This is a genomic window from Pseudomonas quasicaspiana (assembly GCF_021147825.1).
Lineage (GTDB): Bacteria > Pseudomonadota > Gammaproteobacteria > Pseudomonadales > Pseudomonadaceae > Aquipseudomonas > Aquipseudomonas quasicaspiana.
This window is the reverse complement of sequence record NZ_JAGTPI010000036.1, coordinates 1-57,087: the sequence shown is the minus strand read 5'-3', so window position 1 is coordinate 57,087 and position 57,087 is coordinate 1. Positions and strand designations below refer to the sequence as shown.

Annotated in this window: 55 protein-coding genes and 1 pseudogene (1 of these 56 only partly in view); 32 read left to right on the top strand and 24 right to left on the bottom strand. The window is 56.8% G+C overall.

Translation table 11 applies throughout. The annotated features are described in order from the left end of the window. On the top strand, window positions 1-1,867 hold the 3' portion of the coding sequence (locus KDX30_RS19415; RefSeq protein WP_231677238.1) for a TonB-dependent siderophore receptor. 548 nt of this gene lie to the left of the window's left edge; only the last 1,867 of its 2,415 coding nucleotides appear in the window; its start codon lies beyond the left edge, outside the window; its stop codon occupies window positions 1,865-1,867. Between the two features lie 177 nt (window positions 1,868-2,044). On the opposite strand, the gene KDX30_RS19410 is transcribed toward KDX30_RS19415, so the two are convergent. Then, window positions 2,045-3,337, bottom strand: coding sequence for a PQQ-dependent sugar dehydrogenase (locus KDX30_RS19410; protein ID WP_122705293.1), 1,293 nt, complete (start codon window positions 3,335-3,337; stop codon window positions 2,045-2,047). Beyond that, a complete protein-coding gene (locus tag KDX30_RS19405) occupies window positions 3,334-3,762 on the bottom strand; it encodes a DUF2231 domain-containing protein (protein WP_027899270.1) in 429 nt (142 codons plus the stop codon). Before KDX30_RS19405 ends, KDX30_RS19410 begins: the two co-directional genes overlap by 4 nt. A 402-nt stretch (window positions 3,763-4,164) precedes the next feature. Between KDX30_RS19405 and KDX30_RS19400 the strand changes: the two genes are divergently transcribed. The 4 genes from KDX30_RS19400 to KDX30_RS19385 all read left to right on the top strand — a co-directional run bounded on the left by KDX30_RS19400 (window position 4,165) and on the right by KDX30_RS19385 (window position 7,223). After that, on the top strand, window positions 4,165-4,857 hold the full coding sequence (locus tag KDX30_RS19400; protein WP_231666608.1) for a hypothetical protein: 693 nt from the start codon (window positions 4,165-4,167) through the stop codon (window positions 4,855-4,857). Further along, complete coding sequence (locus KDX30_RS19395; RefSeq protein WP_231666609.1) at window positions 4,857-5,765, top strand: hypothetical protein; 909 nt, start codon at window positions 4,857-4,859, stop codon at window positions 5,763-5,765. The genes KDX30_RS19400 and KDX30_RS19395 overlap by 1 nt, the downstream gene beginning before the upstream one ends. A gap of 67 nt (window positions 5,766-5,832) precedes the next feature. Further along, window positions 5,833-6,357 carry a hypothetical protein gene (locus KDX30_RS19390; RefSeq protein ID WP_231677237.1) on the top strand — a complete coding sequence of 175 codons (525 nt, stop codon included), beginning with the start codon at window positions 5,833-5,835 and terminating at the stop codon, window positions 6,355-6,357. Between the two features lie 128 nt (window positions 6,358-6,485). Continuing rightward, the gene (locus KDX30_RS19385; RefSeq protein WP_231677236.1) at window positions 6,486-7,223 is read left to right on the top strand and encodes a leucine-rich repeat domain-containing protein; all 738 of its coding nucleotides are present in this window, start codon (window positions 6,486-6,488) and stop codon (window positions 7,221-7,223) included. A 272-nt stretch (window positions 7,224-7,495) separates the two neighbouring features. Here the strand turns inward: KDX30_RS19385 and KDX30_RS19380 are convergent, their stop codons facing one another. Further along, window positions 7,496-10,621, bottom strand: a complete 3,126-nt coding sequence (locus KDX30_RS19380; RefSeq protein ID WP_231677235.1) for an efflux RND transporter permease subunit — start codon at window positions 10,619-10,621, stop codon at window positions 7,496-7,498. After that, a complete protein-coding gene (locus tag KDX30_RS19375; protein ID WP_231677234.1) occupies window positions 10,621-11,784 on the bottom strand; it encodes an efflux RND transporter periplasmic adaptor subunit in 1,164 nt (387 codons plus the stop codon). The genes KDX30_RS19380 and KDX30_RS19375 overlap by 1 nt, the downstream gene beginning before the upstream one ends. A 150-nt stretch (window positions 11,785-11,934) precedes the next feature. On the opposite strand from KDX30_RS19375, the gene KDX30_RS19370 reads away from it, so the two are divergent. Further along, on the top strand, window positions 11,935-12,639 hold the full coding sequence (locus KDX30_RS19370; RefSeq protein ID WP_027899273.1) for a response regulator: 705 nt from the start codon (window positions 11,935-11,937) through the stop codon (window positions 12,637-12,639). 50 nt (window positions 12,640-12,689) lie between these two features. After that, on the top strand, window positions 12,690-14,000 hold the full coding sequence (locus tag KDX30_RS19365) for an ATP-binding protein (protein WP_231677233.1): 1,311 nt from the start codon (window positions 12,690-12,692) through the stop codon (window positions 13,998-14,000). A 36-nt stretch (window positions 14,001-14,036) separates the two neighbouring features. Here KDX30_RS19365 and yfcF read toward each other — a convergent pair whose 3' ends face one another. Then, a complete protein-coding gene (gene yfcF, locus KDX30_RS19360; RefSeq protein ID WP_231677232.1) occupies window positions 14,037-14,663 on the bottom strand; it encodes a glutathione transferase in 627 nt (208 codons plus the stop codon). A 172-nt stretch (window positions 14,664-14,835) separates the two neighbouring features. Between yfcF and KDX30_RS19355 the strand changes: the two genes are divergently transcribed. Continuing rightward, window positions 14,836-15,405: an RNA 2'-phosphotransferase gene (locus KDX30_RS19355; RefSeq protein ID WP_231677231.1), complete on the top strand. Its 570-nt coding sequence runs from the start codon at window positions 14,836-14,838 to the stop codon at window positions 15,403-15,405. A 697-nt stretch (window positions 15,406-16,102) separates the two neighbouring features. Here the strand turns inward: KDX30_RS19355 and KDX30_RS19350 are convergent. Then, window positions 16,103-17,047, bottom strand: coding sequence for a LysR family transcriptional regulator (locus tag KDX30_RS19350; protein WP_122706285.1), 945 nt, complete (start codon window positions 17,045-17,047; stop codon window positions 16,103-16,105). A 274-nt stretch (window positions 17,048-17,321) separates the two neighbouring features. On the opposite strand from KDX30_RS19350, the gene KDX30_RS19345 reads away from it, so the two are divergent. From KDX30_RS19345 to KDX30_RS19300, 10 genes are all read left to right on the top strand, one after another. Continuing rightward, window positions 17,322-18,620, top strand: coding sequence for an MFS transporter (locus KDX30_RS19345; RefSeq protein WP_231677230.1), 1,299 nt, complete (start codon window positions 17,322-17,324; stop codon window positions 18,618-18,620). Window positions 18,621-18,637: 17 nt separating this feature from the next. Next, window positions 18,638-19,822 (top strand): L-rhamnonate dehydratase, encoded by a 1,185-nt coding sequence (rhmD, locus tag KDX30_RS19340; RefSeq protein WP_027899279.1) that lies wholly within the window; start codon window positions 18,638-18,640, stop codon window positions 19,820-19,822. Window positions 19,823-19,864: 42 nt separating this feature from the next. After that, window positions 19,865-20,665 (top strand): aldolase/citrate lyase family protein, encoded by an 801-nt coding sequence (locus KDX30_RS19335; RefSeq protein ID WP_231677229.1) that lies wholly within the window; start codon window positions 19,865-19,867, stop codon window positions 20,663-20,665. 17 nt (window positions 20,666-20,682) lie between these two features. Further along, on the top strand, window positions 20,683-22,116 hold the full coding sequence (aldA, locus tag KDX30_RS19330; protein ID WP_231677228.1) for an aldehyde dehydrogenase: 1,434 nt from the start codon (window positions 20,683-20,685) through the stop codon (window positions 22,114-22,116). A gap of 167 nt (window positions 22,117-22,283) precedes the next feature. Further along, window positions 22,284-22,865, top strand: coding sequence for a TetR/AcrR family transcriptional regulator (locus tag KDX30_RS19325; protein WP_099269774.1), 582 nt, complete (start codon window positions 22,284-22,286; stop codon window positions 22,863-22,865). Between the two features lie 73 nt (window positions 22,866-22,938). Then, on the top strand, window positions 22,939-24,042 hold the full coding sequence (locus KDX30_RS19320; protein WP_231677227.1) for an alkene reductase: 1,104 nt from the start codon (window positions 22,939-22,941) through the stop codon (window positions 24,040-24,042). A 90-nt stretch (window positions 24,043-24,132) separates the two neighbouring features. Beyond that, window positions 24,133-24,876, top strand: a complete 744-nt coding sequence (locus KDX30_RS19315; RefSeq protein WP_231677226.1) for an SDR family oxidoreductase — start codon at window positions 24,133-24,135, stop codon at window positions 24,874-24,876. A 60-nt stretch (window positions 24,877-24,936) separates the two neighbouring features. Beyond that, window positions 24,937-25,323, top strand: a complete 387-nt coding sequence (locus KDX30_RS19310; protein ID WP_099269771.1) for a nuclear transport factor 2 family protein — start codon at window positions 24,937-24,939, stop codon at window positions 25,321-25,323. 63 nt (window positions 25,324-25,386) lie between these two features. Continuing rightward, complete coding sequence (locus tag KDX30_RS19305) at window positions 25,387-26,034, top strand: SDR family oxidoreductase (protein WP_231677225.1); 648 nt, start codon at window positions 25,387-25,389, stop codon at window positions 26,032-26,034. Window positions 26,035-26,061: 27 nt separating this feature from the next. Beyond that, window positions 26,062-26,499 (top strand): SRPBCC family protein, encoded by a 438-nt coding sequence (locus tag KDX30_RS19300; RefSeq protein WP_099269769.1) that lies wholly within the window; start codon window positions 26,062-26,064, stop codon window positions 26,497-26,499. Window positions 26,500-26,568: 69 nt separating this feature from the next. Here KDX30_RS19300 and KDX30_RS19295 read toward each other — a convergent pair whose 3' ends face one another. Continuing rightward, entirely contained in the window at window positions 26,569-27,390 is an 822-nt protein-coding gene (locus KDX30_RS19295; RefSeq protein WP_231677224.1) for a LysR family transcriptional regulator, read from the bottom strand. Window positions 27,391-27,518: 128 nt separating this feature from the next. Between KDX30_RS19295 and KDX30_RS19290 the strand changes: the two genes are divergently transcribed. Continuing rightward, window positions 27,519-27,893 (top strand): cupin domain-containing protein, encoded by a 375-nt coding sequence (locus tag KDX30_RS19290; protein WP_231677223.1) that lies wholly within the window; start codon window positions 27,519-27,521, stop codon window positions 27,891-27,893. A gap of 500 nt (window positions 27,894-28,393) precedes the next feature. After that, window positions 28,394-28,552 carry a DUF2986 domain-containing protein gene (locus KDX30_RS19285; protein WP_099269766.1) on the top strand — a complete coding sequence of 53 codons (159 nt, stop codon included), beginning with the start codon at window positions 28,394-28,396 and terminating at the stop codon, window positions 28,550-28,552. Between the two features lie 93 nt (window positions 28,553-28,645). Here KDX30_RS19285 and KDX30_RS19280 read toward each other — a convergent pair whose 3' ends face one another. After that, the gene (locus KDX30_RS19280; RefSeq protein WP_099269765.1) at window positions 28,646-29,272 is read right to left on the bottom strand and encodes a glutathione S-transferase family protein; all 627 of its coding nucleotides are present in this window, start codon (window positions 29,270-29,272) and stop codon (window positions 28,646-28,648) included. Between the two features lie 359 nt (window positions 29,273-29,631). On the opposite strand from KDX30_RS19280, the gene KDX30_RS19275 reads away from it, so the two are divergent. Further along, a complete protein-coding gene (locus KDX30_RS19275) occupies window positions 29,632-30,183 on the top strand; it encodes a hypothetical protein (protein WP_099269764.1) in 552 nt (183 codons plus the stop codon). A gap of 75 nt (window positions 30,184-30,258) precedes the next feature. On the opposite strand, the gene KDX30_RS19270 is transcribed toward KDX30_RS19275, so the two are convergent. After that, window positions 30,259-30,966, bottom strand: a complete 708-nt coding sequence (locus KDX30_RS19270) for a tRNA (adenine(22)-N(1))-methyltransferase (protein ID WP_231677222.1) — start codon at window positions 30,964-30,966, stop codon at window positions 30,259-30,261. Between the two features lie 212 nt (window positions 30,967-31,178). Continuing rightward, window positions 31,179-31,793, bottom strand: a complete 615-nt coding sequence (locus KDX30_RS19265) for a glutathione S-transferase family protein (protein ID WP_231677221.1) — start codon at window positions 31,791-31,793, stop codon at window positions 31,179-31,181. Window positions 31,794-31,946: 153 nt separating this feature from the next. Between KDX30_RS19265 and KDX30_RS19260 the strand changes: the two genes are divergently transcribed. Continuing rightward, the gene (locus KDX30_RS19260; RefSeq protein ID WP_231677220.1) at window positions 31,947-33,002 is read left to right on the top strand and encodes a permease; all 1,056 of its coding nucleotides are present in this window, start codon (window positions 31,947-31,949) and stop codon (window positions 33,000-33,002) included. A 22-nt stretch (window positions 33,003-33,024) separates the two neighbouring features. Here the strand turns inward: KDX30_RS19260 and mnmH are convergent, their stop codons facing one another. From mnmH to KDX30_RS19235, 5 genes are all read right to left on the bottom strand, one after another. Then, on the bottom strand, window positions 33,025-34,125 hold the full coding sequence (gene mnmH / locus KDX30_RS19255) for a tRNA 2-selenouridine(34) synthase MnmH (RefSeq protein WP_027899294.1): 1,101 nt from the start codon (window positions 34,123-34,125) through the stop codon (window positions 33,025-33,027). Continuing rightward, the gene (gene selD, locus KDX30_RS19250) at window positions 34,125-35,159 is read right to left on the bottom strand and encodes a selenide, water dikinase SelD (protein WP_099269760.1); all 1,035 of its coding nucleotides are present in this window, start codon (window positions 35,157-35,159) and stop codon (window positions 34,125-34,127) included. The genes mnmH and selD overlap by 1 nt, the downstream gene beginning before the upstream one ends. Window positions 35,160-35,692: 533 nt before the next feature. Beyond that, a complete protein-coding gene (locus tag KDX30_RS19245) occupies window positions 35,693-36,793 on the bottom strand; it encodes an aromatic ring-hydroxylating oxygenase subunit alpha (RefSeq protein ID WP_231677219.1) in 1,101 nt (366 codons plus the stop codon). Further along, a complete protein-coding gene (locus KDX30_RS19240) occupies window positions 36,778-38,382 on the bottom strand; it encodes a GH3 family domain-containing protein (RefSeq protein ID WP_231677239.1) in 1,605 nt (534 codons plus the stop codon). Before KDX30_RS19240 ends, KDX30_RS19245 begins: the two co-directional genes overlap by 16 nt. Beyond that, on the bottom strand, window positions 38,382-39,311 hold the full coding sequence (locus tag KDX30_RS19235) for a fatty acid desaturase family protein (protein ID WP_122395828.1): 930 nt from the start codon (window positions 39,309-39,311) through the stop codon (window positions 38,382-38,384). Before KDX30_RS19235 ends, KDX30_RS19240 begins: the two co-directional genes overlap by 1 nt. Window positions 39,312-39,435: 124 nt before the next feature. On the opposite strand from KDX30_RS19235, the gene KDX30_RS19230 reads away from it, so the two are divergent. Both KDX30_RS19230 and KDX30_RS19225 read left to right on the top strand, forming a co-directional pair. Continuing rightward, window positions 39,436-40,302 carry a metal-dependent hydrolase gene (locus KDX30_RS19230; protein WP_231677218.1) on the top strand — a complete coding sequence of 289 codons (867 nt, stop codon included), beginning with the start codon at window positions 39,436-39,438 and terminating at the stop codon, window positions 40,300-40,302. A 24-nt stretch (window positions 40,303-40,326) separates the two neighbouring features. Next, complete coding sequence (locus KDX30_RS19225; protein ID WP_231677217.1) at window positions 40,327-41,235, top strand: hypothetical protein; 909 nt, start codon at window positions 40,327-40,329, stop codon at window positions 41,233-41,235. On the opposite strand, the gene KDX30_RS19220 is transcribed toward KDX30_RS19225, so the two are convergent. Beyond that, window positions 41,223-42,338, bottom strand: a complete 1,116-nt coding sequence (locus KDX30_RS19220) for a hypothetical protein (RefSeq protein WP_231677216.1) — start codon at window positions 42,336-42,338, stop codon at window positions 41,223-41,225. The genes KDX30_RS19225 and KDX30_RS19220 overlap by 13 nt on opposite strands. Continuing rightward, window positions 42,332-42,997, bottom strand: a complete 666-nt coding sequence (locus tag KDX30_RS19215; RefSeq protein ID WP_164706152.1) for a hypothetical protein — start codon at window positions 42,995-42,997, stop codon at window positions 42,332-42,334. Before KDX30_RS19215 ends, KDX30_RS19220 begins: the two co-directional genes overlap by 7 nt. 252 nt (window positions 42,998-43,249) lie before the next feature. Here KDX30_RS19215 and KDX30_RS19210 point away from each other — a divergent pair, with 252 nt between their 5' ends. After that, on the top strand, window positions 43,250-44,698 hold the full coding sequence (locus tag KDX30_RS19210; protein ID WP_231677215.1) for a fatty acid desaturase: 1,449 nt from the start codon (window positions 43,250-43,252) through the stop codon (window positions 44,696-44,698). 128 nt (window positions 44,699-44,826) lie between these two features. Here the strand turns inward: KDX30_RS19210 and KDX30_RS19205 are convergent, their stop codons facing one another. Further along, entirely contained in the window at window positions 44,827-45,774 is a 948-nt protein-coding gene (locus KDX30_RS19205; protein ID WP_231677214.1) for an AraC family transcriptional regulator, read from the bottom strand. Window positions 45,775-46,006: 232 nt separating this feature from the next. Here KDX30_RS19205 and KDX30_RS19200 point away from each other — a divergent pair, with 232 nt between their 5' ends. The 3 genes from KDX30_RS19200 to KDX30_RS19190 all read left to right on the top strand — a co-directional run bounded on the left by KDX30_RS19200 (window position 46,007) and on the right by KDX30_RS19190 (window position 48,856). Continuing rightward, the gene (locus tag KDX30_RS19200; protein ID WP_231677213.1) at window positions 46,007-47,029 is read left to right on the top strand and encodes an alpha/beta hydrolase; all 1,023 of its coding nucleotides are present in this window, start codon (window positions 46,007-46,009) and stop codon (window positions 47,027-47,029) included. 91 nt (window positions 47,030-47,120) lie between these two features. Further along, complete coding sequence (locus tag KDX30_RS19195) at window positions 47,121-48,332, top strand: MFS transporter (RefSeq protein ID WP_231677212.1); 1,212 nt, start codon at window positions 47,121-47,123, stop codon at window positions 48,330-48,332. 47 nt (window positions 48,333-48,379) lie between these two features. After that, window positions 48,380-48,856 carry a cyclophilin-like fold protein gene (locus KDX30_RS19190; protein ID WP_231677211.1) on the top strand — a complete coding sequence of 159 codons (477 nt, stop codon included), beginning with the start codon at window positions 48,380-48,382 and terminating at the stop codon, window positions 48,854-48,856. Window positions 48,857-48,872: 16 nt separating this feature from the next. Here the strand turns inward: KDX30_RS19190 and KDX30_RS19185 are convergent, their stop codons facing one another. Together KDX30_RS19185 and KDX30_RS19180 are read right to left on the bottom strand one after the other, a co-directional pair. Next, window positions 48,873-49,373, bottom strand: coding sequence for a DUF3916 domain-containing protein (locus KDX30_RS19185; RefSeq protein ID WP_122706253.1), 501 nt, complete (start codon window positions 49,371-49,373; stop codon window positions 48,873-48,875). Between the two features lie 42 nt (window positions 49,374-49,415). Next, window positions 49,416-49,916 carry a GNAT family N-acetyltransferase gene (locus KDX30_RS19180; RefSeq protein ID WP_231677210.1) on the bottom strand — a complete coding sequence of 167 codons (501 nt, stop codon included), beginning with the start codon at window positions 49,914-49,916 and terminating at the stop codon, window positions 49,416-49,418. 175 nt (window positions 49,917-50,091) lie between these two features. On the opposite strand from KDX30_RS19180, the gene KDX30_RS19175 reads away from it, so the two are divergent. Further along, on the top strand, window positions 50,092-50,514 hold the full coding sequence (locus KDX30_RS19175) for a hypothetical protein (RefSeq protein WP_231666636.1): 423 nt from the start codon (window positions 50,092-50,094) through the stop codon (window positions 50,512-50,514). Window positions 50,515-50,676: 162 nt separating this feature from the next. Beyond that, entirely contained in the window at window positions 50,677-51,510 is an 834-nt protein-coding gene (locus KDX30_RS19170; protein ID WP_231677209.1) for a hypothetical protein, read from the top strand. 308 nt (window positions 51,511-51,818) lie between these two features. Here the strand turns inward: KDX30_RS19170 and KDX30_RS19165 are convergent, their stop codons facing one another. Next, the gene (locus KDX30_RS19165) at window positions 51,819-52,241 is read right to left on the bottom strand and encodes a hypothetical protein (RefSeq protein WP_122395820.1); all 423 of its coding nucleotides are present in this window, start codon (window positions 52,239-52,241) and stop codon (window positions 51,819-51,821) included. Between the two features lie 149 nt (window positions 52,242-52,390). Here KDX30_RS19165 and KDX30_RS19160 point away from each other — a divergent pair, with 149 nt between their 5' ends. Next, window positions 52,391-52,705: a hypothetical protein gene (locus tag KDX30_RS19160; protein ID WP_122395819.1), complete on the top strand. Its 315-nt coding sequence runs from the start codon at window positions 52,391-52,393 to the stop codon at window positions 52,703-52,705. Window positions 52,706-52,948: 243 nt separating this feature from the next. Here the strand turns inward: KDX30_RS19160 and KDX30_RS19155 are convergent, their stop codons facing one another. From KDX30_RS19155 to KDX30_RS19145, 3 genes and pseudogenes are all read right to left on the bottom strand, one after another. Next, window positions 52,949-53,617 (bottom strand): hypothetical protein, encoded by a 669-nt coding sequence (locus KDX30_RS19155; RefSeq protein WP_122395818.1) that lies wholly within the window; start codon window positions 53,615-53,617, stop codon window positions 52,949-52,951. Window positions 53,618-54,106: 489 nt separating this feature from the next. Continuing rightward, window positions 54,107-54,625 (bottom strand): isochorismatase family protein, encoded by a 519-nt coding sequence (locus KDX30_RS19150; RefSeq protein WP_122395817.1) that lies wholly within the window; start codon window positions 54,623-54,625, stop codon window positions 54,107-54,109. 273 nt (window positions 54,626-54,898) lie between these two features. After that, window positions 54,899-55,051 (bottom strand): annotated as a pseudogene (locus tag KDX30_RS19145) (transposase domain-containing protein); the annotation flags it as partial. A gap of 1,390 nt (window positions 55,052-56,441) precedes the next feature. On the opposite strand from KDX30_RS19145, the gene KDX30_RS19140 reads away from it, so the two are divergent. Then, the gene (locus tag KDX30_RS19140) at window positions 56,442-56,837 is read left to right on the top strand and encodes a GFA family protein (RefSeq protein ID WP_122395815.1); all 396 of its coding nucleotides are present in this window, start codon (window positions 56,442-56,444) and stop codon (window positions 56,835-56,837) included. Window positions 56,838-57,087 lie beyond the last annotated feature (250 nt).

Below are 57,087 nucleotides of genomic sequence, written 5' to 3'. Positions count from 1 at the left end.
GGACGATTTCCAACTCAACAGTGTGAAAGAAGCCCTGCGCAGAGCGCCCTCGGTCACCGTCGAACAGTTCGAGACTGATCGCACGGCCTTCACCTCGCGCGGCTTTACCATCGATAACTTCGAATACGATGGCATGGGCATGCCATTTTCTGGCGGCGTGCTGCTCGGTGATCAGGACATGACCGAGTTCGAACAAATCGACGTGCTGCATGGCGCCAATGGACTCATGAGTGGTGCGGGTAACCCGTCGGCTACCGTCAATTTCGTTCGCAAGCGGCCTACCGATACATTCCAGGCGAAAGTCGATGCCAGTGCCGGTTCCTGGGACAACCGTCGACTGGGCCTGGATGTTTCCGGCCCGCTAACGGACAGCGGTAACGTGCGCGGACGCTTCATCACGGCACACGACAAAGGCAACTCCTACCTCGACCGCTATAGCCATGAAGTCAACGTGGCAGCAGGCCTGCTGGCTTTTGATCTGTCCGACGCCGACACGTTGACCGTGGGGTTCTCCCAGCAAGACAGCTACTCAAACGGCAGCACATGGGGCGCCCTGCCCATTGCCGACTTCGCAGGCAATCGTATTCACTACAGCAGCCGCAGCTCCAGCGTTGGCCAGGACTGGACCTATTGGAACATCCACACCAAGCGTGCCTTCGCCGAGCTGACCCACGACTTCGATAACGGCTGGGCCAGCAAGATCACCCTGACCGGAGTCAGTCAGCATCAGGACACCAAGATGCTGTACGCCATACCGGCAGCCACTGACATTTCTGCCTACGTCAACCGGACCACCAGCACTGAACATCAGGTCATTGGAGAGGCTCAGTTGTCCGGGCCTTTCAGCCTGTTGGGGCGCGAGCACCAACTGACCGTAGGCGCCAATTACGGCCGCACCCATCACAAGGAGCGCGGCCACTACCTGGACGCTTCCGGCTTCATCAAAACCAGCCTTGAGGACGCGCTGGGCGGGAACGTTGTGCAACCGCCTTTTAACTTCACTAATGACCTCAATACCCAACTCTTCACTGATACCCAGAAAAGCCTGTTCGCCGGCGCGCGCTTCAGCGTTGCCGATGACCTGCACTGGATCGCCGGGGCACGCATGCTCAGTGCCGACGGTGATGGCCTGGGCTATGGCTCGCCACACAATACCCGCGTACACGGCAAGGTGACGCCTTACACCGGTCTGGTCTATGACCTCACCCCTCAGTGGAGTCTGTACACCAGCTGGACCGAGATCTTCAAACCTCAGTACTCCCTCAGTGTGAGTGGCGGAGTGCTGCAGCCACTTGAAGGCAAAAGCACTGAAGTTGGCGTGAAGGGCCGTCTGCTCGACGAGCGGCTGACGGTAACGGCTGCCGTGTTCAAGACCGACCAACAAAACGTCGCTGAGCCCGCCGGAATACAGCGCAGTCAATTTGTTTACCGAGGCGAGGACTTCAAAAGCCGCGGCGTGGAACTGGAGGCCTCCGGTGAAGCATTGCCCGGTCTGGAACTGACGGGTGGTTATACCTTCGTAAGAATCAAAGACGCCAATGGCGACGAGGCGCGCAAGTACATCCCCACTCATACCGTGCGCGGCAGCTTGACCTACCGCCTGCCAGCCCTGCCTCAGGCCAGGGTCGGGACTCGCATCCAGTGGCAAAGCGGGACTGAAGTCGACACCAACAGCAACGTTAGGCAAGACGCCTACGCGCTGGTCGACCTGATGGCCAGCTATGACTTCGATGATCACTGGAGCACGTCGTTGAACATGAACAACGTCACCGATCAGAAATACCTGTTGTCGCTGTATCAATCCGCCGGCTCAACCAACTACGGCGCACCGCGCAACCTGACGGCTTCGGTGACCTGGAAGTATTGAGCCGATGTTGCCTATTTGAGAATCGCGGCTGTCGCGAAGCAAACACGGATCTGTAGGAGCTGCCGAAGGCTGCGATAGCGGTGCGTCAGGAGTATCGCCATCGCAGCCTTCGGCAGCTCCTACAGGAGTTTGCAAAAGCTGCCCCGAGGCGATATTCCTCACCTCGGGGCACTGGACTCAACGATTACGCGTCACTCTCCAGACGGTGTTGGCAAGATCGTCGGCGATGATCAGCGCACCTTTCGGGTCCACCGTCACACCCACCGGACGACCGCGGGTTTTCCCGTCCGCGCCGCGGAAGCCAGTCGCAAAATCAACCGGCTCACCCGCAGGGATACCATTGTTGAACGGTACGAAGATCACCTTGTACCCCACAGGATTCGGACGGTTCCAGCTGCCGTGCTCGCCGACAAAAACACCGTTGGCGAACTTGTCACCCATGGCCGGGATGGAAAAGTCGACACCCAGTGCAGCAACGTGCGAGCCGAGGCTGTAATCCGGTTTGATCGCCGAGGCGACCTTTTCAGGATTCTGCGGTTGCGCACGCGGGTCGACGTTCTGGCCCCAATAGCTGTAAGGCCAGCCATAGAAACCGCCCTCCTTCACCGACGTCAGATAATCAGGCACCAGATCAGGCCCCAGTTCGTCACGCTCATTGACCACCGTCCACAATTTCCCGGTTTCAGGCTGAATGGTCAGCGCCGTCGGGTTACGCAGGCCTGTTGCATAAGGCTTGTGCGCCCCGGTCTCAGCATCGATCTGCCAGACCATGGCACGGTCGATCTCGACCTCCATACCGCGCTCAGTGACGTTGCTGTTCGAACCGATCCCGACATACAGGTAACGGCCATCCGGGCTAATCGTCAGCGCCTTGGTCCAGTGGTGGTTGATCTGCGAAGGCAGGTCGGTGAGCTTGGTGGGAGCACCGCTGGCTTTGGTCTGCCCGTCCTGATAATCGAAACTTACCAATGCGTCCTGATTGGCGACATAGAGCTTGCCGTTAGCAAAGGCCAGGCCATAAGGCGCGTTGAGATCTTCAGCGAAAAGCGTCTTCAACTCGTAATTGCCGTCGCCATCAGCATCACGCAGCAAGGTCAGACGGTTGCCGCCTTTGACTTGGGTGTTGCCCTTGGCCTTGATCACACTGGCAATCACGTCCTTGGGTTTGAGCTTGGCCGCGCTGCCGCCACGTCCTTCTGCAACCAGAATATCGCCGTTGGGCAGGACCAGCGTCTGACGCGGAATCCTCAGGTCAGTCGCAATCGCGGTGATGCTGAAGCCCTCGGGAACAGTGGGCTTTTGATCACCCCAGGCCACCGGCTCGGCAATCTTCATGCTCGGCAGTAGCGTGCGTTGCGGTTCCGGCAGCTTTGGATCAGGACCGCGTGCCTGGGTGCTTTCGCCATCGCCACCACAGGCGCTCAAAAACAACGACATGCTCAAAACGGTCAATGCGCCTGAATGCTTCATTCCGCACCTCCCGAACGCAGATTGGTAAGCCCGGTCCACGCCGCAACAACGGACAGCAGCGTTACGACTACCGATAAAATCAGCCCTGTCGGCATCATCGCCCAAGCGTCCTTCGCATGCTCGAACGCGTTGATCAGGCCCAGCGCCCACGTAACCAGAAGGAGCAGGAAATAAGCGACCGGACGGCCTGCCTTGTGGTCCGCACGGATCAGATTGACCAGTGCAAACAACAACGCCAAGCCACAGAAAAGCAGCCCTCCGGCAATCAGCCAGGAGGCAAAGTTGGCCCACTGAATCTGGTAGGTCTGGGCGTAAGCGATGTCACTCAGCAAAGCACCGAGAAACAGCGGGACGGTACCGGCAAGCAAGATCGCGTGTAGCGGGCTAGGTGTAGTCCGGTAAAGGGGGTGAGTAGTAACGGTCACGGCGGCTCCTTATCGTTGAGCGACCCTGAGCAATACTCAGCGCAAATGCACTGGCAGACAGGGTCGCGCTGACTGCGCAAAGAAAAGGATCGTTGTGCCGACGCGTTAGTTCAGTGGATTTCATGTCGAAATATTTTGAAAAACAGTCTGAAGAAGAGTTTCTCCGGTTCGTCCATAGACCTACACAGTGCCAAATTTAATCGAGGCTTCCGAGCTGACGGAAACCTGAGGCCTGATAGCAATCTTTTCCGGGATGTTCCGAGAACAGGCTGCTTTGGCCCTGATCAATACGCTGTCACATGCCAACACGCTGAAAATGAAAATAAAACCAAAGTGCCACTACATTTATCGGAGTTGCTGCCGATAGAGGCATCATCGTTTTAAATCAAAGGGACTTGTTACATGAATCTTCATACTCTGCGCACCATGGCCGCACTGACGTTGCTTGCCTGCCTGACACTCACCGGCTGCGCCCATGTTCAACCGCCGGTAGCGCTTGATAAACAATTCTGGGATGCCAAAGAACCGGTTATCGGCGTGGCGATCAACGTAGTACCCGAGCCTGCGCTGGTGCTGACCGGCAATCAGGGGCTTCTGGATTTAGCCATCAACACGGGTATGAACAGCAAGCTCAGCGGGAATGTCGAAAAATGGCAGGTGCGCGACCTCAATACACTGCCGGATGCCATCGTTGCCAAGTTGCAAGCCAAGGGTTACAAGGCAAAGCGCATCAATGAGCCAGTGGATCTGAAGACCTATAAAGAAGTCAGTTTCCGTGAAGGCTACACAGTCCGTGACCTGAGCCCGATCAAGGCAGCTTATGGCGTAGACCGTCTGCTGTTGGTCAACATCCAGGGCACCGGAGCCACCCGAAGCTATTACAGCATCGTACCGACCAGCGTGCCCATGGCGCAGATAGGTGGACAAGGTATGGTCGTCGATCTGGCTGACAACAGACTGCTGTGGTTCAAACCCTTCGCCGTAGTGCAGGCCGCTCAGGGCGAGTGGGATGAGCCGACTTATACCAATCTGACCAACGCTTTCTATCAGGCGATGGACACAAGCCGTCAGCAAATGATTACCCCGTTCGAATAATGAAAAGCCTATCGACAGCGGCCACGGCGCTGGTGCTGCTCATGCTCGCCGGTTGTGCTCAGAAGCCCGCGCCACAGACCGGTTTCAAGTCTCAGGAGGCTGTGTCCTACGTCCAGGCACACGGAGTCAAGGTCGACATGCAACTGCCGCAGGCATTTGTCGGTGCAAGCACCGTGGTCGACTCCGAAGCGGCGCAGAAGGCTGCGACGGCGAGCCATAATCTGATTGCGAGTTCGGGTAATGCTGCCGGGCTCGCGGGTCTGCTGGTCGCCAGCCTGATCAATACCCAGATGGGCAGCGGTAGCTTGCAGAGAGATGCAGAAACGGCCGCCGCCAAAGAGTCGCGTCCGTTGGCCGAGCTACTGGGTGGCGTGCCTTTGCAAGAGCGTCTGGAACAGCGCTTTCAGCAAGCCTCGCTAGCGGCAGGCCTAAAACAGGGCACAGGCAACGTCAGCGCACGCCTGGTGATCGAGCCGAAACTGATGCTTACGCCTGATCGCGGCAGTTTCGTGCTGATCAATCAGGTGCAGGTGCAGGACATTGCCGGTTCAGCGCTGTATCGCATGCGCATCGAAGTCACCAGCCAGCCCATTCGGCGCTGTGGTAAAGGTTGCATCGATGACGGCTCCCTGGATTTGAAGCAGGTCACAGCGGCCCTCGACGAGTGCATCGACGAATCAATGCGCGTGCTGACCGCCGACTTGATGCTCCCGGCACCGCCCGAAGCTGCCCAGGAGACATTGCGCTATGTGCTGGATGGCCAGCGAGTGGTAGAGCGCGGTTATCAGTTAGCCAGCAATGGCAACTATTGGCGTTACCGCAACCTCTACGGCTCGGTGAAGTCAGTACCAGTGCCGTTTGAAGACCCATTGACGGCGGCACAATTGCAGGCGGCTTACGGGCGCTAGCCATCAGTGACTTGCCTGCGAGTATTGTCATTACAGCCGGATCCAACCTCCAAGGAATCATTCTCTGGTGAACGCCCGCATGACATCAAAACCAGACAGAAGCGCCCAGGACCTCATTAACGCGCGCACGTTGATTGGCCGGAAAGTGTCAGGGATTTTGCATGATCAATATTATTTCAATGGCGAAAAATGTCTGATCGGTAAAGGGTCGATCGAGTGGCAACTCGGCGAGCACGGTTACCTGTCAATGTATCTGCTGAGTAACGGTGAAAGCGTGGGTGCGGATTTGCTCCCGCTTGAACCGCCCATCTCCTTCGACCTTGAATCTGGAGACACCTGCTCGTGGCTTAGAGAGGACTTACTTCAGGATCTTGAGGCCTCTCATCTGGTCAATATTGCCGTTGAAGACGTCATCGGAATGGTTGATACATGGCCAAATCAGAAAGGACACTTGGTGGGTTTCAAGATCCTTTTCGAGACCGGAGACTTCATCATTTTCCTTAATCAAGGTGACGAGGAAGCCGTTCTGCTGAACGAGCTACCTCCTGAGTCAGACGGGATAACGACAACCTGGGTGTCCCTTATTGAGTAACGCTTGGGGGCTCACTCTACAAACAGTGGAACCTGACCTCAAATCAATCCGGTGAATCGCGAGCATGCCTATACTCGGGCGCCCTAAACACTCACTCACGTCATGAAACAGTTGGGTAGATCCGGACAATGGCTTTATTACTCGATAGAGAATTCGCCGAACAAGAGCTGGCAGAAAGAAACGAGCTTGATCTGAGGAATATCTCAGCCAAAGTATGGCCTGTCATTCTGTCCAGGTGCATGGCGACTGAGCTACGTCTTTACAACATTAAACTACCCACACTCGATGGGATCGAGACGCTTGTCAGAACGCGCCAGTTACGGTTGGAATGGGCGACTAAAATTGAATCGCTTGAACCTGTTTTCAGGTTGAAAGGTTTGACGCATCTGACAATTGGAGACTTCCCAAAACTGCGTCGACTGGACGGGCTTGAAACCTTGAGCGAGCTCACCGAACTGCACCTGTCCGGAAATGTGGGTGGAGGATCGGCGCCGCTGCGCCTTGACTCAATCGAGTCGGTATCGCGTATTCCCAATCTCAACAGGCTTTCCATAGCAAATATGAAGCTCGAGACCGACGATATCTCCAGCCTTGCTCGCTGCTCGAACCTTCGGTATTTGAGCCTGACAAATCAGTTCCAGCGGACGCAGATCGCCTTCCTTGCAGGCAAGTTAAACGCGCAGCTCGCAGAACCGCTGACTGCGCACGTAAAAACGCATCTGCGTTGCGTCAAGTGTGATGCATTCACCTCGATGTTCACCGGGCGCAGAATGCCTTTCCTCTGCCCCGTTTGTGATGCGCCACGGTTTGAAAAACTAACTCAGCAATTCGAACAGATGGTGGTCGACGCATCATCTGCTGAATAACCAGTCGGCATCCTCTTAACAGATCTACCGCTATCGCGAGCAAGCTCACTCCTACAGGGTTCATGTGTGCTTCACGGACACCGGGCGCCCTCTCACCAAAAAAACTATCTGGTTTGGAATGCTTTTTATCTGTAGGAGCGCGCTTGCCCGCGATTTGGTCTTTCAATCAATAAATATATCGGCTGTGCTGACGCTATCGCGGGCAAGCGCGCTCCTACATGTCGCCATTTGCCGGGCGCGCCAACACTCCGGCAACGGCGAGCAGAGACAACTTACTCACGCACAATGCCCTCGTCGACTTTCGCCTTTGGCCTGACCTTTTCCACCATCCCCATGACCAGCACAAAGAACACTGGGACAAAAACCACTGCCAGGGTTGCCGTCAACATGCCACCGATCACTCCGGTGCCAATGGCCTGCTGGCTGGCCGAACTCGCACCTGAAGCAAAGACCAATGGCACCACGCCGAGTATGAAGGCCAGCGAGGTCATGATGATCGGTCGTAGCCGCAGGCGCGCAGCCTGAATGCTCGCCTCGACCCGGCCCATGCCCTGATCATGCAGGCTCTTGGCAAACTCGATGATCAGGATGGCGTTCTTCGCCGACAGACCAATAATGGTGATCAGCCCCACTTTGAAAAACACATCGTTAGGCATGCCACGCAATGTCACCGCCAGCACCGCACCGATGATCCCCAGCGGTACGACCAACAGCACCGCAGCCGGGATCGCCCAGCTTTCATAGAGCGCTGCCAGACACAGAAATACCACCAGCATCGACAGGCCGAGCAACAGCGGAGCCTGACCGCCCGAGATACGTTCCTGCAACGACAAACCAGTCCATTGCAGAGCAAAACCGGATGGCAGCCCCGAAGCCAGACGCTCCATTTCTTCCATGGCTTCACCGGTGCTATGACCCGGCGACGGTTCCCCGGACAGGCTCACCGAGGGATAACCGTTGTAGCGATTGAGCTGCGCCGGTCCTCTGCTCCAGTTGACCTTGGCGAAGGCTGACACCGGGACCATACGACCCTGACTGTTTTTGACTTCCAGCTTCAGCAGGTCATCCACCTGCTGCCTGCGATCACCTTCACTTTGCACAATCACTTGCTGCATGCGCCCCTGATTCGGAAAGTCATTCACGTAAGCAGAACCCAACGACGTCGACAGCACGTTGGCGATGTCGGCAAATGAAATGCCCATGGCATTGGCTTGCTGACGGTCCACCTCGATGTTGACCTGAGGAGTTTCCGCCAACGAGGCTTCGCGCACGTTCTGCAGAATCGGACTTTTACTGATCCTGCCCAGCAGATCGTCACGCGCCTGCCGCAATGCGTCGTAACCCTGTGAGCCGCGATCCTGCAAGCGCACTTCAAACCCACCTGACGTGCCCAGACCTTCTACCGGCGGCGGCAAAAGGCTAAATACCATGGCGTCCTTGAGGCCAAAAAACACAGCGCTGGCACGGTCGGCGATGGATTGCGCAGAATCCTGTGCTGTCCGTTCCGACCAATCCTTCAAGGTGGTAAACGCCAGCGCTGCGTTCTGCCCGCTCCCGGAAAAGCTGAAGCCGAGAATCATCACCGTATTGGCGATGCCGGGCTCCTGCGCGTTATGCGCTTCGATCTGTTTGGCGATTTCGATGGTACGGTTCTGGCTGGCGCCCGGCGGCAGCTGAATATCCGTGATGGTGTAGCCCTGATCCTCAACCGGCAGGAACGAGGATGGAAGACGGGTAAACAGCACACCCATGACGCCAACCAACACCACGAACACCAGCATGTAACGGCCCAACTGGCGCACGGCCTTGCTCACCCAGCTTTCATAACCGTCGCTGAGACGATCAAAACGTCGGTTGAACCAGCCAAAAAAGCCTTTCTTCTCGTGATGTGAATCAGCAGGAATAGGCTTGAGTAATGTCGCGCACAACGCCGGTGTCAGGCTAAGGGCCAGGAACGCCGAGAACACAATGGCGACGGCCATGGAGATTGAGAACTGTTGATAGATCACGCCGACCGAGCCGGGCATGAAGGCCATGGGTATAAACACCGCGGTCAGCACCAGTGTGATGCCGATGATCGCGCTGCTGATTTCGGTCATGGCCTTGCGCGTAGCATCTTTGGGCGATAAGCCTTCTTGCACCATCAACCGCTCGACGTTCTCCACCACCACAATCGCATCATCCACCAGAATGCCGATGGCCAACACCATGCCGAACAGCGTCAGTACGTTGATGGAAAAACCAACCACATACATCACGGCAAATGTGCCCATCAACGCCACGGGCACCACAAGGGCCGGAATTAGCGTATAGCGAATGTTCTGCAGGAACAGAAACATCACGATGAACACCAGCACCATGGCCTCCACCAGGGTGTAGATGACTTTGGTAATCGATACTTTGACGAAGGGCGATGTGTCGTAAGGAATGTCGTATTTCACCCCGGCCGGGAAGTACCGCGACAGCTCATCCAGTTTCTCCCGGACCTGGGTCGCAGTACTCATGGCGTTGCCCGCAGGCGCCAATTGCACCCCCACCGCGACTGATGCCTTACCGTCGAGGCGGGTCGCGAAGTTGTAATTCTGGCCACCGACTTCAACCCGCGCCACGTCGCCGATCGTTACGTTGGAGCCGTTGGAGTTGGCTTTGAGCACAATCGAAGCGAACTCCTGCGGCGAACTCAGTTGCCCTTTAACCATGACCGTCGCCGTCAGCTCCTGATCGGATGACGACGGCAAGTCGCCGATGCTCCCGGCTGAGACCTGTACGTTCTGCTCGGATATAGCGAGGCTGACATCAGCCGGTGTCAGGTTGAACGCCACGAGCTTCTGCGGATCGATCCAGATCCGCATCGCGCGCTCGGAGCCAAACAACTGCGCCTTGCCCACACCATCAAGACGCTTGAGTTCGTTGACCACATTACGGGTCAGATAGTCACTCAGGGCAATTTCATCCAGACGCCCGTCCATGGAGGTCAGTGTCGCGATCATCAGAAAGCCCGCTGACGTTTCCTCGATCTGCAAGCCTTGCTGAGTGACGGCACGAGGCAGGCGAGGTTCAACCACTTTCAACCGGTTCTGCACATCGACCTTGGCCAGCTCGGGATCGGTGCCCGGCTGGAAAGTCACGGTCATGGTGGCCGTGTTCTGGCTGCTGCTGGAACTGAAATAGAGCAGGTGATTAACACCGTTCAGTTCCTGCTCGATCAGGCTGACCACGCTTTCATCGATGGTCTGGGCGGACGCGCCGGGATACGTGGCCGTCAGTTCTATTTGCGGCGGCGCGACGCTGGGGTATTGAGCGACGGGCAGGTTAGGTATCGCCAACAGACCCGCGAGGACAATGAACAACGCGATGACCCAGGCAAATACCGGCCGATCAATAAAAAACTGCGGCATTACTTATGCTCCTGAGCAGAGGCTGGCACACCCTGTTCTTCAGCGGTCACTGCCGCTCCAGGCTGAACATGCTGCAAGCCCGACACCACCACCCGGTCTCCCGCACTGAGGCCGGTTTTCACGATCCAGCGGTTGTTTTGCACATCACCCAGTTCGACGGCGCGTTCCTGAGCTTTGCCTACCGCGTCGACTACCAGGACCAATGCTTTGCCGGCCGCGTCGCGCTGCACTGCGCGCTGGGCAACAGTAATACCCTGCTCAACGCGGGCCTGATCCAGCTTTACCCGGATGAAACTGCCCGGCAACAGCTCGCTTTGCGGGTTGGGAAACTCGCTGCGCAGCACGATCTGGCCGGTACTTTGATCAACGGTCAGGTCGGAGAACAGCAACTTGCCTTTGATGGGGTAAGGGCTGCCATCCTCCTGGATCAGCGTCGCAGTGATCTGGCCCTGTTCCAGCTGCTGCAACTGCCCCTGACGCAACGAACTGCGCAGCTCGCTGATCTGGCGGGTGGACTGATTGATGTCGGCATAAATGGGCTGCAATTGCTGAATGGTTGCCAGCGGGGTCGCATCGCCCTGCCCCACCAGCGCGCCCTCGGTGACCAAAGCCTTGCTGATACGCCCGGAGATCGGTGCGGTAACGGTTGCATAGCCCAGGCTCAAGCGTGAACGTTTGAGCGCCGCCCGGCTTGAAGCCACGTCCGCATCGGCCTGCAGAAAGCTGGCCCGGGCGTTTTCCGACTCCTGACGGCTCACGGCGTTGATCTTCACCAACTCGGCGTAACGCTCTGCCTGCAAGCGGGTTTGATACTGGTTGGCCTCTGCCTTGCGAAGAGCAGCCTCAGCGCTGTCGACATCCGCCTGAAACGGCGCAGGATCAATGCGAAACAGAACATCGCCCTGTTTGACGTCAGTGCCCTCGCGATAAACCCGCTGCAGCACGATACCCGCGACTCGCGCACGAACCTCGGCGGTGCGCGGCGAAACCAGACGTCCATTCAACTCTGTTGTGATGGTCAGGGGCTGAGTCTTGACGGTCTCGACGCTGACTTGCGGCGGTGGCATTTGCTGCTGGGCCGGTGGCTCACCACAGCCGGTCAGCGCAACAAGACCGGCACACAACAGCAAACGGCGTGGATCGAGACGAAAAAAAGACGGCATGATGGCGTTCCCCTGAAGATAACGCCATGCTAAAGACGCGCGCCAGGGCGCATGTAAACAAGTGTTGGAAAGATGTGAAGAAGTGTTAAGGCTTCGTACCAATACGGCATGCCGTGGTTATGCTGCTCACTTTGCGAAACGGCCCGAAGAATGACCAGGATAATGCTTGTCGAGGATGACGCGGCGCTGTCTGAGCTGATTGCCAGCTACCTGCAGCGCTTCGAATACAACGTGGCGGTGATCAACCGTGGCGACCGCGCGCTCGAAAGCATGCATCGGCTGAACCCGGACCTGGTCATTCTCGACCTGATGCTGCCTGGGCTGGACGGCTTGCATGTATGCAGGCAATTGCGCGACGAAAAACCCGGCTTGCCCATTCTCATGCTCACCGCCCGCGACAAAAGCGACGATCAGATACTCGGCCTTGAAACCGGTGCCGATGATTACGTTGCCAAGCCCTGTGAGCCGCGCGTGCTATTGGCAAGGATTCGCACGCTGTTGCGACGAAGCACAACGGCCGCCACACCTCGCGAAAACAATCAGCAAATCGTGCTCGGCCAGTTGCTAATCGACCAGACTGAGCGTCAGGTGCAATGGCGCAAGCAAGACGTGGAATTATCGTCAGGTGAATACAACTTGCTTCTGGTACTTGCTCGTCACGTGGGTGAAGTCCTGAGCCGGGATCAGTTGATCCAGCAACTGCGCGGCATCGAGTTCAACGGGGTCGACCGATCGGTGGATGTGGCCATTTCCAAACTGCGGCGCAAATTCGAAGACGCTCCGGGCGAACCGCGCAAGATCAAAACAGTCTGGGGCAAAGGTTACTTGTTGAGCCGTTCCGAATGGGATGAGTAACCCGTTCACCGCCCTGTCCTCCTTCTGACCTTCACAGTTGATCAATCGCCATGTTCAAGATGCTCGCCCGGCTTTACCTGATCATGCTGGTAACGTACGGCGTAGCGCTGTATACCGTGCCAGAGCTGGTGCTGAAACTGTTCGATGAGCGCACCGTCACCTACAACCAGCAGCAGATCAAAGGCACGCTGCGGCTGATTCAGGTGCGTTTCATGCACACACCGCAAAACCAGTGGCCCGCGCTCGAACGCGAGCTGCATGAAGACTTTGCCCCCCTGCAGCTCAGGGTCATCCCGCTGACTGATGCGAGCCTGAACGACAGCGAGCGCGCCGACCTCGTGCAAGGCAAGAACGCCGTGCGCAGAGGCTATTACGGCGAATGGGGCACGGCCTTGACGCTGTTGCCCGGTGATAAGGTCATCAAGCTGGTATCTCCGGATCCCCCTGTCGATATCAACATCATCTACTGGCTGATGAATATTCTGGTAGGTGCGGCACTGCTGGGCTGCATGTTGATATGGGTGCGACCACACTGGCGCGACCTGCAACGACTCAAGCGCACCGCGATGATGCTGGGCAAGGGTAACCTCGCCGAGCGCACGCAAATATCGCCGCGCTCGAACATCGGCGACCTGGCCCAGGTGTTTGACAAAATGGCTCAGGACATCGAAGGCCTGCTCAATCAGCAGCAAGAGCTACTGAATGCCGTCTCCCATGAACTGCGCACGCCTTTATCGAGGCTGGAATTCGGCATGGCACTGGTCATGGCCGACCCACTGGAGCCGCCGACAAAGCTGCGGCTTGAACAAATGATCGGCCATGTACGCGAACTGGACTCGTTGATTGACGAGCTGCTCTCGTACACTCGCCTGCAATCGCCCTATCAACTTCCGGACCTGCAAGAGGTGCCCGTGCAGGCGTATCTGGACAGCGTTCTGGGCGGGTTTATCGACGAGCAGGAAAGCCGAAACTTCAGCCTGATTCTGCAATTTGAAACTACGCCCGAACGGTTCGTACTCGACCCGCGCCTCACCGCACGCGCACTCCAGAACCTGATCAACAATGCAATTCGATACTGTGAAAAGCAGGTCAAAGTCAGTGCGCGCAGGCATCCTGAAAACGGTTTGGTGTTCAGCGTCGAGGACGACGGCATCGGTATCCCCGCCCACGAACAGGAACGCATCTTCGAGCCGTTTTACCGAATGGACAGAAGCCGTGATCGCGACACGGGCGGGTTTGGGTTGGGGCTGGCAATCAGTCGACGCTCCATTGAATGCCAGGGCGGGAATATTACGGTGGGCTCGTCAACGCTGGGTGGCGCCAGGTTTGAGATATTTTTGCCGTTTGCCAAGGCTGGATGACCGCTATTGGCAATAGCGGACATCACAGGCACCCAGCTACAACGGCGGACGCTGCAAACCGACCCATTCCTGCACACTCGGCCGTTGCCATTGGCGCTGTGCATATTCCACCAGTGCGGGCGGCACTGAGTCGCCATTGAGTATCAGCCGATTCAGCATCACGGCCAGATCCACATCGGCGATTGACCACTCGCCAAACAAGTACTCTGGGCTGTCGGCAAGCAGTGCTTGTGCTGCGCTGAACAGCTTGCGTGTTGCGGACTCGGCCTCTGTCGATAACGGGCCGGCCTTGACGCCATAGAACACAACCAGCGTGGAGCGCTCCTGACGAATGGGTAGCAGGTCACTGCGAATCCATGCCTGAACCTGCCGCGCTTTTGCACGCTGCCTGGGATTTTTTGGATAAACCGGAGACTCGGGGAAAACCTCTTCCAGATACTCGGTAATCGCTGACGACTCGGACAGTGCAAAGTCGCCATGTATCAGCGTTGGTACCCGTTGCGTTAGCGAAAGGCTGGCGTAATCAGCTGACTGATTTTCAGACGCCTCGAGATCCACAGGAATCAGTTCGAATTCGATGCCCTTTTCGCGCAGTACCACGAAAGCCGACATGGCGTAGGGGCTGGTCAATTGCGAGTCAACATACAAACGCAGGTTATTCAAGGGTTCATCTCCTTATGCAGAAGACGACACGCTACGAGGTTCATGGAGTTAAATAAAATTCATGATTTTCATGGGCGTATTCCAATGGGGAATAAAGACAGACGCGCTTGCCTGTTCCCGTTTCGCCAAGAACAATAACGCGCCTGAACACTCATGAATAAGGACATTTCCTTTGAACAGGAAACAACGAGATGACCTCAGCAAGTTCCTCAGCTATGTCCTGCGCCACGGCCCTGAATCCATTGGGTTAACACTGGATCGCGACGGCTGGGCAGACATTGGAAAGCTGATCGAAAACGCCGGACAGCACGGTCACACGTTTGATCACCCGATGCTGCTCGAGGTGGTGGATACCAATGAAAAGAAGCGTTTCACGGTCTCCGAAGACGGCCAGCGTATAAGAGCTGCGCAAGGTCACAGCACCGCACTTGTTCAGCTACAACTTGACGAAAAAGTGCCGCCCGCCGTGCTTTATCACGGCACCGCCGAGCGTTTCATGGCGTCCATCGAGGCGCAAGGACTGATCCCCGGCAGCAGACACCATGTTCATCTGTCGGAACATCAAGAGACCGCAGTCGAGGTAGGCATGCGGTACGGAAAACCTGTACTGCTTACCGTAGACACCCAAGCCATGAGAAATGCAGGCATGCAGTTTTTTCAGGCTGACAATGGCGTGTGGTTGGTGGAGTGTGTGCCGGTTGAGTTTCTGAGCAGAACTTCAGTTGAGTGTTGGCTGCGGTGATTCAGGTCAATCGTCTCGCGAACAAGTTCGCTCCTACCGGTTGGCGCCGCGTCAGGTAGGAGGCAACTTGTTGGCGAGAAGGCTTGATGCGGTCAATCAGATCTACCGTCTCGCGAACAAGTTCGCTCCTACCGATTGGCGCTGAGTCAGGTAGGAGGCAACTTGTTGGCGAGAAGGCTTGATGCGGTCTTTCAGATCTACCGTCTCGCGAACAAGTTCGCTCCTACCGATTGGCGTTGAGTCAGGTAGGAGGCAACTTGTTGGCGAGAGGGCTTGATGCGGTCTTTCAGATCTACCGTCTCGCGAACAAGTTCGCTTCTACCGATTTGCGCTGAGTCAGGTAGGAGGCAACTTGTTGGCGAGAAGGCTTGATGCGGTCTTTCAGATCTACCGTCTCGCGAACAAGTTCGCTCCTACCAATTGGCGTTGAGTCAGGTAGAAGGCAACTTGTTGGCGAGAGGGCTTGATGCGGTCTTTCAGATCTACCGTCTCGCGAACAAGTTCGCTCCTACCGATTGGCGTTGAGTCAGGTAGGAGGCAACTTGTTGGCGAGAAGGCTTGATGCGGTCAATCAGGTCTGTCGTCTCGCGAACAAGTTCGCTCCTACCGATTGGCGCTGAGTCAGGTAGGAGGCAACTTGTTGGCGAGAAGGCTTGATGCGGTCATTCAGGTAATGCGTTTCAAATTTACCGCCGCATCACGACGTCTCGCGAGCTCGTTTACGCAGCAAATCAATGAAGTGCTGCAGCTCGCGACTGACCGGTTCGCCTTTGCGGCGTAGCAAGCCGAACGGGGCCATCTGCGCGTCCAGCGTGACCGGCAGCGCCTTGACCAGGCCCATCTTCAGGTAGTCCCGCATGGCCGACTCGGAAAGCACCATCAGGGCGTCGGTCAGTTGCACCAATTGCTGCATGGAGTACACCGAGCTGCACTCGATGATGTCGGCGGGTATCGGCAGTTCAAGCTTTTGCAACGCCTGCTCGATGGCGATGCGGGCCGGGCTGGTCTCGGGTTGCAAAATCCACGGCCAGTCCCTGACCAGCTCTGCCCATTGCAACTTGCGACGGCGAGCCAACGGATGGCCGCTGTGCACCACGGCAATCAGCCGCTCGTTGCCCAAAGGCTCAAACTCGTACTGCTCACGATCGGTGATAAGGTTGCGCCGCGTCACGGCGATATCGACACGCCCCTGCTCCAGCAACTGCACCACCTGATCGCTGGTATCGCCCATGATCCGGATGCGCAGTTGCGGATTGAGGCCTTTGATCTCGGCGACGGCGTTCATCACCAGATCAGGCGCCGCACCCATAATCGTACCGATCGACAAATACCCATAACCACCCTGCTTGCGCACGGCAATGTCGGCAGCGCAACGATCGAGCCCGCTCAGGGCGGCTTCGGCAAAGCGCAGCAATTCGCGGCCCAGCGCAGTTGGGCGCATGCCCCTCGGCAGACGCTCGAACAGCTCGCAGCCGAACATGTCTTCGATTTCCTGAAGCATGCGGGTCGCCGCAGGCTGAGACATGCTCATACTCAATGATGCGCGGTGCAGATTGAGGCTGGAGCCGAGCACCACCAGCATCTGCAGATGCTTGTAACGCAGCCGGCCAAACAGCTGATGGGGAGACCGCTCGACACTCATACTGCCCTCTGCAATCGATAACTTTAAGGTATCGACTATAAGCTTAATTCGATTAGTCATGCATCCCTGCCAGGCAGTAGAGTCCTCAGCACAAGAAAACAACACCCACCGAGGTGAATCCAATGAAACGCTCTGCCGCCCTCTTTTTGTCCCCCGCTTACAGCCGTCGCATTCCGCAAGCCAGCCCGTTATCTGCATCCTGTTGAGGCCCCACGCGCCCCTTCATCTGCTTTGAAAATTTACGCAGTCAAATAATTCCAAAAAGGAAACTGACGTGAACACTCTACCCGCGACTTTACTGCGCAAGGTCTCCTGGCGGCTGCTGCCGTTTCTGTTGCTGATGTACATCATGGCGTTCCTTGATCGTGCCAACGTTGGCTTTGCCAAACAGGCATTCCAGGCCGATACCGGCATCGGCGACGCTGCCTTCGCGTTCGGCGCTGGGGTTTTCTTCGCCGGTTACGCGTTGCTGGAGGTGCCCAGCAACCTGATCATGCACAAGATCGGCGCCCGCCTCTGGATGTGCCGGATCATGGTGACCTGGGGCCTTGTCTCCGCCGCCATGATGTTCGCCCACAACGAAACCACCTTCTACGTTCTGCGCTTTCTGCTGGGTGTGGCTGAGGCTGGTTTCTTTCCGGGCGTGATTCTGTACCTCACCTACTGGTTCCCCAGCGCTTCACGCGGCAAGGCCATGGGTTTCTTCTATTTCGGCGCGCCACTGGCCTTCATCTTCGGCAGCCCATTATCTGGCTTGTTGCTTGAACTGGACGGCTTCATGGGCACCCACGGCTGGCAGTGGCTGTTTGCAGTCGAAGGATTAATGGCGAGCGTGGTCGGTGTCTGGGCCTATTTCTATCTCGACAACCGCCCTGCCGACGCTAAATGGCTTACGCCAGAAGAGCGTCACCAGTTGCAAGCCGTGCTGGATGCCGAGGACAGCCAGAAACAAGCGCACGGCAGCCTTCTGAAGATCCTTTGCCAGCCTGCGGTTCTGTATCTGTGCCTGATTTATCTGCTGATTCAGGCCAGCGTGTATGGCGTGGTTTTCTATCTACCCAGTCAGGTGGCCGGTTTGCTGGGCACTAAAGTCGGCCTGATGGTCGGGCTGGTGAGCGCTGTACCGTGGTTGTGCGCTCTGTTGGCTGCCTGGAAGATTCCGGCTATCGCTGATCGTACCGGTCAGCGTCGTACCGTGGCCGCACTGACCCTGGTGGTCTCGGGACTGGGAATCGCCGCCTCGGTGACCTTCGCCAACCCGATGCTCGGCATTCTTGCGCTGTGCTTCGCTGCCTCGGGTTTTATTGCCGTGCAACCGGTGTTCTGGACATTCCCCGGTAGCTTTCTGGCTGGTGCCGCCGCAGCCGGTGCTATCGCGCTGATCAACTCTTTCGGAGCACTGGGCGGGTTCATTGCACCGATTCTGAAGAACTGGGCAGAAGCCTCCTTTCAGTCTCCGGCAGCCGGCTTGTACGTGCTGGCCGTCACGACACTCATTGCCGCAGCCCTGATCATGGGCATTCGCCCGCCGAGTCAGGCTGTCCCTCGCAAGCAACCGACCTTTCAAGTCTGACCAGGAGGAATTACATCATGGCCATTCCAACCATCAAACATGTTCGCGCCTTTGTCCTGCGCGGCGGTGGCGCCGACTATCACGATCAGGGCGACGGCCACTGGATCGACGATCACATCGCCACACCGATGAGCAAATACCCGGAGTACCGCCAGAGCCGTCGCAGCTTCGGTATTAACGTACTCGGCACTCTCGTTGTCGAGGTCGAAGACTCGGAAGGCAATATCGGTTTTGCCGTCACCACCGGCGGTGAACCCGCGGCCTATATCGTCGAAAAACACCTGGCACGTTTTGTCGAAGGCGCGAAGGTCACCGATATCGAGCGCATCTGGGATCAGATGTACTTCTCTTCACAGTATTACGGCCGCAAGGGGCTGGTGATTAACACGATTTCCGGTATCGACCTGGCGCTTTGGGATTTGCTTGGCAAGGTCCGCAAAGAACCCGTGCACCAGTTACTGGGCGGTGCAGTCCGCGACGAACTGCAATTCTATGCCACCGGCGCCCGTCCGGACCTGGCGCAAAAGATGGGTTTCATCGGCGGCAAGCTGCCACTGCATCACGGCCCGGCTGAGGGCGAAGAAGGCCTGCGCAAGAATCTCGAGGAGCTGGCGGTCATGCGCGAACGCGTCGGCAAGGATTTCTGGCTGATGCTCGATTGCTGGATGAGCCTGGACCTCAACTACGCCACGCGTCTGGCCCAAGGTGCCCACGAGTTTGGTCTGAAGTGGATCGAAGAAGCGCTCTCACCTGACGATTACTGGGGCTACGCTGCACTAAAGAAAGCCGTGCCCACCGGCATGCTGGTCACCACCGGCGAGCATGAAGCAACACGCTGGGGCTTCCGGATGCTGCTGGAAATGGGCTGCTGCGACATCATCCAGCCGGACGTCGGCTGGTGTGGCGGGATCACCGAACTGATCAAGATCTCGGCGCTGGCCGACGCCCACAGCGCGATGGTTGTACCCCACGGATCTTCTGTTTACAGCTATCACTTTGTGGCCACCCGCACCAATAGCCCGTTCGCCGAATTCCTGATGATGGCGCCCAAGGCCGACGAAGTGGTGCCCATGTTCCATCCACAACTACTGGGCGAACCGGTCCCGGAAAACGGTCGCATGCGGATTTCGAAACTCGATCAACCAGGTTTTGGCGTGACGTTGAACCCCGAGTGCCAGCTGCACCGCCCTTACCAGCACTGATTGCGCAATTTGATGTTCGAGTTCGACTCGACAGGAGTCCCTATGAAAATGCAACGCAACGCCTTCAAGGCCGCCTTGGCCAAAGGCGAGCCGCAATACGGTATCTGGGCTGGCTTTGCCACGGGATACGGCGCTGAAATCACCGCCAGCTTTGGCTACGACTGGATGCTCATCGACGGCGAACACGCGCCGAATACCGTGCCTTCGATCCTGGCCCAGTTACAGGCCGTGGCGCCCTACTCCACCGCGCCCATCGTGCGCGCCGTGAGTCACGATCCGGTGTTGATCAAGCAGTTGCTGGATATCGGCGCCCAGACCCTGATGATCCCGATGGTCGAGACCGCTGCGCAGGCTCGCGCGCTGGTACAGGCCACCCGTTATCCGCCGCACGGTATTCGTGGGGTGGGCGGCGGCTTGACCCGCGCCACTCGCTGGGACGGCGTGCCGGACTACATCAATACGGCCCATGAAGAGCTTTGCCTGATCGTTCAGGTCGAGTCTCGCGCTGGCGTCGACAACGTCGCTGAAATCGCCGCGGTGGAAGGCGTTGATGCGGTGTTCATCGGCCCGGCTGACCTGTCCACCGGGCTAGGCCATATCGGTAATCCGTCACATCCCGAAGTGCAGGAAAAAATCCGCCATGCGATTGATGCCACCCTTGCGGCTGGCAAGGTCAGCGGAATTCTGGCCCCGGCTGAAGAGGATGCGCGTCGCTATCAAAGCTTGGGCTGTCAGTTCATCGCAGTGGCCATCGACATCAGCCTGATGCGCCAGGCGGCACTCAACAACCTCGCGCTTTATCGTGACGCCACCGAACAACGCCCGGCCTCACGCACCTATTGACTGGAAGGAACCCGACCATGTCTTCAGTACCGGTTTACGAAAACTATATCAACGGCGAATTCGTCCCCAGCGCCGAGCACTTTGACGTGCTCAACCCGGCGACTGGCGCAGTACTTGCCAGAGTCCCCGCCTCTGACGCCGACCAAGTGGATCGCGCGCTGTTAGCAGCTCGCTCGGCCCAGTCGGCATGGGCAAAACGTCCGGCCAACGAACGTGCAGGTTATCTGCGCAAGATCGCCAGCAAGCTGCGTGAAAACGTTGCCCACCTGGCCCGCACCATCACCCTGGAGCAAGGCAAGATCTACGGGTTGGCCGAAGTAGAGGTCAACTTCACAGCCGACTACCTGGACTATATGGCCGAGTGGGCACGACGTATCGAAGGTGAAATCATCACCAGCGATCGTCCGGGCGAGAACATCTTCATGTTTCGCAAACCGCTGGGTGTGGTGGCGGGCATCCTGCCGTGGAACTTCCCGTTTTTCCTGATCGCTCGCAAGATGGCTCCGGCGCTGGTTACGGGTAATACCATCGTCATCAAGCCCAGCGAAGAGACACCCAATAACTGTTTCGAGTTTGCCCGTCTTGTCGCGGAAACTGATCTTCCTGCGGGCGTGTTCAACGTGGTTTGCGGAGATGGCCGGGTCGGTGCAGCGCTGACATCAAATCAGCAAGTGGACATGATCAGCTTCACCGGAAGCGTCGAAACCGGTGCACGAATCATGAGCGCGGCAGCGCCCAACATCACCAAACTCAACCTTGAGCTGGGCGGTAAAGCCCCTGCCATCGTGCTCGCCGATGCGGACCTGGAACTTGCCGTCAAAGCCATTCGCGACTCGCGGATCATCAACACCGGACAAGTGTGCAACTGCGCTGAACGGGTGTACGTCGAGCGTGGCGTCGCCGATGAATTCATCGACAGGATCAGCGCTGCCATGGCCGCGACCCGCTACGGTGATCCACTGGCCGACAGCTCGGTAGAGATGGGCCCGCTGATCAATCGGCAAGGGCTGGAAAGCGTTGCCGCCAAAGTCAAAAAAGCCCAGGCACAAGGCGCCAACCTGATCACCGGCGGCAACATCGCCGACCTCGGCCAGGGTTTCCACTTCCAGCCAACAGTGCTGACGGGTTGCAGCGCTGACATGGAGATCATGCGCAAAGAAATATTCGGCCCCGTGCTGCCCATCCAGATTGTCGATGACCTTGATGAAGCTATCGCCCTGGCCAATGACTGCGAATACGGCCTGACGTCATCGCTGTATACCCGGGACCTGAGCAAGGCGATGTACGCCATCCGTGAAATCGACTTTGGCGAAACCTACATCAATCGAGAAAACTTCGAGGCTATGCAGGGCTTTCATGCCGGTGTCAGAAAGTCTGGCGTCGGCGGCGCGGACGGCAAGCATGGCTTGTATGAGTACACCCACACGCATGTTGTCTATCTCCAGGCTTAAGGGCCCTTAGCGGACTTGCTCACAAGGCTGATCAAGCCCTCTGTTTTGCTCACCACACCTGAACGCACCGATGGTTCTCCTCGTCAGCGGTGCGTTTATTGTCCCAACAAATGAAATCGAATAGCTTGTAGACGACTGGTCAGTTTTAATTTAGGATCGCCGTCATTATGAAGAAACCTAACCACGACATGCGACAGCACATCCTTGATGTGGCTCGCTCGCTCATGACGAACAAGGGCTACACCGCTGTAGGTCTCGCCGAAGTGGTGAGCGCTGCGGGCGTGCCAAAAGGTTCGTTTTACTACTATTTCAAATCCAAGGAAGAATTCGGTGAAGCGCTGCTTGAAGAGTACTTTTCTGAATATCTGGGCCGCGTCGATGCGCTGATGGCGCTTCCGGGCAACGGAGCAGAACGACTGTGGGCTTACTTCAATTACTGGAAGGAAACCCAGGGCACCGACCTCCCCGACGGTAAGTGCCTGGTCGTCAAGCTTGGTCCTGAGGTGTGCGACCTTTCTGACGGCATGCGTAAGGTCCTTGAGCGAGGTACGGCAAAGATCATTCAGCGCATCACCACGTGCGTTGATCTGGGTATCGCCGATGACAGTTTGCATCCCGGAGAAGACAGCCGCGCGTTTGCCGAGGGCCTTTACCAGCTCTGGCTCGGGGCTTCGCTGTTAGTGAAAGTAAACAAGTCTACAGACTCCTTCGACACCGCTCTGAACATGAGCAAGCGCCTACTGAGGTAGTGCGCTTTTTTTTAGCGCATTTTAGTAGACGACCGGTCAGTTATGCCCATCAACTTTGCAGGTAAATCAATCAATGAACGACATCAGCACGACCACCGATCTTTTCTCGCCGGTTAGTATGGGCTCCATCGAGCTGGCCAACCGTATCGTCATGGCCCCCGTCACACGTAGCCGGTATGGCGAAGACGGCGTTCCCGGTGATCTACACGCCACTTATTACGCACAACGCGCCAGTGCAGGCCTGATCGTCGCCGAGGCCACTAACATTTCCGCCCAGGGCCGAGGCTATGCCGCAACACCCGGCATCTGGAACGAGGCACAAGTCGCCGGCTGGCGCAAAGTGACAGACGCAGTACACGCAGCGGGCGGCAAGATCGTCAGCCAGCTGTGGCATGTCGGTCGGTTCTCCAGCGTCGACCTGCAACCCGACGGTCAGGCACCGGTCGCGCCCTCCGCGATCAAAGCGGAAGGCAACACCTACACCGCCAATGGTTTTGTCCCGGTGTCTACACCCCGCGCACTGGAGACCGACGAGATCCCCGGCATCATCGAGCAGTACATACGGGCTGCCGAAAACACCAAACGTGCCGGTTTTGATGGCGTCGAAGTCCACTCAGCCAACAGCTATTTGCTGGACCAGTTTCTGCGCGACTCTACTAATCAACGCACGGATCAGTACGGCGGCTCGATTGAAAACCGCGCCCGCCTGACGCTGGAAGTCACCCAGGCCATCGTCGATATCTGGGGCAATGATCGCGTGGGTATTCGTCTATCGCCGGTCACGCCGGATGCTGGCAACACCCCTCCGGACAGCAATGTCATGGGCCTGCATGGTTACCTGATCCAGCAACTCAACGCATTCAATCTGGCGTATCTGCATTTCGTCGAAGGCGCCACGGCCACGTCACGTGAAGTTCCTGAAGGCGTCGATATGGACGCACTGAGCGCGCAGTTCAACGGCACCTTCATCGGCAACAACAACTACGACCTGGACATGGCAATCGAGCGCCGGGCGCAAGGCAAGATCGACGCAGTGGCGTTCGGACGCCTGTTTATCTCAAACCCGGATCTGGTCAAGCGCCTGCGCTACGGTGCCGAACTGACCATCGCCCCCCGCGAGTCGTACTACGGCGGTGGTGCCAAGGGCTATACCGACTGGCCTCTGGGTAGCTATTGAATTCGCTGAACAACTACTGATTCGCTGAACGCCGCACGTCGTTATCAATTATTACGGCGCTGGATGACTGCGACTTGAAAAAGGTGAGATATGAATTACCTGAGCAACAAAACAGCCATTGTCACAGGCGCCTCCTCCGGGATTGGTGCCGCCACTGCCAGAGCCCTTGCGAAAGAAGGCGTAAAGGTTGTGGCCGCCGCACTTGATGAACAGGGCCTGAGCGCTTTGGTCACCGAACTACGCGCTGCCGGTTACGAAGCAACGAGCTGCATCACTGACGTAACCCGCCTTGATGACACTCTCGCCCTCGCTCGATTTGCAATAGACACCTACGGCTCGGTGGACATCCTGATCAATAACGCAGGCTTGATGCTCTTTTCCAGCTGGGTCGACGTGGCCGTTCAGGACTGGAACGCGATGATCGACGTAAACATCAAGGGCTACCTGAATTCAATCGCTGCGGTGCTGCCGTTCATGGTCGAGCAGCAGTCGGGCCAGATTCTGAACATGGACTCCGTTGCAGGCCATCAGGTTGGCCCTTCGGCAGGCGTGTACAGCGCCACCAAGTTTTTCGTGCAGGCCATGACAGAGTCGATGCGCAAAGAGCTGGGCGTATACCACGGCATCCGCGTCAACACGGTAAGCCCCGGCGTAATCAATACCGGCTGGGCCGACAAGGTCACAGACCCGGCAGGCCGAAAAGCCGCCAAAGCACTCAATGAAATCGCCATCGCGCCCGAGGACATCAGCCGCGCCGTGATCTACGCACTCAACCAGCCCGCAAATGTCACCGTCAACGATCTGATCATCTCCCCTACCCGTCAGGACTGGTGATCACTCCAATCATCCTCGACCAGGTGCGATTAATTTAATCAACAACAGGAAGACAACCTTATGAGCAATAACATCAAAGCAGTTCCCACCAGCGACTACAACGCTGTGATTGAAACCGCTGGAAAGTACATCGAGGGCCTGCGCACTGGTAGCGTCGCCACTATCGAAGAGGCCTTTCACAAAGACGCGATCATGTACGGCTTCACCAACGGCAAACTCTTGGGTGGACCGATCAGCAACCTCTATACGTTTGTGGAAAGTAACGGCACCGCTCCGGGCATCACCACGCGTCTGGACATACTCGCGATCACCCCGACGACCGCAGTAGTCCGCGTCGACATGGAGAAGGACGCCATCGGCGCCGATTACAACGACTACCTGACGCTGCTCAAAATCGACAGCAACTGGAAGGTGATCGCCAAGGTCTACCACCAGTTCGAAGGTTAATTACAGGTTGCGATGTACTGGTACCTCCAAGTGCCAGTACGTCGGCCATCAGAGGAGAATCCCATGTCTAAAGTGTTCGTTATCGGCGCAGCAGGTAAGGTCGGAAGCCGCCTGATCACTAAACTCAGCGCTGTGGGTCATGAGGTGATCGCACTTCATCGCAAAGAACAGCAAGCAGAGCCACTCAAATCACAGGGCGCCACGCCACTGCTGGGTAACCTCACCGAGCTGGATGCTTCTCAGCTGGCCGGTGCCATGGCAGGCAGCGATACCGTGGTATTCACCGCCGGGGCCGGTGGCGCAGGTATGGAACTGACCAACGCCATCGATGGCAAGGGCCTGGAAACAGCCGTCAATGCTGCGCAGTTGGCAGGCGTGCGCCGCTTCTTGCTGGTATCGGCGTTCCCCGAAGCACTTCGAGCGGGCGAAACCTCCGAAGGGTTCGAGAACTACATGAAGGTCAAGAAACAAGCCGATGTGTTTCTGGCTTCTTCTGAACTGGATTGGGTCATCCTGAGACCCGGCACCCTTGTGGACAGCCCCGGTACAGGTAACGTAAGAGCAGGACTGGCGATCCCCTACGGCGAAATTCCCCGTGACGACGTTGCTGCGTTTCTGGCCGAGCTCATAAAAAACCCTCAAGTATCTCGAGTCATCATCGAACTGACTCAAGGCACGACTCCTGTCGATGTGGCAGCGAGAAGTTTCTGATCCACTAAAACACCTGGAGAATGACGCATGGCATCCGTTGAATACAGCGCAGTTATAGAGAGTAGTGCTGAGCAAGTCTGGCGAGTGCTAAGCCATTTTGGCGGTATCGCCGAATGGCATCCAGCAATTGAGCAAAGCCATATTGAGGGCGAACAACCAGGCAGCGCCGTGGGCGCAATCCGTCGACTCGACCTCGCTGACGGCGACGTTCTGCGTGAGCGACTCTTAACCCTGGATGACCACCATATGGCCCTCTCCTACGCATTCGAAGAGTCGCCTTTACCACTGGATAATTATCAGGCGCAGGTCAAAGTGGCTGTGGCCGAGGAGGCACAGCAATGTGTCGTGGAATGGAAAGCGACGTTTGATGTTCGAGAGCCGGAAGCAGCCGCTCATTTTGAAAAGACGATCCGCGAACTGATCGTGGGTGGTCATGAAAGTCTGGCGGCATTTGTCAAAAAGTAGCGACCCTCTAGCAATGGGTCGTTTGCAAATGCCCAAAGGTGCCAGCTGCTGTTTCTCGCCTGCCGCTGCCTAACGGTAATGCTGGCGAATGACCTCTGCCATCTGCAACGCACCGCTACTCGCATTCGGCGAAACGTGAAGTTCGATTGCAAACTCTGGCAGCACAGGCAATCCGGACTCTACTCCGACCACTTTGAGGCCCTCGGGCACCAGCGAGCGCAGCCATGGCGTCAGGGCCAAGCCACTCCGAACAGTTGATAACGTGGCGTCGACCGAAGCATTTTCAAACACCACGCGCCAACTGATGTGCGATTCGATCAGCAGTGCAAACACGGTTTTTCGAAACGTACAGGTTGGCGTCACGAAGCATAACGGCAAGGGCCGTTGGCACAGTAGCTCATCCGAGGCGCTCAGCCATACCAAGGGCTCCGCGTACAAACGCTCTCCAACACCTTCACTTTCAGGGCACTGGCGCAGTGTGAGGTCAATCAACCCTTTCGTGAAATCACTCATCAGATCAAGGGACGAGCCCGTCACAATAGTGACCTCTACGTCAGGATGGTTATGAGCGTAGTTCTTGAGGATCGGTGAAAAATGAGCACCGGCCATGTCGTAAGGCACGCCAACCCGCACGCTTCGGGTGCCGACTATCCCTGTCATGTCCTCGTATAGACTGTCGCTGTGATCAAGTAGACGCCTGGCTTTGGGCAGAAAGTCTGCCCCTCGTTCTGTCAGTTGGGTTCCACCAGGATCACGCACCAGCAACATGCAATTGAAGAAGCTCTCAAGGCGTTTGATCTGCTGGCTGATCCCGCCTTGGGTAAGGTGCAACTGTCGCGCTGCTGCGCTGATACTGCCTGTCTCGGCAACCACAACAAATGTACGGATCAAAACGAGATCAATAGTGCGAAGTCTGGACATGGGGGCCATTACAAATATTAATGCCCCCATTATAAACATTCGATATGGCCAGTCATCTCACCGACGTAAATTGACGCTCCCTCAACGGAGTTAGAACCATGATCCCAAGCGGTAATACCATCAACATCGAATCAGCCCTGGCTGAAGTTACTCAGTATTGGTCTCCGCACGTCATCGGCCAGGTTAACGACCAGTACATCAAGGTTGCGAAGCTGAAAGGCGAATTGATGTGGCATGCCCATGCAGATGAAGACGAAATGTTCATGGTGGTCTATGGGACCCTGAAAATCCAGCTGGAGGACCGCGACATCATCCTCCGGCCGGGCGAATTCTGCATCATCCCCAGGCAGGTCAGACATAACCCGGTGGCTGAAGATGAGTGCGGAATCATGCTGATTGAAACGGTCACGACACGGCATACAGGCGATGAAGTCAGCGCCAGAACCGTGCCTATCGAAAGGCAGTTGAGATAGGAATATTGCGCTACACATGACTGTCTGAATTTATGCGCGCCTCTCAAACAACACGCAAACTACAGGATTGAAATGCAGTTTATGTAGGAGCTGCCGAAGGCTGCGAAGCATGTATCCTGACACACCGCGATCGCAGCCTTCGGCAGCTCCTACAAGTCCTGTGTTTACTGTGCGACAGCGCGGTGTCATCCCAAATCAAATAGTTGAATAGTTTTTGATCGGACTCATGGATCAAAATCATGCCCCTGACTTGGCCCCCAGTTCTCGCAGCTTCGCCTCAAAATATTGAATCTGCCCCGCATCTTCAGGATCAACGTTACGGACTATCTGCAGCGCCTTGGCGTAGGCGGCTCGGGCTTTGGGATTGTGGCCTTGAGCCTGGTAGATAGCAGCTTTCGGTCCGATAGGAGTTCATGCTCAGCGCGATTCAGCTAAAGACCAAAGGATTCGCTGTTAGAATTCCCGCCGAATCACTCAAGAATCACAAGCTGAGCAGAAACATGAACCGCCAGAAAAAACTACAGCAGCTATTCAAGGCAAAAGCCAAAAAGGCCAGTGCCAAACTGGCACCCAAAAAGCCTAAATACATCAGCAAGGCTGACCGGCTGAAGCTTGACGCTGAAACTGGCCAGGAAGCCGTCGCGACTTCCGAAGGCTGACGGTTACTATGTGAACGCGGCTTGATCATGCAGCTATCTGCTTGATCAAACCTCGCTCGACTGACGTGCCTGAGTTAGTCAGCAACTAGACCATTACTTCGCAAACACGTATTCCCCGCCCTGCTCCAGCGCCTTGCGATAAGCGGGTCTTTCCTGGAAACGTTGTACCCACGCCGCCACATTCGGGTACGGCTGCAACTTGCCCTGCGCCTTGGCCAACTCGCCGATGAAGCTCATCTGGATATCCGCACCGGTCAATTTTTCACCCACCAGAAACGGCGTCAGCCCCAATGCTTCGTTGAGATAGCCCAGATAATTGGCCACTTCCGATTCGATACGTGGGTGCAAAGGCGCGCCAGCATCGCCCAGGCGACCTACGTAAAGATTTAGCATCAACGGCAACATCGCCGAACCTTCAGCAAAATGCAGCCATTGCACGTACTCATCGTATGTGGCGGTTGCCGGATCCGGCTGCAAGCGACCGTCGCCATGGCGGCGGATCAGGTAATCGACAATAGCGCCAGACTCAATGATCACGTGAGGACCGTCTTCAATCACCGGGGATTTACCCAGCGCGTTGACAGCCTTGAGCTCAGGTGGCGCGAGATTGGTTTTCGGATCGCGCTCGTAGCGCTTGATTTCGTATGGCAGGTCGAGTTCTTCGAGCAGCCACAGGATGCGCTGGGAGCGCGAGTTGTTGAGGTGATGGACCGTAATCATGAAAGCTCCGTTGCTCGACAGTGAAAGGTCTATAAAGAGACTGCGCACAACAGCGATAGTTGTAACTTTGAACAGAAGTATGCGGCAGTCATATGGCCTGACCGCATCAGGACAAACAATGCTTCCGGAAGCCTGACGTTGCCGGAACCGCCCAGACGTCAGTGCGCCCGCTTTAGTATCCGTGCTGCAAGGCAAGCCTGAACCGAAGCTTTTAACCCACCAGAAGTCAACCGGGATCACTGGAACAAATCGTGATTGCGCAATACTGCAGGGAGGCAGGAAAATCCAGACGCACACTTGGAAAAATGCCTGATCTATCACCCTGCCCGGTCGACACGATCCTGCAATGAGGAGTACGGATGCATCTTATTGATCGTTACCTGCCTGACTACCAGTTCAGTGAAACCCACTCGCTGGAAAGCTCAGTCAGTCCGGCCCGGTTAATGGCTGAGGCCGTTAACTATCGACCTGAAAATGACCGGTTTTTTCGCTACGCCATTCAGTTACGCGAGCTACCCATGCGGTTGTTTCAGCGCTCGGCATCAAGCGCTAAAGCGAGTTTCGGGATGGACAACTTCACCCTGCTGCATCGCGATGGCGACACCGAAGTCGTCTACGGACTGGCAGGAAAGTTCTGGCAGGCTGACTTCGGTCAGGCTCCTGTGGCCGATGCAGAAGCCTTTCAACGTTTTTGTGAGGCGGGGAGCGTCAAACTTGCGCTCAGTTTTACTTGCCAGCACCTGGAGTCAGGGCTAACCCGGATAACCACTCAAACGCGGGTGCATTGCCTGGATCGTCAGGCGCTCAAACGTTTCACGCCGTATTGGTACGCAATACGGCCAGTGAGCGGCATGATTCGTCGACGTATGCTTCAGGCAATTGTCCGGAGATCTTTAGAGGGTGGGCACTGATTGAAAGCTGTCTGGTGACGTCTCGGCCAAGGAAAGTTTCAAGAACGCCTTCCAGATAAACCAGCGCTCACTGCGTCATGCTCCAGTCACAGCCAGCAATTCGCTTATCCAGCGAACCTGCCGCTCAGCTTCTTCCAGCTTTTCCTCTGGCAGCGCCTGCCGAGCCCGGGCAAAGTGGTTCAAGGTTTGCTGCTTATGACGCAGCATGCGGCGCCACTTGAGCAGAAAAGCCGGGCTGCGAGCCTTCATCTGTAGCGGGCCGAAGTAAAGTTCCTCGGCGGTGTAGACCACAGGCCCAGCGCGCTCGGCAACGATGACTTCGTAGTCGAACCGGTTTTCCCGCAGTACTTCCTCACTAAGGATGCAATAACCGTTTTCCATCAGCCACTGGCGCAGCGGCCGCTCGCCGCCGTTGGGCTGCAGGATCAGACGCTCTTCGCCAGTCAAATAGGCTTTGCCTTCTTCAAGAATGTCGCGGATCGTCTCGCCGCCCATGCCGCAGATGCTGATGGCCGTAATCCCGTCTTCCGGCTGGATCGCAGCCAGACCATTGGCCATGCGTACGGTGATCAATTGGTCCAGATCGTTCTCACGAACCGTGCGTTCGGCCGCGCGGAACGGAGTCAATGCCACCTCCCCCGCCACTGCCGCCGCAATAGATCCGCGGCGCATCAAGGCGACCGGCAGGTAACCGTGATCCGAGCCGATATCGGCCAGTCGCGCCCCCGCAGGCACATGCGCCGCGACGCGCTCCAGGCGCCTGGACAATGTCTGTTCGTTCAACTGCAGCCCCTTTCACCGCTGACATCCAGCACCAATCACCGGACAGGGGCGCGATTCTGGCGAGCAATGCAGCGCATATCAACCCTGGAATTGCGCAGAACCTGTGGGAGCTGAGCTTGCTCGCGATAGGGCTGAACGCGACCCGTCTGACCACTGTGTTGCCAGCATCGCGAGCAAGCTCGGCTCCCACAAAGCCGATCACACCTGTGGTATCAAGCCAACGCAGTTGCTACATGACAATCAATATCCAATAGCGAGGCATGAAAGGTCGGCCGTAATAGCCGCAGATGTTCACGGGTACCGGCCCACCGCGTCACAACGCAAGCCAGGATCTCGACAGCACCTGGCTTGGGCTTGTCAGGGCGCCACGCCGCCGTGCCCCCAAATACATCGCTAAACGTCTCCCAGTGTCCGTACAACCGGGACTTTGCGCCGTTAACCAGTTGCTGCAACTGATCCGGGTTCCCTTCAGGCAACCAGCGCTCCGGGTAATCGATGATGCCGATGGCTGCGTAACAGTTGGATGCGATGTACACCAAACCGCGGAGTTGTATAGCTCGTTCAGACGGGTTCAGGGACAGCAACCCTGAGGCAGGAAACTCCAGTCCGAGACAGGTCAATATCGCCGCGCTTTCAGTCAGCACAGTGTCATCGGGTAAAACCAGAGTGGGCACTTGCAGTAGCGGATTAATCCGTCGCAGCTCATCCCTGCCACTGCCCTCCTCCCAGGAACTGGCTGCCACCAACCGGTAGTCGGCGCCGCAATATTTCAGTGCTATCTCGATAGCTGCGGAACCAGAACCCTCTACTCCGAAAAGCGTGTACATGCCTCAACCCTCCATTGGTCGTAAGTGAGAGTATTAGTTAGCAGCGATTACATACTCCTGGCCACTCGCTGCTCTCCTGGCGCGCAGTCATTGTTGCCAACTGACAGCCAGCGTTGACGTATCATAGACGTTCGCTTACGCACGGATTTCATAATGATTAGCCAGTCCCCACCCTCCACAACGCGCTCCTGGGCATTTTGGTGCAAACCGGCGGTGTTTCTGCTGGTGGCCGTCATCGGCCTGTACTACGTCAAGTGGTCACCTTATTACCTCAAGTCGTTCATCGCCGCCGATACCCATAGCATTGGCGGCTCGATCCTCAACGATAATCTGACGTCGCCGTTGTTGGCTGCGCTGACTTATGCCCAAGTGTATTTTCTGGCGATCTGGAAGGCTGCCGTTCTGGCGATCATCCTTGGCTCGTTGGTACAAGTGCTTATTCCCCGCGACTGGTTGCTGCGCGCGTTTGGAAAAGCGGGCTTGGGCTCTACGCTGCGGGGGAGCTTGTTCGCTCTGCCGGGCATGATGTGCAGCTGCTGCGCGGCCCCCGTGGCGGCCGGGCTACGGCGACAGAACGTGTCGGAGGGTGCGGCGTTGGCGTTCTGGATTGCTAACCCGGTACTTAACCCCGCTACCTTGATCTTCATGGGCTTCGTACTCGGCTGGCAGTTCACCGCCCTGCGCCTGGTGGCAGGCGTTGGACTTGTGCTCGGTGCGTCTTTACTCGCCCAGCACATGTCGCGACCAGAGGCGCTGCCGAAAGCGGCTGTGGATGCTGTTGAGGTGGCCACTGCCGCAGATACCCGCAGTCTCCCGGTGCAGTGGTTACGCACGATGTGGCAGTTGTTCTGGACCACCATCCCGATCTACGTGCTGGCGGTGCTGATCCTCGGAGCGGCACGGGTATGGTTATTCCCTCACGTTGATGGAGCAATGACCGATAGCTGGCTATGGCTGGTGCCACTTGCTGTCGTGGGCACTTTGTTTGTGATCCCCACCGCGGCAGAAATTCCTATCGTGCAGGCCCTCATGGGGGTCGGCTTGGGTACAGCTCCAGCAGTAGCGCTATTGATGACGCTGCCGAGCGTCAGCCTGCCGTCGCTATTGATGCTGCGCAAATCCTTTGATCGTCGGGTGCTGGTGGCCGTCGCATTGCTGACCATGCTGGTGGGCATTATCAGCGGCGTCATCGCGGCGCTGGTCTTCTAGAAAGGCGCAGGCGCCGCTGGGTTCACGCGTGGCGGCGCTGCAGTAAATAATCCCTGACGGCGGCCTGATCACCGGCAAACTCGATACGCCCGGACTTGCTGTCACGCTGGTAGGCGTACATCGGGTCATAGTACTCGGTGAGCAATTGCTCGATCCATTGCCGATGAGCGTCCACCAGCCCCGTTGCCTGCTGCATCTGCAGGGCGCTATCCATAATCACCGCCAGGCGATTGTAGCGCTCTCCCCCAAGGCGCCTGAGGTTGCTGGCCAGACTCTGGCGCAGGCGTTCGGCGAACGCATTGAATCCTTCCTCCGCGCCATGGACAGCGACAAAATCTGCGCACAGGTCGATAACGTAATCCTTGAGGATCCGTTCAACCCGACTCTCGACGCTGTCTTGCAGCCACACCAGAGGCGCGGCTTGCATCTGCCGAAACAGCGAAAGAGGCACTGCACGGCTGCCAATAGCGCGACCTTCGTCCTCGAGTACGAAATGTTCGGCACCGCGATGGCGTTTCTTCAGGATGTCCACAGCCAGGGCATTTTCAAAGTCGATCTGCCCGGGCTGAGCACTGACACGTTTGCCGAAGCTGGAGCCGCGATGGTTCGCGTGGCCTTCGAGGTCGAGGGCGTTACTCAACCCCGCCAGCACTTCAGTCTTGCCGGACCCGGTCAAGCCCCCGACCACGACCATGTCACACTCCTGAACGGCGCACTCGATGGTGTCGATAAGGAAGGTGCGCATTGCCTTGTAACCGCCTGACACACGCGGGTAAGGGATACCGGCGATGTCTTTCAGCCACTGCTGGGTGATCTGCGACCGCAGGCCACCGCGAAAGCAATACAGATAGCCTTCCGGCTGACAGCGGACGAACTCAGCCCAGCCTTCAATACGTGCTTCTTTGGTAGCCCCGGACACCAACTGATGCCCCAACTCGATGGCGGCCTGCTGTCCCTGTTGTTTATAGGCCGTGCCGACGGCCTCACGCTCGGCATCGTTCATCAGCGGCAGGTTAACGGACTGCCCAAAGGCCCCTTTCGCAAACTCCACGGGCGCGCGGACGTCCATCAGCGGGATATCGTTTAAAAAAATATGGCGCAAGTCGGCGCTGTTCTCGCGCATCAGAACACCTCAACGGCGTTAGCCTGGCGCTCGATCAGCGTGCCTATGGGGCGCAAACTCAGTCCCAGATCGGTGGCGGTCTGCAGAAACTGCGTTTGCCCCTCTGGCGCTACGGCTACAAGGAGGCCGCCACTTGTTTGCGGGTCGCAGAGCAGATGTTTCTGCCATTCGGTCAATTTGCCGATGCGGCCCCCGTAACTGTCAAAGTTGCGCAGCGTGCCTCCCGGTACGCACCCTTGCTCAAGGTAATAATCAACACTGGCCAGGCGCGGCACGGCGCTGGCCTCGATACGTGCCGTCAAGCGGCTACCGTCAGCCATTTCCACCAAATGACCCAGCAGGCCGAAACCGGTGACATCGGTCATCGCGGTGACCCCGGCAAGCTTGCCGAAGCGGCTGCCGATCGTGTTGAGCGTGCACATCTGGTCCCGCGCCACGCCAATGTCGGCGTCCCGCAGCAGGCCTTGTTTCTCGGCGGTGGTTAGCACACCGATCCCCAATGGTTTGGTCAGATAAAGCGTACAGCCCAGGGTGGCAGTGTCGTTACGTTTCATGAAACGCTTTTCGACCAGCCCCGTCACCGCCAGGCCAAAGATTGGTTCTGGCGCATCAATGGAGTGTCCACCGGCGAGCGGGATGCCCGCAGCATCACAAACTGCACGGCCACCGCGAATCACTTCACGAGCGATTTCGGGAGCAAGCACGTTGACCGGCCAGCCGAGAATGGCGATGGCCATGATTGGATCTCCACCCATGGCATAGATATCGCTGATAGCGTTAGTCGCGGCAATACGGCCGAAATCGTAGGGGTCGTCGACGATAGGCATGAAGAAATCGGTAGTTGAGACGACTCCGCGCTCGTCATCAATGGCGTAGACCGCCGCATCGTCACGCGACGCATTACCCACCCAAAGCTTTGGATCGAGATTTTGTGCGCCGCTGCCAGCGAGGATCACCTCAAGCACTTGAGGCGATATCTTGCAACCGCAGCCGGCGCCGTGGCTGTATTGGGTCAAACGAACCTTTGCGCTCATTGGATGCCACTCTGCGTGTAAAGGGTGGCAGTCTAACAGAGGCAAAGAACAACAGATTGCGCGGACTCATCACGCTGACGCAGCCCTCGCACTGCTTTTCGGCAAACATCAGCGCTTGCGGCAAATCCTCCCATGCAGCATTAACGAGGCGCTGAGCTGCGGCAAGCCGACGGTCAGGCGACTCGCCATTGCGGTGCTCGACGTAGATCAATCGGCTCCCGAACTGGAACTCGCATAACCAGACGCCCGACGGAGCGCGCCAGTGTCCGAGCATGGATTCGGTTAACAGGTTGATGGCCATGTTGAGCGCTTTGCAGAACGAAAGGTGCTTAGGTTAACTGCTCAGTACCCAGCCTGGGAATCAAGCAAACCCTTGCGACCGACCCTTCACCAGCACATCAATTTGCAGAGCATTCCAAATCGAACAGCGCGCCTTCAGTCATCACATTCGTGCGCTGTTGTGCTGCCTGTCACCGACGCAACTGGCGAGTTCAGTTCAGCCGAAGCTCTAAGCCGGTTGAAACACCAGGCTGTCAAAGTTCGAATCGGATCCGCCGCTCGCGACGCTGCGCTTCCGGCAGCGTCTCGCCGCGTCGAACCGCTGCGAGCAACTGTTCGACGCCCACATGGATGGCATCGGCAGGCACATTGCACGGTTTGAAGTTGGGCACGTTGTCGAGACCCTCGCGGTGTGCGCGAATGATTTTGACGTCCTGCTGAATCACGATGTGCGTGTACAGATGAATGAACGGACGCAGTATTCGCAACACCCAGCGCGGCATCGGAAAACGGTAGGCGATGTAGGTATAGACGCGTGACTGGCGATCATTGACCGGGGTGATCTGGCTGACGATCAGAAAGCCTGAGCGTGCGCCCCACAAGTAGTCACAAAAGGTCACATTCGGCGCCAGGAAGCGATCCGTGTGTACCAGCGGCTCAGCGTCCGGGTTGGTCAGCCATTGCATCAGGCCGATCTCGTCGACCTCATCGTGATAGACGACCTCGATGCTCTGCGCCTTGCAAGCCAGCGTCGCCTCCATTGCGCGACCGCTGCTCGACCGAAAAATACCTTCATGAACGAACACCGTGTGCGGCACATCCAGAAAGTTCTGCACCAGACTGCCTACATCGGCGTCAAAGGTGTTGATCATGAAATAGGATTGCCACGGACGCTCGCCATAGGCGGGAAGCCGGAAAATCGGTGTGTCGCGAGCATCGCCCGTACCGGTGTACACCCAGACCAGCCCATCCTGCTCGCACACCGAAAAATGGCGCTGCCTGTAGCGATAACCGGGCGACTTCGGTTCGCCCTGCTCGGCATCCACGCTGGGAATATGCACCACGTGCCCGGTCGCGTCGTAGCGCCAGCCGTGATACGGGCACACCAGGCAGTCATCGGTGATTTTACCGGCCGACAGCCGGGTACCTCGGTGCACGCACTGGTCGAGCAGCGCCGCCGCCTTTCCGCTGCGCTGGCGAAACAGGACGATGTTCAGGCCGAGAATCGTCGCACGGTAAGGTTTGCCGTTGCGCAATTGCTTTTGCGTGCACGCCACATACCATTGCTCGCGCGTGCCATCGCCACGTGTCTCGGTGTCAGGCGTGTCGATGTCGCTGCTCAAACGTGCGGGCATTCAGGTTCTTCCGTGATTGCAAGGAGGGCATTGGCCGTGTCCAGTCGACTGATCAAAGCGCGCGGTTTGACGTCGCCCGCACGAATGCCGGTTGCCTCCGCCGCGCGTTGCAGCAACGCTGCGAGTTGTTGCGCGCCGCCACTCACCAGACGCACACGTACCGGTCCCAACTGACCCAGCGTGCGCGCATGACCATAGTGAAAGGAGCTTTGCAACGCTGTGTCGATGTCGTTTGCCAATACCTCGCAGGGTATCGCCGATGATGTCGACACAAGGGCTACATAATGCGGCGGTGTGTTTCTGGAGTCAGGAATCAGGCATGCGCTGTCTGCACTGTCGATGCACTGCGCCAGAACACCCTCGACAAGCTGTTCATCCAGTTTCTCACCCACCAGATCGCAGGCACTTGCGCTGCGCCCGACAAACTCTACCCGCGGCGTATCGCCCTGTTTGCCGACCACGCGTACCCGATCACCCAAGGCATACCGGTAAAGACCCGCCCCGGTGGTCAGCAACACTTGCGCGGTTTCGCCCATGCGTAGCGAGTGAGCGCCTTTCGGCAGACCGTCGTCACCGACGAATTCCAGATAATGACTGCCAATCGCCAGCGGGCAGCCCGCCCCTTCGCCAAACGGCACACTGACCACGCCTTCGGTGGCGAACAGGCCTTTTGGCAACCAGCGTGCCTGAGGAAAACGCGTCGCCAGTTGCGCCGCGTACCCACGACTAGGCCCGTCCATCCAGCAACTGACCGCTGCCAGACGCGGCCATAGCTCAGTGAATACTCCTTGAGCACGGGCATGGCGCAAGGCTTGTTTGCGCGGCGCTGGCAGCATTGCTTCGAGCCAGTCACAGGTCTGCCGGCTTTCGGGGTTTTCGGTGTCGAGCAAAGGTTGTAGCAGGCTGCTCAGAAACGTCGGGCTCCACACGCTGATAATGCTCAGGTCGGCATCGGCAACCAGGGCAAGCAGCGTTTGCCTGCGCCAGTGCACAACGTCATGAGCCATGTCGGGGATCAGCAGAGTGCCCGCCAGCCCGGCAATTGCACTGCCTTGCAGGTATTGCAGATCGCTGACACTGCCAATCGGTATGCCATTGGCGCTTATCGCAGATTGCTGCAAGGGCGGCGACATTGACCAATAGCCGCTGCCGTGGCTGATTTCCGGAACCTGGCGGTACATGTCAGCCAGCCAGACCGTCAACGAACCCTGCAACTGGGCAAGAAATTCCCGCGTGTAGGGGATGTGTTTCTGCAGCGCGCTATTGCCGCTGCTGCGCTCGAAAAACAACGGCGGGCTGGTAGTCAGCACCGCGTCGCTGTCGTGCTGTGCCTGTTCGACCCAGGGCTGCAGTTGCGCGTAAGTGAATGGCGGCACCTTGTCGCGAAAGTCGCTGGCGTTGCGAATCCCGGCAAAGTCATGGGCACGACCAAACGCACAATCGCGATTGGCCGACAACATGCCCAGCAACAAACGTTCCTGAGCCTGTTCCGGTTGCTCGCACTGCATCTGCCACTGGTCAAGCGCGACGTGCGTACTGTCAATGAATGAGTGCCACAGCGCTCTCTTTACGTCGCCATCGGTCTGCATCAAAAATAGGTCTTGTCGAGACTGGACAGGTCATCGGGCAATCGCTGCGGCGGCGTGAACACCTGGAGCCAGCCGAACCACAGTGGCCGGGTTTCCTTGAGGTTCGATGCCGCATGCATGTGCTGCCAGTGCATCTGCGAATGACGGTGGTGAGTCAGGTTGTAATTGAAGTTGAGGAATGCCCAGCGAACCAAACGCGGCGCACGCATGTTGTAGGCACCTTCGACGACATCTATCGGGGTACGCATGTGGTAGACCCACTGCAGTGACGACCAGGAAAAACCAAACGCGATGTAGGTAATCAGCACCACTTCCCAGGTCCAGCCAAGCAGATACGCGCACGCCAGCCACACGATAATGCCTGCGATAACTTCCTTGCGGATACGCCGAAAGTCGTTGATTGAGAAGTCTTTGAACGCCGCTGCATAAGTGTTGACCTCACCACTTTGCGACCAGCGATCAGCCACGCGGGCGGGCAGCAAAGGCAGCAGCAGGCTGCCGATGAATGCCGCCAGCCAGATACCGCCGAGCACTGCAAAATAGTATTCCAGGCGTTTGCGCAGTAGCGATTCATCCGGCATGGCGAAGTCCGCCAGCTCAGCACGCGTACGGTTTCGCGAGTGATGCCCGAGGTGATTGATGTGGATCAGCGTCGCGGAGGCGCCAAACAGGGTGGAAGCCCAGCACATCATCAGGTAATTGGTGGTCTTGTTGCTGTGCGCGAGACTGTGAAACGCCTCATGCATCATCGAGAATACGCCTTGCATGACCAGACAGAACGGAATCAGGATCAGCCATTTCCACGCACCTGCGTCGGTGTGTGACAGCCATGTGAGGGTCCCGCCCCAGAGCAGCGTCTGGAGGGCCAGCACCGCCAGATTTGCCGTGTCGAAACGGCGTGCTGGCAAAATATCCTTATAAGTGCGCATAAAGTAACCACATGTAAAAATGCAGAGTATACCTGCCTGCGCATGCGGAAGTTTATTCGGCAGTTTCAAGCCTGCCGGACTCTGGCACACTGTACGCCCTGATCATCACAGTAAGCCGGGCACCATGTCGCTGTTCAAACGCATCCTCTCACGACGCTCGGCGGCACAGCTCTCCCCGCAGGTTATCGCTTACCGCTCGATACGCTTTACCTTCGATGACAGCATCCCCCGTTACTGGCACGCAGGTCGGGCGCACACCACGCGCTTTTTCGACTGCCTGTCGTTCATGTTCCCTCAGGGGGAAAGAATCTTCATCGAAAGCGTGGTGCATTTTCGCCACAAGCTCGCCAAGGGCAGCGCGCTCGACAAGGCCGTCGACGACTTCATCTATCAGGAAGCCTCACACATGCGCGAGCACCGCGCCTACAACCAGCGGCTTGGCGCACAAGGCGCGCCGGTCGAAAAGCTGGAACGCATGCTGCTGCGGCGTAGAAAGGAAAGCGAGCGGCTACCGGCCAGCTTCCGGCTGGCACTGACCGCCAGCCTTGAACACATCACCGCGATACTTTCCGATCAGCTTTTGCGTAACCCGGCATACCTCAAGGATGCCGACCCAACAATGGTCGGCCTGTGGCGCTGGCATGCGCTGGAAGAGATCGAGCACAAGGCAGTTGCCTATGACGTGCTGTGTACCGTCGAGCGCAACCCGGTATGGCGTTACCTGCTTCGCTGTGTGGCGATGATCAGCCTGTCGGTGTATTTCACCTTCGATCTCGCATACTTCACCTATCACTTGGTGCACGGCGACAAACAACACCGCAACTGGCGTGAATGGCTGCGTTTGCAGTGGTGGCTGTTCGTCAATCCGGGCCTGCTTTCGCGCATCGTGCCTGCCGGGCTGTTCTGGTTTTTGCCCGGCTTCCACCCCAACCGCATCGATACCCGCGAGCTTCTCGACAGCGCTCGCCAGGCGCTCGATGAGCGGCGTTGAGCGCAGGGTTCAGGGCCAATCCGCATGACTAAGATCTGGACACCCGAGGGCTTTGACGACTGGCAAAGCCATTTCCCGGCTACAGACTTCGTGCGCCCGCCTGCAGCACTGGACTGGACCGAACTGTTCCTCAAAAGCTGGCGAACGCCCCCGTCCACCCTGCCGAAGGACACACTGGTGGTGCTGGTCGCAGGGCTTTATTCGGAATTCATACTCTATTGCAATCGGGCCTGTGCGCGGTCGCTGAAGTCTGAGGGCTACGAGGTTCTGCGCATGCCGGTGCGGTCTTCGCGCGGGGTCATTGCGCAGGGCGAACACATTGCAACGGTACTCGGCAAACGCCTCAGACCCAGGCAGCGATTTGTGGTGCTGGCACACAGCAAAGGCAGTCTGGATACGCTGGCGACGCTGACCCAGAACCCGGCCTTGCTCGACGCCTGTGACGGCATCGCGCTGGTGCAACCGCCCGTTGGCCCCTCGCCGATCATTGACGACTTGCTGGGCTACAGCACTCGTGACACTGGCCCGGGTTATCGCATGGACAGGTTTCGTCAGGCGATGGTCAACAGCACACTGCTAGCCGAGGGTACACGGGACATCAGCAGCCACCGCGACCCGCAGGTCGCCAACATCCTGTCCGCCCTGCCCGACACGCTGCACTGTGTACATGTTGTCAGTTGGTCTGCGGTGCGGCGCTCACGCTTCGACACACACCATCAACGCCTGAACGCCCTGCGTCCGGGGCATGCGCATGATGGCCAGTTCTATATGGAAGACCTGGCAATACCAGGCCTGCCGCAAATCTGCCTGCCGGATGTGGATCATGGCCAGCCAATACTGGGCGGCGCCGGGTTTGATCCGGCAAGGTTCTGGCGAACGTTGCTGGAAGTCCTGCACCAGACCCTGCCGGTCAGAACCGATCACACCAGATAGATCTCGAACCCCGGAACACCCGTCGCACACGCCTCGGTAAAAACAGAGGTATTGCTGCCGCAGGGAGCCGTGTAGAGGTCCATCGGCAGGGACACACTGCGATAACGGCGCATCGCCGGCCACAGGGGGTCATGGTCGTACAGGCAAAGCTGCATCAATGAATAATCTTTGCGCACCTGCGCCCAGGCAGCATCCAGCAAAGCGGCAAACACGTGGGGATCACGCTGTCGAACCTGTAGATGGGTCAGGTAGATATCTCGCAGGGCGTTACCCGGCGAGGCAATGCCCGGTCGGCCGGCCAGCGGTGCGACCGCGTTGAAGCCCAGGCGCAGCAACTGTTGGGCCACGGGCATTTGCTCGACAACGATCCGTTTTATCTTTCCTGCATCCCATGGCGCAACACAGCCGAGCAGGTTATCGCGCTCGTCGACCGCCAGCAAAAACGAGCCAATGCTGAAGTCAGGCCAATGGCTGAGCCTGCGCTCGAATTCCGCATCGCTGAACACGCAGCCGAACGATTGCCGGGAGGACTCGCTGTCGAGAAACGCTCTCAGTGCATCCAGATGTCGCGGCTCGGCGTGGATCACTCGCATCCCGGCGCACGTGCGAGGTGCGCTACTCAAACCACGCTGGCCATACACCGAAACATTGCTGTAGCCACGCCAGTGGGCCAGTTTCAGAGGGTTGGCACGCCGTCGTCCTAGCAGCGATTGAATGGCCAGCGGGTTATCGCGAATGATGCAGCAGTACGCTTGCTGCACGCCTGTCTGCAGGGACAGATCGGCGAGACGCGTCTGGACTTCTGCCATCCATGAGCGGGACAGCCTGCGGTCAGGCATCAACCGTAAATCACCCAGATAGGCGACCGGTTCAGCGCTGCCCTGCAGGTAACCATCGCGTACCACCAGACTGGCCGAGCCGCGCAGCTCGCCTTCCGGGCTTTGGGCAACCCAGGTCCGGTGATCGGCGGAATGGCAGTGATGCAGGGCAAAGTAATCAGGACTGCGATCAAAGCGCAGCGGCATGCTGCCGCGCATGGCGTGACGCTGTTGAAAGTCCAGAAGCTGCGAGTTGTCCGCCGGACCCGCCTGACGAATCAGCACGTCGAATGCTGCTCGGCCATGATCAGGCGTCGCGCCAGCGGCCTCAGGTTTTCAGGCGTGAAGCGGCACAGGCAAACCAGCTCGTCGCCCTTGGCATAACCAGGATTTTTCTGCAGAAAGTAGGCTACGTCCGGCAACCTCGCATGATTTTCCGACACCTGTGCAAGCTCTTCGGTCAGCCGTCCCTGCGGTGTCTTGAAGGACAGCAGGCCGGTGGCAGGGTCGTAGGCATCGCCAAAACGCGTATACGCAAGGTGATCCATCAAGGCCTGCACATGAGGTTCGGTCAAATGCCCCGCACGAGGGGCGTAATCCAGTACCATCGCCCGCAGATAGCGATAAGTCCGATGCCCTTTGCAGATCAGAAACCAGTACAGGGGCACGTCGGGAGCCTGACGCCACAGATCGCCAATCAGTCGGGACCAGGCGAACGCGAGCTGCTGGCTGCCCCAGTGCTCAGGGGTAATGATGGTGTCGCCGGAAAAAATGAACCTGCCGGGCTGGTTGTCCCAGTGCATTTCAAACAGTTTCAGCGTCGAAAAGCCCATGATCGTGTCGCAGGCGTCACGCAGCACGACGCAGTGGGTTTTGTCGTCAAGGTCCTGCTTGAACCGTAACAGACAGGTATCCTGATAACAGGCGGAATAAATCTCGAACATCCGATCGATATCATTCGGTTGCAGATCGGAGCGCTGTACAGCAGTCGCGCACAAACTCATGGAGGCCTTCGATGTATGGATACACAATGAGCGGATTCTGAATGGCCGGGCAGCTGAGGGCAATGAATCTATCAGCTCAATTCAATGCCACACCGCCTCTGCAATCATCATTGCGCACCCGTCAGCCTGGCTGATTTTCCGCTTGCGCACGTATCAAATGAACCAGGCTTTATCCTGACAGGCTTTGCCCACATGCACCCTTCTCACTCCGCCGCTTCCAGCGTTGATCGCCCTTTCACCTGGCTGATGATGTACATGCTGGTCACCGGCCTGCTGTACTTTCTGGTCACGCATGTGCCGATGGGTTCTGTGCAGCTTGTGCAACCCGGAATTGTCGACGCTCATGTTCCGCTGCTTGCGTTTACGCTGCCTCTGTACCTCAGCTACACCCTGGTCATGCCGGTGCTCGTGTACATGGGACGTCAGTCGACATGGCTGCTGCCGACGTTCTTTGCAGGTGCCCTCGCGGCGGGTTTGTGTCTGGTCTGTCACCTGTTCTGGCCCACCATGATCCTGCGCCCTGAAACCGGCTCTGCCTGGCTCGACTGGCTGTACCGGCTCGATGCTCCACTGGCCGCCTCGCCCAGCGGGCATGTGGCATTGCCTGTAGCAATCAGCGTCGCAATGGCTGGCTTGCGACTGCAAAAAGCCTGGATATTTGCCATCTGGAGTGTGGTGCTGATGCTGACGGTAATGACCACCGGGCAGCATGTGTTTACCGACATGGCCTATGGCGCGGCCATCGGTGTCGCCTGCGGCGTGGCGACGCTGATCTTCAAGCACTATGCGGTGGACATGCGCACCCTGTCGGCGCTGTTGCTCGAGTGGCTGTGCATCCTGGTCACGATCCGCGTCGCGCTTCACCTCGCAGACTGGCGTTTTTACCTGCTGGCCATGCTTATCGTTGCGGCACGCCAGCACGCGCTGTTCGTGCTGTATCACGACGCTACCCACTACAACCTGACCCGGCGACGCAGCACCAACGACTTTCTGACCAACCTGGCGATCGGTGTTCCAGGCCTGGTGCCCATCGAATTCTATCGCCCACTGCACCTTGATCATCATCAGCACGCAGGGACCGAGCAGGACCCGGAGCGCCGCTTTCTCTATTTCCGTCAGCCGTGGCGTTTTCAGCCGTTGAGCGCAAAGCTACTGACGAAACAACTGCTGGGTGACCTGCTGATGGTCAATACGCTGCGCAACATCGCGGCCTACAAGGCTGCCGGTGGCGCGCCGCCCAGGCTCACCCGGCCTTTGCTTGCCGCAGCGCTGGTCTGGCTGATGATTGTGGCCTGCCTTGTCTGGCAATGCTCGATCCAGGAAGTGGGCTTGCTGGCGATGCTGTGGTTCATCCCCCTGATCACCCTCGGTACTCTGCTGCAGAAAATTCGCAGCATTGCCGAGCACAGCGGCGGCCCCGGCGTCACGCCCGGCTGGCAGGAATGGACATACGCCTGGCGCGTGGGCTGGCTGGGGCGGTTCTTCATCTGGCCGTACAACATCAACCTGCATCTGCAGCATCACCGCACAGCGAGCATCCCCTGGCATGCCCTGCCCGGCGCCGTCGGCAAAGACGAGCACCTTCTGCCGTCACGGGCATTGCCGTCGCTGATGTGGTCAGGGCTGCGGCGCAAATCCTGATGCGTATTCGGCATCCGGTTCCTGCTCTATCCAGTCAACCACCTGGCCTTCCAGCAGCTCGGCAATGGCGATGCGGTTCATGGCACATTCCGAGGCTTTGAGGCAGTTATCTGCCAAAAGCAGCCACTTCAAGTACCGCTCTGGCGCCCCTCAACCACCTCACCCTGCCCCCTCAACACCGTGATATCCCGCTTGGGCGGTACGCCGAACAAGCGGCTGTATTCGCGGCTGAACTGGGACGGGCTTTCGTAGCCGACTTTGAATGCCGCTGTAGATACATCCTTGTGTTCGTTAAGCATCAGACGCCTTGCCTCGTTCAACCGGAGCCATTTCTGGTACTGCAAAGGGCTCATTGCGGTGAGCTGGCGGAAGTGATGATGAAAGGTTGCAGCGCTCATTTGCACCTGGGCCGCCAGTTCGTCGACGCGGAGCGCGGAGGTGTAATTCAGTTTCAGCCAGTCGATGGCTTTGGCTATGCGATAGCCCTGGCCATCAACGGCTGTGATCTGTCGCAGCCTGTTCGCCTGGTCGCTCATCAATAGCCGGTAGTGAATTTCGCGCTTGATCAGCGGGGCGAGAATCGCAATGGCGTCGGGCTCCTCAAGCAGCGCCAGCAAGCGCTCGAAGGAGGCCAGCAAGGCATCGGTCACTGTGCCGATGCCGACGCCCCCCACCACGGATTTATCGCGGACCGGCGACAGACCGCCCTGCGCTGCCAGTTCAGCCAGCATGCGAACATCCAGCTTCAAAGTAAGCCCTAGGCAGGGTTGTTCCGGGCTAGCGGCCAGCACTTCGGAATTGGCGGGCAAATTCAGCGAGGTGATCAGGAAACGCGACGGGTCGTACGGATATCCCTCGCCACCGACCCACAGCTGCTTCTCGCCCCGGGCGACAAGAATGATGCTCGGCTCGACCATGCACACCACAGGTGGCGACGGGTGCTCACGACGGAAGAAGCCAAGCCCTTCGATGGGCGTACCGAAATCACCCGGACGGTCGATCCGGTCGCCAATGATCCGCGCCAGCCTTTCCTGTGCCGACGAGTGTTGAGCAGCAGTGTTTTTATTGGTCGCCATATTCGTCTCGCGTCTCTTCACTGAACTCTAACCCGGCGGCATTCAGGCGTCCTGCAAAAAAACAGAGACTCAGAGGATCAGGCAAGTAAGTCAGTGGAATGCACTACAGAGCCTGCCGCCATACCGGGAAAATGATCATCAATGACTTGCAGCACTGAACAACCCTCCTGATTGCTCCGGTATCCAGATTGATAACGCCTGCAATCAACCTCTCATTAAAAAGGAATACCAAGTGAAACGTATCTTGCTTGCGTTCGGGCTGCTTGTTGCCTCGTTTTCCTCAGTAGGAGCCAATATGACTAACGGCGCGGACAACTTCTACAAAAGTGAAAAAGTGACCACCGAAAAGGTCACGTTCAAGAATCAGTACGGCATGAAAGTGGCAGGTAATCTATTCATGCCCAAAGGCCTGAATGCTAAAGCCAAACACGCCGCAATCATCGTTGGCCACCCCATGGGCGCGGTGAAAGAACAGAGTGCAAACCTGTATGCCACCAAGATGGCGGAACAAGGCTTCGTCACGTTGTCGCTGGACCTGTCGTTCTGGGGCGAGAGTGAAGGCATGCCGCGCAACGCCGTTGCACCCGAGATCTACGCGGAAGACTTCAGCGCTGCCGTGGACTTCCTGTCCACTCAGCCGATTGTTGATCGTGAGCGAATCGGCGTTATAGGTATCTGCGGCAGTGGCAGCTTTGTTATCAGTGCGGCCAAGATCGACCCGCGAATGAAGGCCATCGCGACCGTCAGCATGTACGACATGGGCGCCGCCAATCGTAACGGCCTCAAGCACGCCGTGACACCGGAACAACGCCAACAGATCATTCGCGAAGCCGCTAATCAACGCGTTGCAGAGTTTCAGGGCGGTCCCGTTCGCTACACCGGCGGCACCCCGCTCACGCTGACCGGCAATGCCATCGGCGACGAGTTTTACGACTTCTACCGAACACCGCGCGGCGAGGTCACGCCAGCCGGCGCGTCACCAAAAACCACCACAATGCCAACGCTGACCAGCAACGTGAAGTTCATGAACTTCTACCCGTTCAACGACATCGAGACCATCTCGCCACGCCCAATGCTGTTCATCACAGGCTCCGAGGCGCACTCCCGTGAGTTCAGCGAAGACGCGTTCAAGCGTGCCGGTGAGCCCAAAGAACTGGTCATTATTCCGGGTGCCGGGCACGTTGACCTCTATGACCGGGTCAACCTCATACCGTTCGCCAAGCTGACCACGTTCTTCCAAAGCAACCTGAAGTAACCCGGTGGGTGCCGAGACTGGGCACCCACATCTTTTCGCGGCATCGACTCAGATGCCGCGACGCTTCAAGCACCACAGGACACATCATTCAATGACCAACACCTATCACGCCTCCCGACAGAACAATCAGCATTCATGGGGCGCAGTGCTCGCCATGTCCCTCGCAGCTTTCGCACTGGTCGCGTCGGAGTTCATGCCTGTCAGCCTGCTAACGCCCATCGCTGCCGACCTGAACGTTACCGAGGGGCAAGCCGGGCAAGGGATTTCCGTGTCGGGGCTGTTCGCCCTGTTCACCAGCCTGCTGATCCCGGCAGTCGCAGCGCGGGTTGACCGCAAGTTGCTGCTGCTATCGCTCACGCTGCTGATGATCATCTCCGGCACCGTGGTGGCGTTCGCCCCCAACTACTCAATCTTCATGGCCGGACGCGCACTGATCGGCGTTGCCATTGGAGGTTTCTGGTCACTGTCTGCAGCAACGGCGATGCGGCTGGTATCGGAAGATCAGGTGACACGGGCCATGGCTATCGTCAATGGCGGCAACGCTCTAGCGACCGTTGTTGCGGCACCTTTGGGAAGTTTCCTTGGCGCCTTGATCGGTTGGCGCGGAGCGTTTTTCTGCGTCGTGCCGGTCGCCCTGCTCGCCTCTGCGTGGCTGCTCTTCAGCCTGCCCGCAATGAAAGCAGTCAGCAGTAAAGGCAGCACCAACGTGTTCCAGTTGATGAAGAAGATGCCGGTGGCATTGGGCATGGTGGCGGTCAGCGTGTTTTTCATGGGGCAGTTCATGCTGTTCACTTACCTGCGCCCGTTCCTTGAGACCGTCACGCATGTCAGCGTTTCGATGCTTTCACTGATGCTGCTGATCCTGGGCCTGTCCGGTCTGGCGGGCACATTCCTGATCGAGATCTTTCTCAAAAACGGTCTGCATCGAACACTGGTTGTTATCCCCATGCTGATGGCTGTAATCGCACTGGCATTGGTTTCATTTGGCAGCTCATCGATTGCCACAGCGGTACTGCTGGGCTTCTGGGGACTGGTTGCCACTGCCGCGCCGGTGGGATGGTGGACATGGCTGGCGAAAACCCTGCCTGACGACGCAGAAGCAGGCGGCGGGCTGATGGTTGCGATTGTTCAGTTGGCAATCGCACTGGGCGCGACGGTTGGCGGTTTTGTGTTCGACCTGAGCGGCTACCGGGCCACCTTCGAATTGAGCGCTGCGTTGCTGGTGGTCGCCGCTGTGCTAGCGCTGTTGGCGGCGCGGGCCGCATCCGGTGTATCGCGAACATCCGCTGACACGGTGAGTTGACTCATACGCGCCGGATATCCTGCGCTTCTCTCGACAAGGAGATATTCATGACCCGATTACATCGCTTACGTCAAAGTGCTCTGCGCGTAATGGTTGGCCTGATGGCTCTTGGCGCTCAGGTCATATCGAACGCGGCCGTCGCGGAAACAACCGCGACGTCCACACGAACAAATGAGCAACGCATATCGATGACAGTTGGCGAGCGCCGTTTCACTGTCACTCTCGCTGACAACGAGACCGGCCGGGCATTCGCTGCGAGGTTGCCGCTCACTCTGGACATGCCCGACCTGAACGACAATGAGAAACACGTCACCCTGTCGCAGCAGTTGCCCACCGCACTATTCCGCCCGGGCGTGATCCGTAACGGTGATCTGATGCTGTACGGTTCGAACACGTTGGTGCTTTTTTACCTGACGTTTGATTCGCCCTACTCGTACACCCGGATTGGCCGGGTGGAGGATGCAGACGATCTGGCTCAGGTGCTCGGAAGAAACAGCGCTCGCGTGGTGTTTGCTGCGCAATAGGCGACTGACGATACGATCACGCTGGCTCCCCGATACACCACCACCGAACCTTGACTTCGTCGTCCGGCTGGGTCACGTCATGCCCGTGCTCCACAAAATGCTCGGGCAGATGCAATGCAAGCGTCTGGCTTAACAAATCAGGCTTAAGGGCATTGGTTTGCCCTAAAAAGCTCAGGTAATAATCTCGATCATAAAAAACCGTGACCTCACTCTGGTGGACCCAAGGCCAGACAAAAATGCATGCGACCCGATAGTAACCCTGCGAACGGTCGGCGGCTCTGGACAGATGAGCAGCGGCTTCGAGCAACTGTTGAATACAGAACGCCTGAACTTCGATTCTGGCCCGAGAGCCTTGGACTAACGACATATCGACCGGGATTTTAAAGTTGTTATATTTTTCACCTTTCTCAGAACGAGGGTAATAAATATCACTGAAGCTTGAGGCCCAACGTTCCAATGCACGAAGGCGGCGAGCAACGCCCCTGACTCGCTTGCCGCTGGTACTTATTTTTCTCATGCACAGACCTGCCAAAATCAATTCGCCACGTAGTCGCCCGGACTATCCGACATAAGAAAAAACAACGTACTCAAACCCGTTGAATGAAAAAAGTGCGACTTCTTTCATGCCCATTTTCAAATGGGCACGCAGAGAGGGTTCGTTGTCCCGGCGTATGAACAGAACACCCTCACGCCCCGGCTCAAGGCTTCGCAGATCAGCAAACATCTTCTGCGCCAGCCCTTTGCCACGCTCTTCCACCCCAACGCAGATCGGGCCGTAGACATAGGCGTCGGGCGCGCCGTGATAAGCGGCAAACATGGCTTGCACGATAGGCAGATCCGCGTTCATTGCCCGAGTGGTGGTCATCAGGAAACCAGTGATATGCCCATCGCGCCGCGCAACGATCAGTGGCATCTCGCTCATCATCGCCTCCACTCGCGAGCGAGCCAGGCTTGCAGAAAGTGAACCGCCCTGGGCGATTTGATTGGCAGCCTGGAGCTCTAGAATCCCTTCCAGGTCAGCTTCGTCAGCTCTGCCTATATGGGTTTGATGCTGGGTCATTTGGGTTTTTCCACTATTAGCGTTCATGCGCCGATACTAACCGGCGTGGGGTAATGCACAAGGGTGTCGGTCATTGGTCAGGATGGTTGACAGTATCGGCGAAGAAAGGCTGCTATCGGCCAAGAGCCGCCAGTCTATGTCCCTTGAATAAGCGCTAAACAAGGTAAATTTCGCGATGAAAAGCTGGATAGCTAATACGAAAATTGATGCCCTGTTAGGGGCTAGCTCTCAACAATTTGATGGCGTGAAGGTCAGGCGGACCCTTATAGAATACTGCGACAGGTATCAAAAGATTTATCCTTTTGACATCCTGGAAGAGCCACTTGGTTTTCTGAAAAGCAATGTAAATTCAGATGGTCAATATAAGGAGATGCGAGCACTGCTTAGGGTTGCCGCTGAAGAGTACTGCATTAGTTTAAACGAGATAGCCGATGCTCTTCTTGACCTGATAGACATTCCTATCCTTACTACGGACCAGGCAAAAAAAGTTATCAACCACGTTTTCGAAGCATTTTCCTGCAATGAAAGCCCCGAAGATTTCATACCAAGAGAGGATGCCTATTTATGCGAAAATCTATTTGCGATTACCTCCAGCTAGCAAACGGTTGAAACCTCTAGCCTTGCTCACAATGACTGGCCGCTGTTGGCGGATGGCTGACTGCGGCGAGGCGCTTTATACGCTCTCCCCTCAAGCGGGCGTCGCCCAAACCTCTTGGCTGCGGAGCGAAACAATCGCACCACTGGAAAAAGCGGAGCACACATGGACAAGAAGGCGAAAAACATACTTTTTAAAACATACTGGGGTAGCAATGGCTGGCTTCCTGCCCCGAAGACGGAATCTCAGGATTTCGCCTATGCAAAAGCTCAAGGCTTGATGTTTGAACCCGTGAGCATCGGCCACGACCAGTGTGTGGGCGAGGTATTGGACCTGGTCAAGCGAATCCCCCCAGCGAAGGCCGCACGCGCATTTGTAGCCAGTTTTTCCACAAGAAGACTGGATTGGCGGTCTGGCGTGGCTTCATATCATCTTGCCTGCCAAATGATTCTTCATCCTTACACGCCGGCTGTTAGTGGTCACAGCTACCGTCCAGACGGTACGGTCACCGCAACAAGTTATACGTGCGCTGTTTGTCGCGATGTGGTGCCCGGCCTCACGGTCGGTGACGATCAATACACAGATGTGAACCTCAATGTCCTCAATTTCGAGCGCATAAAATGGGGCGGCGTCCGCCACGGCAAGTTGATCTACACGTGGTTCGATCTCCAGGAACTGTTGCGTGCCGACATCCCCGATCCGAAGGAAGAGGATGTAGCAATTCTCCAGGCAATCCTTGGGATCATCGAACTAAGCCAAGCTGGCGACCACGCCGGCACATTGGAAAAACGGTTGGCAGGCGTGGTGAAGTCTTCAAAGAACGAGCGGCGGGTGATTATCGACGTCCTTGCACACTTGGACGTGCTCAAACCAGCGTCTTTCGAGCGGCCTGTTCACAGCAGAAGCGACTGGTCGGGAGCGGCTGCGTGCTGGCGCGGAGAGGACAGGTTCGATCACGAGGCAGTACGCAAACATTTCGGCAAGTGGCTCCACAGGTGAAGTCAACCATTGTCGATTAATGCCATCGGATACTTTTCAACTTCTTGAATGACATTGCTATTTGGCTGTCTGGCAGACATTTCTGAACAGCCTTTATACGTGTCGGGTCGTAATGGTTCCCCGCGACAAGGTGAGTTCTTTGAAAGTCGGGCGATGAGTCAAGCCTGCCTCGGTCTTCGCTCTGGCCGTTCGTTATCTGCTGAATGAACAAGGAGAGCGTAAGAGTTATGCCGAACCAGCACTCGACCGGGGGGCTGTCCATTTTTTTGGCCGATGGATGTCGGTCGCTAGTGTTCGCTTTCGGTCAGTCAAATTGAGTTGAACAGGCCGAGATATGAAAGGGTTGCAGTGCTCTCCGGCAAGCGTACCAGCGGTTCTACTTGGGTAGAGGTCGAACGATGGTCGCCCCAGATGGCATTAGAGCCCACAATGATAAAATGCGTGAATTCTCGGGCCTTGGAGTCGAGCAGCGCTATTTCGGACTGACTGCGGATTTGCCCTATGACGTCTTCTGGGGTGCCGGCAAGCTCAACGAAATCTGAATCCATATGGAACCCAAGATCTTCCGCTAGTCTCCAGGTCGGATTGCGGTTTTCCCACGAAACGTAATCGGCTTCGCTTGCGCTTTCAGGGGGCTCTGGCTCCCATTGTTCAAACACAAATTTCTGCGCCTCGGCTTCGGTGGCGAAATTGGCACCAAAGAGATGGAAGGGCCAGAAGCCATCTTGCATGACACGACCTCAGTTGTTGGTGAATCGTCAGGATCGTACCTGATTTAAGGTGGATGAGCAGCGTGTCAGGAAACCCTGGCGGGCAAAGATGCTCACAGAAAAGAAATATGTGTTGGTGCCTGTCAGTCGTGGAAAATAAGGAACCTTGAATGTGGCTTAAACCTTTTGCACTTGCAATCATGCTGCCACTGCTTGTGACGGCCTGTTTTGCCAAGCCTTTTCAGCCACCCACCGATGAAGTGGAACTCTGGAAGAAACCTGGCGAGGAAGAGCGGCAGGTGCTCTCCTCGATGTTGGCGTGCGGTTCAACGAATCGCTACGGCATTGACCCCAAGGCCACGCTCGAGCAGAAAGCAGAACGCTTCGAGTGTATGAAGCGCGCAGGCTACACCCGCAGTGACGGCTTCGATCTCTGTGCTTTGGACACCAGGCATGAGCTGAAGGCATGTGCGTCGGCACGTTGAGGCCAAAAGACATCGCCCGTAAAGGAGGGATCGGCATTGGAATCCCTAATGCGAAAGAGATCATCTCCCTCACGTTCAACACCATGTTGGACATAATCCTCCGGGCATCATAATTCTCGACCGCCAGTTCAGCCAAGGGTCTACTGCAGTCGATGCGGCGACAGATGAAGGGGTATCCGTTAAATCGATGCAGAAAACGCAACTGGCCCAATGAACTGAAACGTCGTGAGCCCAGGAAGCTATCTATCTCGGTTGACTCGGTGGTGTTGTCACCGAACAGCCCGTCACTTGCGGGTAAGTCTGGCAAACCAGCATGTTTTTATTTTTGGGCTCGAAGCCGTGATCAATCATGCAGCGTTGGACTTTGGCTGTGCTTCCGATGCTTGCGACATCTAGATTTGACCCCAGTGGTTTTGCATAGCCGCACGCATACATGACCGGCAGGGCTTCACTATCATTGGCTATCTGGACTGAGAAATGGAGTGATGCTCCCGCTTTACGCCATGAGACCTGCATACGTTCATCCCGGCCTGAATTAGGCTTGATTGGGTGAAATGCTTCATCTTCAACAAACGGCAATGCTTCGAGCTGGGACAGACTGAGCGGACGGCCCTGCCTTTCTTCGACGCAGGCTGGCATATTCTTCATTATTTCGCAGTATTCAAAGCCGTCTCTACGAGTAAAACCGAGGCGCTGCATACACTGAAAGTGAATTACCTCTTCGTTTATTGGGAAATGGTTTTGTGGCCCTCCTACAGGGTCTCCACACTCTGCCATTGCCGCTTTGACGCCCTCTACAGAGGTGGAAGCGCGTTTCCATTGGGTGAAAGACGCTGGTGGCGGGCAGCCGGTAAGTAAAAGTACCGATGAAATCAGGACTGGGATCGCAACAATCTGAGATTTGCTGAACAAACTCTATCCTTAATTTATGTCAGACCACGCCCAATGGTGTCCAAATTTTGGGGGCATCAACTGTTATCAATGATCACGCCACATGACTACAGGAGTCTACCCCCAACGTCGACCCTTGGATTTCCAAAGCTCACCATTTATAAGTGTAAGGGGGGCATCTTAACCGGCTGCTTACGGCCAGAAGCAGGTTATCAGAGCAGTAAATTATCAAATTTAAGATTTAACTTCGCTCTGGACAGTGCCACATGCTTCCCGATACCGTAAATTGCACCATCAACATTTGAGACGTAAGCGTTCCGGCAACACATCTTGCCGCCCATCACCAAGTGTTATGGTCTTCGTAGTCTGAAGCACAGCGCATCGGCCAATTCCCCATCAATAAAATCGACCCATAGCGGGCACTTAACGTCTCATTCAGGACGTGCGGGAATGCACGTATGGTGCCTGTGCTTACGGCGTTTACGCGCACTCCCGCACTTTCGGGCTCTGCTAGAAGCTCCACTCCTCAGCCCGAACTAGCTGGCAGAAAGGCCCGTCAAGAGTTGCATTGTGATGGGCAACGATATCCTCAGCTTTCATCAGTGGCGTGTCTGAACAGGTATGGCCTTCGGCGATGAGTACCGCATCGAAGCCAAGATCACGAGCAGCACGGCAGGTGCTGTCGACGCAGTATTGAGTTTTCATCCCAGTGACTACCACACCGGTTGCGCCACAAGAGCGCAAATTGTCAGCCAAGTCGGTCATTTCAAAAGCATTGGGCCGCCGCTTTTCGAACACCACTTCCCCACCCTGTAGCCTCAGTTCCTGTGCAACCATCGTTAGCGGACTGCCTGATTGGATTGGAGATCCAGCGGGCCCGATGTGGCGTGCGAGAAAAATCGGAGCGCCTGCGCTGCGTGCCTTGTCCATCAGGGTATTCAGTGTTTCCAACAACTCTTCGCAGCGCCATAGTTTTTCGGGGCCGTGAACAAGCCCGACTTGGATATCGAGTATCAACAGGGCGTACATGGGTGCATCTCCTTGCGTTGAAGCCAGCGACACAAGGGCGTAAAAAAGGCCCTGTCCATCACTGGCGGGCCTTTGAAGTTCGTCTGCTATTGGCTCACGAAACCTCGCACGCTCCGCTTTCAGCGGTTGTGGTGGTGACGTTCGAGGTGAGGCAATAGGTAGTCATGGATCGACACTATCAATATCGCAGCGAACTGACAAGCCAGGATCCTGGAGTGAGTGCTTTTGGCGGATGGGGTAGTGTGAGTTTACGGAAATCAGGTCTTGTGTAACTCAGGCGGGCTGCCAATTATGCGGCAGTAAGTGGTCTATTTCACTCGCCCGATGCGTCGGAAGGCGCTTGAGAACATTCTTCAGGTAAATATACGGATCATGCCCGTTGAGACGCACCGATTGGATCAAACTCATGATCGCCGCCGCCCGTTCGCTGGGCGGCCAATAAGTGTCTTTAGCTTCACATAGGAACTCCGGCTTAGCAGCGCCAAATCTAGCTCGAAAAAACCGGGAGGGGCCTTCTGAACCAGAAAAATGCTCTAGCAGCATTTCCTCTTCACCGCCGGACGCAAATGTATTTAGCTTGAAAAGCCTTTTATTTTGCGGGTTCCGCATATAAAGAAGCTCCGTCAACAGTGGGCGCTCTTTGAAAACTGGCACTGGCAAAACTCATCGGTCTACCTTGGTAGCGAAAATGCGCCCAATCCAGGACGCCGCGCGCCTTGAACGAAGCTCTTCGACATTCATGAATGTATATTCCTGGTGTTCTCGCGCCTCTTGATCCTTCAGAGTACGTAGGGATGAGATACTGGTGCGATGGTAAAACAGCATAAATAGGGCAATAACTATAAATAGAAAGACGAGCAGCAACGCTGGCGATCTATAAGCGTGGAAAACTGGATAAATCAGTACTCCCAAACCGCCCCCAGCAGCACCGAGTGCCCAACGATTCTCCTGATTTGGCTCAACGACTTTGACGCGCTGCGAGCGTACGACCAGAGAATTCCTAGGACTCCGCCATATACATAATGATGAATAGACAATTGTGCAGAAAACTAGCGGCATAAAACTGATCAGTAACGATATGCCAAGCCCCAACTTAAACTGCTTGTAAGTCGTGACTAACGCCATTAAAAATGCGAATCCAGGGGCAATACCCAAATTGGTAAACAACCTAAGACTGGCATACTTACTAAACCTTTCAGTCCGGTACGCGCAGTCAAAGCACCAGTAGGTTACCCACAACACAAATACAGCGGCGGGAATAGTTAACACACTCGGTACAACACCCGCGGAAAATACGGCTAGCATGGTGAACAAAAACCAAGCTCCCCATATGGTTGCTAAGTATCGATGCGGTTCACTATGGAACATTCTTAGTCTTTTCCCGTCAGTAAATTACCCAAAGACGTGCCACACCGGCTAATCAGTATGCCCGTGAAAGAGCCTATTGAACCCTTGACATCCTGGCCAACCCCGCACTCCACTTATCTCAAGCAAGTGAGGATTAAGGGGCAGCTTTTTTGGAAACATCCGAAAAGCGTCTTTGAAGAATGTTTCCCATTAATGAAAAGATTTCTTTCCACGAATGATCTGACGGACTCCTCGGGTTGAATCGCTGGAATCATACTGGGCGTTCAAACCTAGATCCATCCCCAAACATTGAGAAAAGCTGTCGCTGGCACGTCGCTTTAGGGGAGAAAGCATGCGCGGGACCTGATACCGGAGGCATGCGTTCCGCGTAGCATGCTAGTCACTGCTTGTTGGTTCGATTTACGATGGTGACCATAATCTTCGCACTGTGTCGAAATCGGAGGATGAAATGAAAGGAAGCTGCGCTTGCGGGGCTGTAGGTTATGAGATCGATAGCATTGATACGCCAATTAGCCATTGTCATTGTATTACCTGCCGGAAGACCCATGCTGCTGCTTATGTCTCCACTGCTGGGGTCCTGAGAGAGCATTTTAAATGGACTCAAGGCTTGGACGCATTGAGGGCTTTCGAGTCATCTCCTGGCAAGATCCGGCACTTCTGCTCCCGCTGCGGATCGCATCTTGCAGCTGAGCGTAACGGCTCAACTGCAATGATCGTGCGCGTTGCGACGTTGGACGAGGAGCCTGGCTATAGGCCCGAGTATCACATCTGGACGGAGCAGGACGTAGCTTGGCTGGATGGGGAAGATCTCCCAAGGTATTCACAATGGCAGCCTGATAGATAACAGAAACGTTGCTTGGCCATATCGCCCGTCAGGTGCGTATGCGGACGCCAACGGTCTCGAATGTGCGAGTTCGGAATGCATGTTGGCTGGACGCTTACAGATGATTCTCAGAATTATTCATAGGACGGACCGGCCGCTTTTGGCCGTTTCCGGCCGATTCTGTTGAAAAAGTAGATCTCCTGCCTGGTCTGCGGCAAAATCAGGTCATCGGCCAGCGGGAGGATTCGCAGCATGATGGGACAATTGTCGA

Bases quoted from the DNA above. Each gene is read 5' to 3' on its own strand.
- KDX30_RS19410 (WP_122705293.1), bottom strand. From the start codon at position 3,337: ATGAAGCATTCAGGCGCATTGACCGTTTTGAGCATGTCGTTGTTTTTG.
- KDX30_RS19400 (WP_231666608.1), top strand. From the start codon at position 4,165: ATGAATCTTCATACTCTGCGCACCATGGCCGCACTGACGTTGCTTGCC.
- KDX30_RS19395 (WP_231666609.1), top strand. From the start codon at position 4,857: ATGAAAAGCCTATCGACAGCGGCCACGGCGCTGGTGCTGCTCATGCTC.
- KDX30_RS19385 (WP_231677236.1), top strand. From the start codon at position 6,486: ATGGCTTTATTACTCGATAGAGAATTCGCCGAACAAGAGCTGGCAGAA.
- KDX30_RS19380 (WP_231677235.1), bottom strand. From the start codon at position 10,621: ATGCCGCAGTTTTTTATTGATCGGCCGGTATTTGCCTGGGTCATCGCG.
- KDX30_RS19375 (WP_231677234.1), bottom strand. From the start codon at position 11,784: ATGCCGTCTTTTTTTCGTCTCGATCCACGCCGTTTGCTGTTGTGTGCC.
- KDX30_RS19370 (WP_027899273.1), top strand. From the start codon at position 11,935: ATGACCAGGATAATGCTTGTCGAGGATGACGCGGCGCTGTCTGAGCTG.
- KDX30_RS19365 (WP_231677233.1), top strand. From the start codon at position 12,690: ATGTTCAAGATGCTCGCCCGGCTTTACCTGATCATGCTGGTAACGTAC.
- KDX30_RS19350 (WP_122706285.1), bottom strand. From the start codon at position 17,047: ATGAGTGTCGAGCGGTCTCCCCATCAGCTGTTTGGCCGGCTGCGTTAC.
- rhmD (WP_027899279.1), top strand. From the start codon at position 18,638: ATGGCCATTCCAACCATCAAACATGTTCGCGCCTTTGTCCTGCGCGGC.
- KDX30_RS19335 (WP_231677229.1), top strand. From the start codon at position 19,865: ATGAAAATGCAACGCAACGCCTTCAAGGCCGCCTTGGCCAAAGGCGAG.
- aldA (WP_231677228.1), top strand. From the start codon at position 20,683: ATGTCTTCAGTACCGGTTTACGAAAACTATATCAACGGCGAATTCGTC.
- KDX30_RS19325 (WP_099269774.1), top strand. From the start codon at position 22,284: ATGAAGAAACCTAACCACGACATGCGACAGCACATCCTTGATGTGGCT.
- KDX30_RS19320 (WP_231677227.1), top strand. From the start codon at position 22,939: ATGAACGACATCAGCACGACCACCGATCTTTTCTCGCCGGTTAGTATG.
- KDX30_RS19315 (WP_231677226.1), top strand. From the start codon at position 24,133: ATGAATTACCTGAGCAACAAAACAGCCATTGTCACAGGCGCCTCCTCC.
- KDX30_RS19310 (WP_099269771.1), top strand. From the start codon at position 24,937: ATGAGCAATAACATCAAAGCAGTTCCCACCAGCGACTACAACGCTGTG.
- KDX30_RS19305 (WP_231677225.1), top strand. From the start codon at position 25,387: ATGTCTAAAGTGTTCGTTATCGGCGCAGCAGGTAAGGTCGGAAGCCGC.
- KDX30_RS19300 (WP_099269769.1), top strand. From the start codon at position 26,062: ATGGCATCCGTTGAATACAGCGCAGTTATAGAGAGTAGTGCTGAGCAA.
- KDX30_RS19290 (WP_231677223.1), top strand. From the start codon at position 27,519: ATGATCCCAAGCGGTAATACCATCAACATCGAATCAGCCCTGGCTGAA.
- KDX30_RS19285 (WP_099269766.1), top strand. From the start codon at position 28,394: ATGAACCGCCAGAAAAAACTACAGCAGCTATTCAAGGCAAAAGCCAAA.
- KDX30_RS19280 (WP_099269765.1), bottom strand. From the start codon at position 29,272: ATGATTACGGTCCATCACCTCAACAACTCGCGCTCCCAGCGCATCCTG.
- KDX30_RS19275 (WP_099269764.1), top strand. From the start codon at position 29,632: ATGCATCTTATTGATCGTTACCTGCCTGACTACCAGTTCAGTGAAACC.
- KDX30_RS19265 (WP_231677221.1), bottom strand. From the start codon at position 31,793: ATGTACACGCTTTTCGGAGTAGAGGGTTCTGGTTCCGCAGCTATCGAG.
- KDX30_RS19260 (WP_231677220.1), top strand. From the start codon at position 31,947: ATGATTAGCCAGTCCCCACCCTCCACAACGCGCTCCTGGGCATTTTGG.
- mnmH (WP_027899294.1), bottom strand. From the start codon at position 34,125: ATGCGCGAGAACAGCGCCGACTTGCGCCATATTTTTTTAAACGATATC.
- selD (WP_099269760.1), bottom strand. From the start codon at position 35,159: ATGAGCGCAAAGGTTCGTTTGACCCAATACAGCCACGGCGCCGGCTGC.
- KDX30_RS19245 (WP_231677219.1), bottom strand. From the start codon at position 36,793: ATGCCCGCACGTTTGAGCAGCGACATCGACACGCCTGACACCGAGACA.
- KDX30_RS19240 (WP_231677239.1), bottom strand. From the start codon at position 38,382: ATGCAGACCGATGGCGACGTAAAGAGAGCGCTGTGGCACTCATTCATT.
- KDX30_RS19235 (WP_122395828.1), bottom strand. From the start codon at position 39,311: ATGCGCACTTATAAGGATATTTTGCCAGCACGCCGTTTCGACACGGCA.
- KDX30_RS19230 (WP_231677218.1), top strand. From the start codon at position 39,436: ATGTCGCTGTTCAAACGCATCCTCTCACGACGCTCGGCGGCACAGCTC.
- KDX30_RS19225 (WP_231677217.1), top strand. From the start codon at position 40,327: ATGACTAAGATCTGGACACCCGAGGGCTTTGACGACTGGCAAAGCCAT.
- KDX30_RS19215 (WP_164706152.1), bottom strand. From the start codon at position 42,997: ATGTTCGAGATTTATTCCGCCTGTTATCAGGATACCTGTCTGTTACGG.
- KDX30_RS19210 (WP_231677215.1), top strand. From the start codon at position 43,250: ATGCACCCTTCTCACTCCGCCGCTTCCAGCGTTGATCGCCCTTTCACC.
- KDX30_RS19205 (WP_231677214.1), bottom strand. From the start codon at position 45,774: ATGGCGACCAATAAAAACACTGCTGCTCAACACTCGTCGGCACAGGAA.
- KDX30_RS19195 (WP_231677212.1), top strand. From the start codon at position 47,121: ATGACCAACACCTATCACGCCTCCCGACAGAACAATCAGCATTCATGG.
- KDX30_RS19190 (WP_231677211.1), top strand. From the start codon at position 48,380: ATGACCCGATTACATCGCTTACGTCAAAGTGCTCTGCGCGTAATGGTT.
- KDX30_RS19185 (WP_122706253.1), bottom strand. From the start codon at position 49,373: ATGAGAAAAATAAGTACCAGCGGCAAGCGAGTCAGGGGCGTTGCTCGC.
- KDX30_RS19180 (WP_231677210.1), bottom strand. From the start codon at position 49,916: ATGACCCAGCATCAAACCCATATAGGCAGAGCTGACGAAGCTGACCTG.
- KDX30_RS19175 (WP_231666636.1), top strand. From the start codon at position 50,092: ATGAAAAGCTGGATAGCTAATACGAAAATTGATGCCCTGTTAGGGGCT.
- KDX30_RS19170 (WP_231677209.1), top strand. From the start codon at position 50,677: ATGGACAAGAAGGCGAAAAACATACTTTTTAAAACATACTGGGGTAGC.
- KDX30_RS19165 (WP_122395820.1), bottom strand. From the start codon at position 52,241: ATGCAAGATGGCTTCTGGCCCTTCCATCTCTTTGGTGCCAATTTCGCC.
- KDX30_RS19160 (WP_122395819.1), top strand. From the start codon at position 52,391: ATGTGGCTTAAACCTTTTGCACTTGCAATCATGCTGCCACTGCTTGTG.
- KDX30_RS19150 (WP_122395817.1), bottom strand. From the start codon at position 54,625: ATGTACGCCCTGTTGATACTCGATATCCAAGTCGGGCTTGTTCACGGC.
- KDX30_RS19140 (WP_122395815.1), top strand. From the start codon at position 56,442: ATGAAAGGAAGCTGCGCTTGCGGGGCTGTAGGTTATGAGATCGATAGC.